Below are 57,671 nucleotides of genomic sequence, written 5' to 3'. Positions count from 1 at the left end.
TGGGACGACAAGGTCGCGGCCGACCGGTTCACCGGTAAGGGCGGCACGCTCGTGCGCGGCGAGGGCCGGATCACCGGTCCGGGCGAGGTCACCGTCGAGGGCCGGGTGTTCCGCGCCCGCAAGGGCATCGTCATCTCGAACGGCACCGCCCCCTCCGTACCGCCGATCGACGGCCTGCGCGACACGCCGTACTGGACGAACCGGGAGGCGATCGAGGCCACCGAGGTCCCCGAGTCGCTGATCGTGCTGGGCGGCGGGGCGATCGGCGCGGAGCTGGCCCAGGTGTTCGCCCGGTTCGGCAGCCGGGTCACGGTGGTCGAGGCCCTCCCCCGGCTGCTCGCCATGGAGGAGCCCGAGGCGGGCGACCTGCTGCGCGAGGTCTTCGAGGCCGAGGGCATCACCGTACGGACCGGCGCGAAGGTCGAACGGGTCCGCCACGACGCGGACGGGTTCGTCCTGAACGACGACCTGCGGGCCGAACGGCTGCTCGTCGCCACCGGCCGGCGCACCGACCTCAAGGCGCTGGGCGTCGCGGCGGTCGGCCTGGACGAGGACGCGCGGTTCGTGGACGTGGACGACCGGCTGCGCGCCGCCGACGGTGTGTGGGCGGTCGGCGACGTCACCGGGAAGGGCGCGTTCACGCACGTGTCGGTGTACCAGGCGCGGATCGTCCTGCGGGAGATCCTCGGCCAGGACGGGCCGCCCGCGGACTACCGGGCGCTGCCGCGCGTGACCTTCACCGACCCGGAGATCGGCGCGGTCGGGCTGACCGAGCAGCAGGCCCGGGACCAGGGGATGGACGCGCGCGTGTACCGGACGGACCTCGCGAAGTCCGCGCGCGGCTGGATCCACGGGGCGGAGGGCTTCCTGAAGCTGATCGAGCACGACGGCGTGCTGGTCGGCGCGACGTCGGCCGGGCCGGTCGGCGGCGAGGTCCTCGGCGCGCTGGCCGTCGCCGTCCACGGCGAGGTGCCGGTGGAGCGGCTCCGGCACATGATCTACGCGTACCCGACGTTCCACCGCGCCATCGAGGCCGCCCTCCTGGAGGACTGAACCGGGAACCCCGCGCGATGGGCGCGCGTCTGAACCGATCATGGTGGACGGCACGCCGGAGGGCGAGCAGGAGCTCATCAACGGGCGGTACCGCCTGATCGAGGTGATCGGTCGGGGCGGCATGGGCACGGTCTGGCGCGGTCACGACGCGATGCTCGACCGCGAGGTCGCCATCAAGCGGGTGCGCTTCTCGTCCGACCTCGACGAGGAGGAGCGGGCGGAGCTCGGCGACCTCGCCCTGCGGGAGGCGCGCGCGACGGCCCGGCTGAACCACCCCGGGATCGTCACGATCCACGACGTGATCGACGACGACGGCGCCCCGATCATCGTCATGGAGCTGCTGAAGGGCCGCCCGCTCGCCGAGATCCTCCGGACGGAGGTGCGCCTGCCGTACCGGCGGGTCGCCGAGATCGGCGCCGCCGTGCTGGACGCGCTGCGGGAGGCCCACGACGTCGGGATCGTGCACCGGGATCTCAAACCCGCCAACGTCCTGATCTCCGACCGGCGGATCGTGCTCACCGACTTCGGCGTGGCCCAGCGGGTCGGCGAACGCGCGGACGGCTTCGACGACGTCCTGGGGACCCCGGCGTTCATGGCGCCCGAGCAGGCGGAGAACGCCGCCGCCAGCCCCGCCGGCGACCTGTGGTCGCTCGGCGCCGTGCTGTTCAACGCGGTCGAGGGCCGGCCGCCGTTCCAGGGGCCGGACCACGCGACCGTCCTGCTGACGCTCCTCACCCAGGAGGCGCCGGCGCTGGTGAACGGCGGTCCACTGCGACCGCTGATCAAAGCACTCCTGACCAAGGACCCGGAACGCCGTCCGACGGCCGAGGAGGCCGCGGCGCGGCTGGACGCGATCCTGCGCCGGGACGACGGCGCGCAGCCGGCCCTCCCGAGCCCGGCGAGCCCACCGCCCGCCGGCAACGCCACGAACCCGGCCGCACCGCCGGACGCCGCCAAGGCCACGAACCCGGCCGCACCGCCGCGCTCCGGCACGAGGGCCACGAAGCCGGCCGCTTCCGCGCCTTCCTCGGCCGCTTCCGCGCCATCCTCGGCCGCTTCCGCGTCCTCCCCGGCCGCTCCCTCCGCGGCCGGGCCGGGCAGCGCGGCCACATCGGCCACCGGCACGTCGGGCGCTTCCTCGCGTCCCGGTTCCTCCGCCACCGGCTCACCCGCCGAGGCGCCCGGGACCGCCGCGCGGCCCCGGACCGTTCCGAGCAGCTCGAGCCCCGCACCCCGGGCCCATTCGGTGCCCACAGGTCACGCGCCGCTCACCCCGGCCCAGCGGGGGCGCCGCGCCCTGACCGCGCTCTTGCTCACCCTCCCTCCCCTGGGCGTGGTGTACTCCTGCATGGCCGAGCACTCGCCCACCCTGTCGAGCGGCATGGGCGCCAACCCGTCGTACTCGTCCGGCGCCGGAACCGGTCTCCCGGCGGGTCCCTCGAGCACCCCCGGCCACGCGGCGGCCTTCAAGGCCACGGCGTTCAGCCCGGACGGTGATCTGGTCGCGTTCGGTGATGACCACGGCGAGGTCCGGCTGTACGGGACGGCGTCGAAACGGTCACAGGGCTCCTTCGACGTCGATCCGGCCAGCGGGCTCCCCGTCGACGCCCTGGCCTTCAGCCCGGACGGCCGGAGTCTCGCGGTCGGGTCAGGAGGCGACGTGAAGATCTGGGACGTGAAAGGTCGCGAGCTACGCGGACTCGACGGCTTCAAGGGAGCGGACGACTTCTCAGAAGAGTTCGGTGTCGAGGCGATGGCGTTCAGCCCGGACGGCCGTACCCTCACCGCCGTCGGCGAGTCGGGGCTGGTGGGCGTCTGGACCCTGCGGACGCGCGAGTACGACGGGCAGCGGATGTCCTCGCGCGAGTCCAGTTGCAAGTCCGGGGCGTTGAGCGCGGACGCGACCGAGGCGGCGTGCATGACCCTGGACGGTGACATCACGGTCTGGGACGTCGAGAAGAAGCACGCGGTCGCCCAGTGGCCGGGGTACGGCCAGAACCTGGGCAAGGGTCTTGCCCTGAGCCCCGACGGAGCGACCATCGCCGTCGCGGAGGAGCCGAACTCAGGGCAGGCCGGCGTGCGGCTCTGGGACGTCCGCGACCCGGACAAGCGGACCGACCTGGCCGGCGTGATGACGTCGCCGGGGAACGCCCTCGTCTTCGGCGCGGACGGCAGGGCGCTGGCGTTCCCGGCCTACTCCGGGGCCGCCGACAGCAATGGCCAGATCGAGGTCTGGAAGGTCCCGCACGGCGGCAAGAAGGCCGCCTGGAACACGACGACGCCGGAGATCTGGGCGATGGCGGTCAGCCGGGACGGCCGCCTGGTCGCCACCGCCGATGTCGACGGCGCCGTCCTGTGGAACGCGCGCTCCGGCGAGAAAGCGGCGTCCTGGCACGCGTGACCTCTACGGGCTCCCTGCCCGTGACCTCGGGTCCTGGCGTCAGTCGGAGTGCCTGGCCGGGGTCCGCGCCGGGGCGCGCTCGCCGTCGCCGGTGACGGCCACGTGCTTCGCCCTCCCGTCGTCGGTACGGATCCAGGCGGTGTCCGGTGACGGGACCACGTTCACGAACGCGTGGTTCAGCTTGATCTTCAGCCGGGCCTTGGGGTGGAGGGCCATCTTGGGCAGCACGCCGTGCGCGTCGGGCCCCGCCCCCGGCAGCACCTTCGCGGGGGGCACCCGGCGGCCGAGGACCACCGCCGCGCCCTCCTCACTGACCGGGGCCTCGACCTCGATGTACGCGCCGTTCGGCAGCCGCTTGATGATGCCGGTCTCCACGCCGTGCTCGAGCATGTGCCGTTCACGATGTTGCAGGCCGAGGGCCATCCGCCGCGCGATGAGGAACCCGAGGATCGGCCCGACGATCACCGCGATCCGGAAGAACCACGTGGTCGTGAACAGCGGGATCTCGAAGGTCTTGGCGATGATGTCATTGCCGCCGGCCAGCCACAGCAGCCCATAGAAGATGACGCCCGCCATGCCGATGCCGGTACGGACGGGCACGTCGCGCGGCCGGTCGAGGAGATGGTGGATCTCGTAGTCGCCGGTGACCCAGCGTTCGAGGAAGGGGTACACCGCCAGTCCGGTGAACAGCACGCCCGGCACGACCAGCGCCGGGACGATGACGTTCATCGGAAGCGTGTGCCCCCACGCGTTGATCTCCCAGCCCGGCATGAGCCGAAGCGAGCCCTCCAGGAAGCCCATGTACCAGTCCGGCTGGGATCCCGCGCTGATGCTCGCCGGGTCGTATGGGCCGAACAGCCAGACCGGGTTGATCTGGAAGAACGTCGCGAGCAGCGCGATGAACCCGAAGACCCACAGGAAGAACGCCGTGGTCTTGGCGAAGAAGACCGGCCACATCGGCTTGCCGATGACGTTGCGGTTGGTGCGGCCCTTCCCGGGGAACTGCGTGTGCGTCTGCCGCCAGGTGAGGATCACCGCGTGCAGCGGGATCAGCGCCATGAGGATGCCCGGGATCAGCAGGACATGGATGGTGAACAGCCTCGGGATGATGACGGTTCCGGGGAACTCACCGCCGAACAGCCACATCGACAGGTACGACCCGACGAGCGGAATGCTCAGCAGCACGCCCTCGAGGATCCGGATGCCGGTGCCGGACAGCAGGTCGTCGGGCAGCGAGTAGCCGAACAGCCCGTTCAGGATGGCGAGCGTGAACAGCACCACGCCGATCAGCCAGTTGATCTCCCGCGGCTTGCGGAACGCTCCGGTGAAGAAGTTGCGCAGCATGTGGGCGACGATGGCCGCGAGGAACACGATCGTCGCCCAGTGGTGGATCTGCCGCATCAGCAGCCCGCCGCGGATGTCGAAGCTGATGTGGAGCGTGGACTCGTACGCCTCGCTCATCGTCAGGCCGCGCAGCGGCAGGTACCGGCCGTTGTAGACGACCTCGTGCATGCTCGGTTTGAAGAACAAGGTCAAAAAGATGCCGGTCGCGACGATGATGAAGAACGAGTACATCGCGACTTCGCCGAGCAGGAAGGTCCAGTGATCGGGAAAGACCTTCTTCAAGGCTTTCGAGAGGAAACGGGCGCCGCCGACGCGTTCATCGACCGCACGGCCCGTCTTGGACAGTGGTTTCGGCACAGTGGCCATCGCCGCACTCCGCTCTGGCGGCCCCCCGACCGCCTCGGCATTCGGTCTTCCACCACTTGTAGTACTCGATGGTTGGTAACGCAACGGAGTGGAGATGGCCACTTTTGGCACAATTAGTGCAAGTAGTCACTTCTGCCCGGTAACTTGCGATCTCAGCCGGTGGGCTGGGGGAGGTTCCGTGTGACGAACGAGGGGCGGCCGTGGGCGTACATTCCACCCGAACTCACCACCAAGGTGAGACCAGGGCTGGCCGACGAGATGATGGAGGAGATCCACCACCGGATCCCGGAGTACGCCCGCCGCTGGGATGACGCCTTCGCCGCGGTCATCCGCTCGGCCATCGACCGGGTGATCGACGAGGTTTTAAGGCGTGTCGCCGCGGCCGGGGACGGCGAGTCCCCCATCGCCTCGACCGCCGAGTCCTCCGCCGACCCCTCCGTCGAGCCCGTCGCCGACTTCTTCCGGGCGATCGGCCGGAGCGTGGCCCGCGAAGGGCGTGGACTCGACGGCCTGCACACGGCCATCCGCGTCGCCGGGCTGGCCGTGTGGCGCCGGATCTCGGCCGACGCCGAGCCGCTCCGGCTGTCCGCGCAGCTCCTGTGCGTCCTCGGCGAGACGGTCATGCTCATCCAGGACGAGGTCGCCGCCGCGGCCGCCGAGGGGTACGCCCAGGCCGAGGCCGCCGTGGCGGGCGAGCTGACCCGCCGCCGCAACCAGCTCGTCAACCTGCTCCTGGCCCGGCCCCCCGCCTCCCCCGAGGACATCGCCGAACTCGCCCGCGTCGCCCGGTGGCCGGTGCCGCGTACGGTCGCCGCCGTCGCCCTCTACGAACGCCGGCAGGGCGTCGGCCGGCCCGCCCTGCCGCCCGACATCCTCGCCGACCTCAGCCGCTCCAAGCCCTGCCTCATCGTGCCCGACCCGGACGGGCCGGGCCGGAACCGCCTGCTCGACGCCGCCCTCACCGACTGGGTCGCCGTCGTCGGTCCGACCGTGGGGCTGTCGGAGGTCTCCCGGTCGATGCGCTGGGCCCGTCAGGGCCTCGACCTCGTACGCCGTGGCCTCATCGCCGACGACAGCGTCGTACGGTGCGCCGAGCACATGTCCACGCTGATCCTCTTCCAGGACGAGGAACTCCTCGCCGCCCTGTCCACCCGGCAGCTCGCGCCACTGGCCCACCTGCGCCCCAGCCAGCAGGACCGGCTGGCCGAGACCCTGCTGGCGTGGCTGCAGGCGGGGCGCAACGCCAACGAGGTCGCCGTACGGCTGCACGTCCACCCCCAGACGGTGCGGTACCGGCTGCGCCAGCTCGACGACCTGTTCGGCGATCAGCTGCAGGACCCGGACCTGCGGTTCGAGCTGGAGATCGTGCTGCGCGCCCGCGCCCTGCTGTCCGAGGACGCCCGCGCGCGGGAGCCCGCCGAAGGGCAGGTGATCAGCCTCCGCCGCTGACCCCGTCACCGCTGGCGGGACAGCGTGCGGAACGCGAGGACGACGGAGAAGACGGCCAGCGGGATCTCCAGGAGCGCCGCCATCATCACCGCCGTCACCTGGTCCGCGCCCGGCGCGGCGGTGGACACGTCGAACCACGCGTCCGCGACCAGCAGCGTCGCGGTGACCATCGCGGTCAGGCACGCCCGCGCGTCGCGCCGGATGACCAGCACGCCCGTCGTGACGAACGCGAGCGCCTCCAGCGTGTCGAACCCGACCCAGGCGACCTGCCAGTGGGCGGCGGTCGCCGTCGCGGGCAGGCTGGTGGCCAGCACGAACAGCCAGGGCAGGAGCGCCAGGCCCGCGCCGATCAGCCCGAGGCCCAGCCGGACCGGCCACCGCGACCGGGCACGAGACGCGACGCCGGTGGCCGGCGTCCGGGGCGCGACGCGAGGGGCCGGCGTCCGGGGTGCGACGCGAGGGGCCGGCGTCCGGGGCGCGACAGGGGCCGGCGTCCGGGCGGTGGCGCGGCGGTCGGTGCGGGGCCGGGAGGGCGGGGCGGCGGTGATCAGCGACATGATCAAAATCATCGCGTCCGGCGAGGTCACCGTCAGTCACGCCGATATCCGACCTGGGGGTGGTACTGGTTTCACCTCCGAACGGGCGTCCGCTTCATGGCAGGGCGTCCACCACCCGGATTAGGGTCTTCTCATGACTCAAGCGGTTCCCCTGCGCCGCGCCTCCCCCCATTGGAGCGACTACCTTCCGTGGTCGCGCGGTGCGTGGCGGAACACGACGTTCGTCACGGCCGGCGTGCCCGCCCATCTCGTGGCGCTCTCGGTGTTCGCGCTGCCCTGGCTGGACGCGCCCGTCTCCGTGGGGGCGGTCCTGGTCGCGACCCTCGTCTCGCTCGCCCTGCCCCTCCTCCTGCTGCGGCCGTTGAACGCCGTGCAGCGGAGCCGGTTCTGGGGGCTGCTCGGCATCGACGTGCCCGCGCCGCCCCGCGGCCGCCGCGACCTCCGCGCCGTCCTCCGTTCCCCGACGACGTGGCGGGCGCTGATCTACCACGGGCTGGTCGGCCCGCTCCTGGCCGGCGGGGGGCTGCTGGTCGTCGCGATGTGGGCGACCGGCTTCGCGCTGGCGCTGCTGTACGCGTACGCGTGGGCGCTGCCGCCGCACAGCCCGCTCTCCCTCCCGGAGCACCAGAAGTTCATCAACGTCCTGACCGTGTGCGGCGTCCTGCTGCTGATCGTCACGCCCGCCGTCGCGGCGGTGGTGACGCGGCTGAACATCCGGGCCGCCCTGGCCCTGCTGGGACCGAGCCGTACCGAGGAGCTCGAACGCCGCGTCGAGGACCTCGCCGAGAAACGGGCCGGCGTCGTCGACGCCGCGGACGCCGAGCGCCGCCGCATCGAACGCGACCTGCACGACGGCGTGCAGCAGCGGCTCGTCTCGCTCGCGATGAACCTCGGCCTCGCACGGGAGACGCTCACAGACGTGCCGGAGGACGCCATGCGGGTGATCGTCGAAGCGCACGCCGAGGCCAAGGAGGCCCTGACCGACCTGCGGAACGTCGTCCGGGGCCTGCACCCGGCCGTCCTCGACGACCGGGGCCTGGACGCCGCGCTGTCGGGCATCGCCGCCCGCACGCCCCTGCCCGTCAAGCTCCGGGTCGACGTTCCCGCACGCCCCGCGCCGACCGTCGAGGCGGTCGCGTACTTCGTCGCCTCCGAGGCCCTCACCAACGTCACCAAGCATGCCCGCGCCTCGCAGGTGGAGATGGAACTGGTCCGCGTGGAGGACGTGCTGCGAATGACCATCACCGACGACGGCGTCGGGGGCGCCGAGCCCGCGCGCGGCACGGGCCTGACGGGCCTGCGGCAACGCGTCGCGTCGGTGGACGGTACGTTCCGGTTCACCAGTCCGGCCGGGGGGCCGACCGTCATCACCGTGGAGTTGCCGTGCGCGTTGTGATCGCCGAGGATTCCGTCCTGCTGCGAGCCGGGTTGATCAAGCTGCTCGAGACGTCGGGGTTCGAGGTCCTCGCCGCGGCCGACGACGCCGAGGGCCTGCTCGCCGCGGTCGAGGAGCACCGGCCCGACCTGGTGGTCGCGGATGTGCGGATGCCCCCTGGCTACTCCGACGAAGGGGTGCGGGCGGCGCTCGTCATCCGCCGCCAGTGGCCGGAGGTCGCCGTGCTGCTGCTGTCGCAGTACGTCGAGGAGCGGTACGCCGCCGACCTCCTCGCGACCAACACCAGCGGCATCGGCTACCTGCTGAAGGACCGGGTCGCCGACGTCTCGTCCTTCCTCGACGCGCTGCGCCGGGTCGCGTCCGGCGGCACCGCCCTCGACCCGGAGGTCGTCGCCCAGCTGCTCGTACGCCGGCAGAGCGACCCCCTCCAGGCCCTGACCCCGCGCGAACGGGACGTGCTCGCGCTCATGGCCGAGGGCCGCTCGAACAGCGGCATCGCGCAGGCCCTGGTGGTCAGCGAGAGCGCCGTCGCCAAGCACATCAACAACATCTTCGCCAAGCTCGGCCTGATCGACGGCGCGGCCGCGGATCACCGTCGCGTTCTCGCCGTCCTCCGCTTCCTGGAAGGAGGGTCGTGATCGAATCCCCCGATGTACCGCGGACCGGTCCCCGGGAGCCGGTGGCCGAGGCGCCCCCGCGGCGCCCGCGCCGCCGGGCGCTGTGGATCTTCGTGGCGGCCGTGACCGCGTTCGTCGTCATCGTGCCGAACGGCGTGCAGATCTGGGGCCGGTTGATCCGCCAGACGCAGCAGAGCCGCCTCATGGCCGACACCCATCGGATCACGGCGCTGGAAGTGGACATCGGCCCCGGCGACCTGTCCGTCACCGCCGGCGGCACCGGCGGGGTCACGGTGGACCAGACGCTGAAGTGGGCGACGCGCAAGCCGCACGTCCAGGCGACCTGGGAGGGCACCACGCTGCGGCTCAAGGGCGCGTGCGTGTCGTGGGGGCAGTTCTCCGGTCTCTCGTGCAGCGTCGGCCTGCAGATCCGCGTCCCGGCCGGCGTGGCGCTGCGCGCGACGTCCACCTCGGGCGCGGTCGCCGCCACGGGGCTCACCGGGCCCGTGCGGCTGTCGACCACCTCCGGCGTCGTCTCGATGCGGAACCTGACGGGGCCGGTCTGGGCGCGCGCCAGCTCCGGCGTCATCGAGGGGATCGGTCTGCGGTCCGGCCGGGTGGACGCCGCGTTGTCGTCCGGAGCCCTCGATCTGACCTTCGCGGCGGCGCCGCAGGAGGTCACGGCGCGGGCCAGGTCCGGCGCACTGTCCGTCTTCGTGCCGCCGGGACAGCGCTACCACGTGACCACGAAGTCGTCGTTCGGCGACCCGTCCATCGACCGCGGGCTGGCCGACGACACCGCGACGCGCCGCATCGACGCCCAGACCTCCTCCGGCTCGATAGAGATCAGGTACATCCGCCCCTGACCGATCGCACGGCGCCGCCCGCCCGCCCACCGTCGACCGGCGCCGGCCGCTCCCGGTCGACCGGCGCCGCCCGGGTCCGCTGATCGCGTCCGCCCGGCCGCCGCCTGGTGGCGACCTGGCGTCCTGATCCGGCACGGCCCCAGCCGACCGTCCCATCACCGGCCCACGCCACCAGACCCAGGCCGTACGAAAGGCTCGACGCCACCCGCGCTCGTCGTTCCTCGAGCCCTGCGCACGGCCCCGCCGATCAGCGACGCGTGCGCCTCCGGCGGGAAGTCGGCCGTCGACCTTCGCGCACTGCCGGGCGAGGCGCTCCGCGCCGAGCGTCCGGCACGGCCCCGGCCAACCGCCCCACCACCGGCCCGCACCGCCAGGCTAGGACTGCACGAAAGGCTCGGTGATCGCGAGGCCAAAGGACGCGAAAGCCCCCGAACCACCACCCGCGCTCGTCGTTCCCCGAGCCTTTCGTACGGCCCCGCCGATCAGCGCCGGGCGAGCCTGGCGAACACCGGCGACGGCGCGGGCAGCCGGCCGTCGACCACCACGCACTGCCGGGCGACGCGCTCCGCGGCGTCCGGCAGGAACGGCGACAGCTCCGCGCCGAGCGTCCGGCACGCGTCCAGCGACACCGCCAGGACCGCGTCGAGGCGGCGGCCGGCGTCGCGGTCACCGGCCCGTTCGGCGCGCGCGAGCTCCCACGGACGAACCTGGTTGACGAACCGGTTGGCCGCGTCGACGATCGCCCGCACGGCCTCCGTCGCCGCCCGGAAGTCGAACGCGCCGAGCGCGGCGTCGACCAGCGCGGGCGCCCGTTCGCACGCCACGACCACCTCGTCGCCCAAGCGGCCGTCAGAGCCGGGCAGCGCGGGCGGACGGCCGCCGGGGCCGGGCAGCGCGGACGGGCGGCCGTCGCGGTAGCGGTGGATCATCGAGATCACCCGGTTGACGAGGTTGCCGGCGCCGTTGGCGAGCTCGTCGTCGGCTCGCGCGATGAGCCGGTCGTGGGTGAAGTCCGCGTCACCGACCCGGGGCACCTCCCGTAGCAGCCACCAGCGGACCGCGTCGGTCCCGTACGCGTCGACCAGCGCCGTCGGGTCGACGGTGTTGCCGCCCGACTTGCTGATCTTGCGGCCGTCGGCGGTGAGGTAGCCGTGCACCAGGATCTCCGTCGGCAGCGGCAGGCCGGCCGACAGGAGCATGGCCGGCCAGTACACCGCGTGGAACCGGACCACGCCCTTGCCCACGAGGTGGACCCGGCGGTCGGCCGCCGACCACCAGCGCCGCAGGTCCGCGTCGTCGGTGCCGTATCCGAGCGCGGTCAGGTAGTTGCCGAGGGCGTCCCACCACACGTAGATGACCTGGCCGGGATCGCCCGGCACCGGAATGCCCCAGCCGCGGGCGCGGGCGACCGAACGCGAGACGGAGAAGTCCTCCAGCCCGCCCGCGATGAAGCTCAGCACCTCGTTGCGGCGTTCGGCCGGCTCGACGCGCAGGCGGCCGCTCTCGATGAGGTCGTGCAGCCGGTCGGCGTAGCGGGACAGCCGGAAGAACCAGTTCTCCTCGGCGACCCGCTGCGGCGTGGTGCCGTGCTCGGGACAGCGGCCGTCGTCGAGTTCGGCGGGAGCGTAGAACTGCTCGCAGCCGACGCAGTACAGGCCCTCGTAGTGCTTGCGGTACAGGTCGCCCGAGGCCTCGCAGGCCCGCCAGAACCGCTCGACTCCGGCGCGGTGCCGCGGGTCGCGACCGGTATGGATGACGTCGTCGACCGAGAGCGTCAGCGGCCGGTGCAGCGCCACGAACGCCGCCGCGTTCCGGTCGACGAACTCCTGGACCGGAACGCCGGCCCGCTCGGCGGCCTGCACGTTCTTCAGCGCGTTGTCATCGGTGCCGGCCTGCAGCCTGACGTGGTCACCGCGGCGGCGGTGATGTCGGGCCAGCACGTCGGCCTGCACCAGTTCCAGCGCGAACCCGACGTGCGGGCGGGCGTTGACGTAGGGAATGGTGGTGGTGATGTAGACGTGGTGTCGGGTCATCGGAACCTCCCGGAGAGCCGGGGCTCCGATGCGCGAACACGAATCGAGGCCCCGTGCCAGGGCCTCGGATTCGTACGTCCGTCAAGCGTCAGCGGCCCCGTGCGGGGCGCATCATCACCTGACCTACGGACGTGTTCATGCCTCCACCATACGGTCCGCGGCCCCGTACGGCACGGTGATTTCCACGGCTACCCCTTGTCGGTCTCGGTGGCCAGCAGGTCACGGACGGCGGCGTCGATGAAGGCGGCGTCGGCGGGGTTGGCGCCGCCGCCGGTCAGGTGGCCCCAGATCCCGGGGATCACCCGGACCCGGCCGCCGGGGATGTGCCGCGCGGCGCGGATCTCGTCCTCGGGCGGGAAGTACAGGTCCTTCTCCGCGGGGAGGGCGAGGGTCTCGGCCGTGATGGAGCCGAGCGCGCGCTCGAGGTCGCCGTCCATCCCGGGCGTCGCCGACACGTCGGCGTGCCGCCAGGTCCACAGCATCGCCAGCAGGTCATTGGCGTCCTGGTCGATGAAGTTGGCCTCCCAGAAGCCGGGCAGGAAGTCCTCCAGCGTCGTGAAGCCGAGCTGCCGGTAGGTCTCCTCCCAGTAGAAGGCCTGGGAGAACCCCCAGCCGGCGTAGACCCGGGAGAACGCCCTGATACCCGCGAGAGGCGGCGTCTCATAGCGCCCGTCGCGGTAGGCGGCGTCCAGGGTGAGGGTCGCCCGCAGGCTCTCGATGAACACCGCGTTGTGCGGCGAGGTCTTCGGCGCCCCGCAGAACGGCAGGGCGCGCGCGACCATCTCGGGATGGCTCACCGCCCACTGATAGGTCTGCAGGGCGCCCATCGAACATCCGAGGACGAGTGCGAGCCGTTCGATGCCGAGGTGCTCGGTCACCAGGACGTGCTGGGCCCGGACGTTGTCGCGGATGGTGACGTCGGGGAAGTCGGCGGCGGCGTGCGGCGGCGGGGTGTTGGAGGGGGACGAGGACACGCCGTTGCCGAACAGGTTCGGCACGATGACGAAGTACTTCCGCGGGTCCAGCGCCCGGTCCTCGCCGATCAGCCACTCGTTGGACCGGTGATCCCCGGCGAACCAGGTGGGGAACAGGACGGCGTTGGTCCGGTCGGCGTTCAGCCGACCGTACGTCTTGTAGGCGAGCCGGGCCGGCCGCAGGGTGTCCCCGTTCTCCAGCGCGAAGTCGGGAAGCTCCAGGATCTCGTGGTCAGTGGACAAGCGACTCTCCAATGAGGGGATCTTCGTGATCGGGTCGGGGAACGGCGCGGGCGGCGGTCTCGAAGAGCCGGTCCTCCTCGCCGATCCGGCAGATGAGCTGCAGCCCGGTGGGCAGGCCGTCGACCGTCCCGGCCGGGATGGTGAGCGCGGGCAGCCCGAGAACGTTCCAGGCGCTGGTCAGCGCGAGCAGAGCGTCCCGTACGCGCACCCGCCCGCCGTCCAGGTCGACCTCCCGCCGGTCGATGGGCGGCGCGGTGATCGGCACGGTCGGCAGCGCGAGGACGTCATGGTTCTCGAAGAGCGCGGCGACGGCGGCGGCGAGCCGCGGGCGTGCCCGCAGCCCCCGCACGTACCGCCAGGCGGGCACGGTGGCGGCCGTCCGGAGGCGTTCGAGGACCTCCGGGTCGAACAGGCCGGGCCGCTCGGCCAGGCGTTCGGCGTGGACGGCCGGCGCCTCGCCGCTCTGGATCGCGACGAACGCCTCATGGAGGTCCTCGGCGACCCGCTGCGGGAGGCGGAGCACGTCGAGCGGGCCCTCCAGCGCGGTACGCGCCGAGCGCAGGACGCGGGCGTCGGCGGGGAAGAGCGCGCGAGTGTCGAGCCAGCCGACTCGGGACGCGCCCTCCGCCGACGGTCCGCGGTCCGGGACGAGTGCGCCGTAGGCGATCCGGCAGTCGTCCGCGCTCGCGGCGAGCAGGCCGACGTGGTCCAGCGTCTCGGACAGGGGGAAGACGCCGTCGGTCGAGATCACGCCGTACGCGGGCTTGAATCCCGATACCCCGCACAGCGCCGCCGGGATGCGGACGGAACCGCCGGTGTCGGTGCCGATGGCGAGGGGGACCATGCCCGCCGCCACGGCCGCGGCGCTTCCGGCGCTGGAACCGCCGGACATCCGCGCGGGATCACGCGGGTTGCGGCAGGGGCCGGTCGCGGAGCGGTCGCCCGTCGGGCCGTAGGCGAACTCGTGGGTCGTCGTCTGACCGACCAGGATCGCGCCCGCCTCCTTCAGCCGCCGGACACAGCCGGCGTCGGTGGAGGACACGTGGTCGGCGAAGTGCCGGGAGCCCATGGTCACGGGCCGGTCCGCGACCATGATGACGTCCTTGACCGCCACCGGTATGCCGTGCAGGGGGCCCCGGTCGAGGCCGTCGGCGAGTTCGCGGTCCGCCTGCCGGGCAGCGGCCAGCGCCTGGTCGGCGGACACGGTCGTGAACGCGTTGACGAGGGGGTCGAGCCGGGCGACGGCGTCGAGCGAGTGGCGCGCGAGGTCGGTGGCCGTGATCCGGCGTCGCCGCAGGTCCGCGGCGAGGTCGCGGAGCGACCGGCCGGCGAAGTAGCCGCCGGTCGCGGCGCTCGTACGGGAGGAGGTCACGGTGTTTCCTTGGGAGTCGGCGGCCGCCGTCACACGTGCCGGAAGCCGGGAAGCAGGTCGAGCAGGGGGATGATCGTCGCCGTGCACAGCGCCATGACGGCGGTGTAGGCGACCATCGGCGGCAGGTGCGGCGGCAGCCGCCGGGCCAGCGTCGCCGCGAGCGGGGGTGCGATCATAGCGCCGAGCAGGGCACCGAAGATGATCGCCTGGAGCGTTCCACCGAAGGCCAGCACGGTGGCCGGGGCGACCGACACGACGGGGACGAAGGTCGGGTACCAGCCGTGGGCCGCATGGCGCCCGCGCCAGAACATCACGCCGCAGGCCGCCGTCAGGATCTGGGCGGCGAGCAGGTGCGGCAGCAGACCGCTGCCGTACGCGGGCGCGGCGGGGTTCAGGAGGAAGTGCAGCACGCAGCCCAGCAGCAGCGCGGCTCCGGCCCACTCATTGCCGTAGAACTGGGCCTCGGTGAGGTCCGCGAGGATCCGGCGCGGCACCCAGGACGGGGCGTGGCGGACCTGGGCCGGCGGCATCGGCTCGGTAGGGGTGAGGCTCGCCCGGAGGGGCGGCATCCATGGGAGCCGGGTGCAGATCGAGCAGGCGATGAGGCCGCCGAGGGACATGGCCAGCACGCTGCCCACCACCGGTGACAGGCCCAGCGGGACGCACACCTCGTTCACCGCCAGCACGGCGATGGGCGTGACGAGGGTGGCGCCCAGCGCCGCCCCGGTCACGGCGACGAGCCAGCCCTCGCCGTACAGGATCACCACCGCGGGCGGGACGGAGACGAACGGCGCGAACGTCGGCTGCCAGCCGCCCGGCCTCGACAGCGTCCACCCCCACAGCAGGTTGCTCGCCACCACTCCCAGGCCACCGCTCAGGGCGACCCACGGCCACATCCCCGTGCCGCACGCCTGCGTGAACCCCTGGTAGCGGGCTCCCCGCCGCCGGGCGGCGTGCGCGAACGCCGCACCGGCGATCATGAACAGGCCGCCGAGCGCGGACTTGGCCAGCGTCGCCTCGGTGGTGTCGCCGAGGATCCAGTACACGTACCAGGCCGGATGGGCGTAGCCGAGCCGCCAGGAGGTGTACCCGGGAACGACGGCGGGGAGCGCGGGCCGCAGGAGGGTCAGCGCCAGCGCCAGCGACGACGCCAGAGCGACGACCGTGATGGCGGTGGCCCAGAGCCTGAGTGCGTGCGCGCGTTCGGGGGCGCGGAGTGTCGTCGTGGTCATCGCGACCGGTCCTCAGCGCGGGGCCGCGGGGCTGCGGGTGTAGCCGAGCATCGGGTCGTACAGGTCGGTGCGCCGGTCGCGGATCAGGTCGTTCAACGGAGTCCAGATCGGGGCGCTGCGGGCGGAGACGACGTCGATGTCGGCCGTCAGGATGGTCTCCTCCTCGGCGCCCGCGACCCGGCCGATCGGCCAGCCGTTGGTCCCGGCGATGAGCGAACAGCCGAGGAAACGGGCGTCCCGGTCGGTCCCGACCCGGTTGGCGGCGGCGATGAACACGTTGTTGACGTGCGCGGCGGTCATGGTCAGGTACGAGGCCATGCACCTGCCGCTCTCGTCGAATATCGGCGGTGGCGTCCACACCCAGTTGTTGACGCTGCAGATGATGTCCGCGCCCTGCTGGGCCAGCAGCCGGGGCACCTCGGGGAACCAGATGTCCCAGCAGACCAGCAGGCCGATCCGCCCGATCCGCGTCTCGAACACCGGAAAGCCCAGGTCACCGGGGGTGAACCACAGCTTTTCCTCGTTCCACAGGTGGGCCTTGCGGTAGCGGCCCACATAGCCGTCCGGTCCGACGAGGACGGCCGTGTCGTACAGGCGCACGCCGTCGCGTTCGGCCAGGCCGCCGACCAGGTACACCCCACGCTGCCGGGCGAAGGACTCCCAGGCCCGGACCGTCTCCCCGTCCGGAACGCTCTCCGCGTGGTCGTACGCCTCGGCGCGGGTGCGGAAGCTGTAGCCCGTCGTCGCCAGCTCCGGCAGGACGATCAGGGTGGCGCCGTCGTCGGCGGCACGGGCCGCCAGGGCGAGCGCCCGTTCGGAGTTGGCGGCGCGGTTCTCCAGGCCGACCTGGGGGTCGAACTGGATCACGGCGACCCGCGCCGGGCTGACGGACGAGTCGGGCGCCGATGATCCGTGCGGAGGGGTGGTCGTCATCGCGGGGTCCTTTCCCGTTGCCCAAACGTTTGGGCCAAACGTTTGGGTTAGCATGAACTCCCATGCCGGAAGCCGTCAAGAGGCGAGCGGCGATCCGACTCGCCGATCGCCTCAGGAGGACCGGGCTGGCGACCATCCGGAGCGAGGCGGGTGGACGGCCACCCTGGACCGCGCGGGCGGGCGACCGCCCCGAGCGAGGCAGGCGGACGGCCACCCCGAGCAGCGCGGGCGGACGGCGGCAGCGGACGGTGCGGGCAGCCGGTGCGATGGTTGCCCCGCGACGCGGCCACCGGCATAAGGTGAGCCGGTGCCGAAGGAGGTGAGGGGTTCGTGGCGGACCCGAAGGCTCGCCCGGTGACTCTGCGGTCCATCGCCGATCAGCTCGGGCTGCACGTCTCCACCGTCTCCCGTGTGCTGAACGGGCCCGCCGAGGACGGTGTGCGCGCGGCCTCCGGCGACACCGCCGAGCGCATCCGCCGTCTGGCCGCCGAACTCGGCTATCAGCCCGACCCCCACGGCAGCGGTCTGCGCACCGGGCGCAGCAGGCTCATCGGGGTCTTGGTCCCCCGGCTGTCCGACCTCGTGCTCTCGACGATCTACGAGGGCATCGACGAGGCGGCCGGCGAACACGGGCTCACCACCATCGCCGCCAACACCCTCGATGACGACGAGACCCGGCGAACGCGAACGAAGATGCTGCTCGCCCGCCGCGTCGACGGCCTGATCTTCGGCGACGCCCGCCTCGACGACGCCTTCCTCGACCGGCTGGCCACGGACGGAGTGCGGTTCGTCCTGGTCAACCGCAGGGCGGGCGACCACCCGTCGGTGACGCCCGACGACCGGCTCGGCGGCCGGCTGGCCGCCGAACACCTCCTGAGCCTGGGCCACACCGACGTCGCCGTCATCGCGGGCTCGCCGTTCGCCAGCACCGGCGCCGACCGCACCGCCGGTTTCATCGACCACTACCGGGACCACGGCATCCGCGTCCCGGAGGCACGGGTGCTGTGCTCACCGTTCGACACCGCCGGCGGGCGAGCCGCCGCGGACGAGCTGCTCCGATCACCGGACCGGCCCACCGCGATCTTCGCCGTGAACGACTTCGCGGCGATCGGCGCCCTGGGCGCGGCCCGCGATCACGGCCTCCGGGTCGGTACGGACGTCGCGATCATGGGCTACAACGACACCCCGCTGGCCGCGGAACTCCCGATCCCGCTCACCAGCGTCGCCGTTCCGATGCACGAGATCGGCCGCCGCGCCCTCGAACTCCTGACCCGCCTGCTGGCGGGCGAGGACGTCGGTTCGGAGCGCCTCTCCCCGGTCTTGGCCCCCCGCGCCTCGACCGGCCCCGCCCGCGCATAGGGCCGCCGCATCCCCGCGCAAGGGCAGAAGCCTCCCGCCTGGGCGTCGGCTCTTGGAGGTTGCCTGACGGCGATATACCCGGATCGTTGCTCCCCGCAGTGCACGAAAAGCTCGGTGATGGCGCAGCCGTACCGGGCCGAAGTCGGCGAAATCGCCACGTCCTGTCCACGCTGGCCGAGAGTTTCGCGCAGCCCGCCATCGGGAGCATGCGCCGCCCTGCGATCCGGAGAACCTGGCGATCTGCGGGCTCGGCGCCCGGTGGCTGAGAGCCTGCGCGGGCAGGTCACGGCACCGGCTCTGCCCAGGCGCGGGTCAGTTGGCGACGCAGCAAGGGCAGCGGGCTGTCGGTGTCGCCGCGGAGCCGCTCATCAAGGCGAACCAGCGTCTCGCACCGGGCCAGGAACACTCCGCATGTCGCGGTCTCCCGGGCGTGACCTGCCTCGATCGCGATCCGGACCGCCGCCGGAGCGCCGACCGAGATCGCGAGGCCCGCGATGTCCTTCACCGGTTCGGCCAGTTCGGCGTCCGTCCAGTCGAGGACGCCGGCGAGGGTGCCGTCCGGGCGCACCACCAGGTGCTCGCCCTTGAGATCGGCGTGCACCAGCACCGGCTCCACGACGGGGATCGGCCTCGGCGACCGGAGCGGTGTCGCGGAGACCGTCTCGGTACCGGACAGACGGAGCCGGGCCGCTTCGGCGCGCGCCGTGAGTCGCTCCCAATCGATCGGTCCGCCCAGAGGCACGCCGATCGCTTCCACCCTGGTCGCCGGGATCGAGTACAGCCCACGCAGCAGCATGGCGAGTTGCGTCTCGCCGACCGACGAGAGGGTCCGCTCCTCACCGGATGCGCCGTGCAGCCGGGCGTCGACGGTGAAGCCGCAGCCGGGAGCCCACTCACCATGGCCGACCGAGTGCGGAACGGGAACGTCGGTGTACGGGCGGATCAGGTCACGCAGTGCCAGTTCACGTCGCTGGCGATGGCTCGCCGTCCGGTCCAAAGCGAATCGGGCCACGTAACGATCGGCGACCCACCACGACTTGTGCTCGCCGCCCTCGCCGATGGGACGCAGCGGCGGCGGATGGTCCAGCCCGAGGACGGCCTGGATCAGGGCGGCGGCTTCCCCGGCCGTCGGCTGCTCTGTGGTCATATCGGAGATTGTCCAGGCGCAACCCGGATGGCCGATAGGGCGCGGCGCACCGGTGCCGAGGATTCTCGTCATTGGAGCGACGGAAATCCTCGGCACAGACGCGCAGCTCCAGGACGGTACGAGAGGGTGCCCCGCCGGGGCGTCGGTTCTCGCGGGTGTGAGCGACGGAAGCTCGTCCCAGGCGGGGACCAGGTTGCGCACCAAGTAGAGCCTTCGGCGGCCGGGACGACCGTGCGGAAGCGTACGGAAGGCTCGGCGATGGCACCGCAATAGTGGGTCGAAGTCGGCGAATCGCCACCTGCGACCTGCGTTGACCGAGTGTTTCGCGCATCCCACCGGTCAGGAGCCGTGGGCCGCAGGTTCCGGTCCGCCGATGGGCGACCGCGATTCGCGAATCGTGGCCGCGTCGGGCCAGCTTCTGTAACATCGTCTGTTACAGGAGGTGGTCATGGCGGCGAACAGTCGGCTTACTATCGCCGTGCACGCTCTCGCCTGGCTGGCGCTGGCGCAGCGGCAGGGGCGGGATCAGCTCACGTCGGACCAGGTCGCCGCCAGTGTCAACACCAACCCGGTGATCATCCGCCGCAGCCTCGGCGACCTCCGCCGGGCGGGTCTCGTCAGCGTCCGTCACGGCCCGGGGGCCGGCTGGAGCCTCGCCCGGCCGGCCGAGGAGATCCTCCTCGTAGAGGTCTATGACGCGGTCGAGCGGGATCCGCTGTTCGGGATGCATCACACCGAGCCGAACCTCGAATGCCCGGTCGGCAAGGGCATTCGCCCGGCGCTCGGGTCGATCTACGACGGAGCCGAGCAGGCCCTGCGACGGGAGCTCGGCCGCACGTCGATCGCCGACGTGCTCCGGCAGACCCTGCGGGCGAGCTGAGTGACCATGCCCGCCGCGCCGCCGGGGCGAAAATGTAACAACGTTGATTACAGAAAGGACTGCCTGATGAGTGGAGCCCGGTCGCAGGTCTTTGAGCTGCGGCAGTACACGTTGTACAGGGGCACGCGCGACGTGCTGATCGATCTCTTCGAGCGGGAGTTCGTCGAGTCGCAGGAGGCGACCGGCATTGAAGTGATCGGCCAGTTCCGCGGCGTGGACGCCGCCGACCGGTTCGTCTGGCTGCGCGCCTTCCCGGACATGCGGAGCCGGGAGACCGCACTCCGTGCCTTCTACGGCGGTCCCGTCTGGGCGGCCCACCGGGACGCGGCGAGGGCCACGATGGTCGATACCGACGACGTGCTGCTGCTGCGGCCCGTGGATGAGGGCTCCGGCTTCCCGGTGCCGAGCGGACCGCGGCCCCCGGTAGGCCGGGCCGAGTCGCCGTCCTCGCTGGTCGTCGCGACGCTTTACCGCCGCGACCGGCCCTTCGACGAGGAGTTCGCCGAGCTCTTCCGCCGCCGGGTGCGGCCGGTGCTGGCCGAAGCGGGTGCCGCGCCGCTGGCGTACCTGCAGACCGAACACGCCGAGAACACCTACCCCGCTCTGCCCGTACGGACCGGCGAGAACTTCTTCGTGTGGTTCGCCCGGTTCACCGGCCATGCCGACGCCACCGCGCGCCTACGGCGGCTGGAGGATTCGCGCGCGTGGCGTGAGGACGTGGTCCCGCGACTGTCGGCGGTCCTCGCAGGCGCGCCCCAGCGGCTGATGCTGACCCCGACCGCACGGTCCCTCCTGTGCTGAGCCCCCGGGCGACCGGGGGCGTACCGCCTACCAGCGGTTCCAGTGCAGGACCTCGTCGCGTGGGATGCGGCGGGCGGGCTTGAAGTCGGTCCCGATGGTGTACGCCAGTGGGATGAACGCGGCGAGCATGACCTCGTCGTACGGGACGCCGAGCACCTTGGCGAGTTCGCGTTCGAGGGGGCCTTGGGCGGTGGTCCAGACGGTGCCGAGGCCGCGGGCGCGAGCGGCGAGCATGAAGCTCCACACCGCGGGCAGGATCGATCCCCAGGTCATGGACTGGTCGAGCACCGATGCCCGGTCGGTGCGTCCCTCCACGGCCGGGATGACGAACGCGGGCACGCGGTGGATGTTGTCGTACAGATGCCGGAGCCCGTCGTAGATGCGTTCCATGCTGCCGGGGTGGGCGTTCATGCGGCGCAGGTCGCGGTCGTTGACCGGTTGTCCGCCGCCGGTGGCCAGGGCGCGGCGGAAGATGTCGGCGACGATCTGTCGCTGGTCGCGGTCGGTGACGATGAGGAAGTGCCAGCGCTGGCGGTTGCGGCCGGTGGGCGCCTGGGTGGCCAGGTCCACGCATTCCTCGATCAGTTCGCGGGGGACGGGGCGGGACAGGTCGAGGCGCTTGCGCACCGCGCGGGTGGTGGACAACAGTTCGTCGGGGGTCAGCTTCAGGGTCATCGCTTGCTTCTCCTCGGTTGTCGCGACGGGGATCAGGAGTCGGCTGGCGCCGACACCGGCTCGGCGGTGGGCGCCGGGGCGCGCAGGCCGAGGGAGGTGATGAGGACGCCGCGCAGTGAGAAGGCTCCGGCGGTCAGGAACGCCAGCCGGTAGCCGGAGAGGGCGGAGTGGCCGAGCGGCATGACGGCCGCCACGACACCGACGCCGACTCCCGCGCCGACCTGCACGGATGAGGTGATCAGTTCGGAGGCCAGACCCTGCTGGTCGTCGGGCAGGCCGCCGACGGCGGCGATGTCGAGACTGGGGAAGGACAGTCCGTTGCCGATGCCGTGGATGAGCAGGGCGGGCAGCAGGACGGTGACGTAGTCGCCGGTGGCGCCGGCTCACAGGAACAGCAGGATGCCGGTGGCCTGAATCAGCATTCCGAGTGCGGCCACGCGTCCGAGGTCCCAGCGGTTGATCAGCTTGACCGTAGGCGACCGCGTACCCGGACATCAGCCACTGCAGGGTGCTCTCCGGCAGGGACAGGTCACGCCCGATCGAGGGCAGCGCGACGCCCATGAGAGACAGGTCCATCGAGTCCAGGAACACGGCTGCGCACAGCAGGACCAGGGCCGCCTGTCGCCGGCTGCCGGGAACGGTCACCACAACTCCATCTGATCGCCAACAATCTGTGGACAGATGATCCAGACCGTAGGGCGACAAATCATCTGCTGTCAAACAATTGGCGATCAGACGGTTGCTGTACGATCGATTTGATCGAACAGGTGAGAGGATCAGCGCCGACCATGACAGCGGATCGTTCGAGGCCGACCTACTTCCCGCGGTTGGCGGCGGAACGTCTGGACATCGCCTTGTGCCGGGCCTCGGCCGCGATCGCACGGGCGGCCGACGCGCATGCCGGCGAGCACGGCCTGGGGGTGGGCCAGCATCTGGTGCTGAAGATGCTCGAGGCCGTCGGCCCCTGCTCGCAGCAGACACTGAGCGAAGAGCTGCGCATCGACCGTACGGTCATGGTGAGCGTCTGCGACGACCTGGAGAAGGCGGGTCACGTGCGCCGGGAGCGCAACCCTCGGGACCGGCGCTCGTACGCCGTCACCATCACCGACGCGGGGCACCGGCGCCTCACCGAGGCCGAGGCGTCGATCCCGGGCTTCCTTGAGGACACCTTTCACGACCTGACCGCCGCGGAGCGAGACCAACTGCGCGTCCTCCTGGGAAAGCTCCTGCGCCTCCCGGACTGAGCCCGCCCGCACCGTGCCCCGGCCGGTGCCGGTCGATCCAGGTTGGATCAGGGTTGTCATTCAATTGATTGATTGAATATGTTCCGGCATGCCGACACGGAGGACGCCACAGTCCGGGGGTCGCGGCACGGCGGCATCGCAGACCCGGGAGCGGATTCTCGAGGCCGCCGTGGCCGAGTTCGGAGCCAAGGGGTACGCGGGCGCGCGCACCGCCGGGATCGCCGAGCGCGCGGGCGTGAACCAGCAACTGATCTCGTACTACTTCGGCGGCAAGCAGGGCCTGCTGGAGGAGTTGCGCCGACGCTGGCAGCGGACCGAGGCGTCGATCGCCGCTCAGGACGCGTCGTTCGACGAGTCGATCGCCGCCTATCTGAACGCGATGTTCGATCGGCCCGACTGGGCGCGACTGGTGATCTGGCAGGCACTGGGTGACTGCCCCTTCACCGACGCCGAGGAGGGCGAACGCCACCTGGAGGCCCAGCGGGCCCGACTGGCCGAGTCGGTGGCGAGGATTCGTGCACGTCAGCGGGCCGGCGAGGTCACCGACGCGGTCGAACCGGAGTTCGCGCTGCTCATCGCCTACGCGGTGGCCTTCGCTCCGATCGCGATGCCGCAGTTCGTACAAGAGCTGTTGGGCGATGATCCGCTGTCGCCGCTGGTCCGGGATCGGCTGCACGACCAATTGATCAAGCTTCTCGGCACAGCCGGCGATTAGGGAGTTCACGGAATGGTCGCGGTCGTCTTCGGAGCCCGGGGAAATGTGGGCCGGCATGTCGCCGCAGGTCTGCTCGCGGCGGGTGAGGAGGTCCGGGCGACGAGCCGGACCCCCGACGCGGCGGGCCTTTCGCCGCGGATGCGGGTCGTGGCGGCCGATCTCGAACGGGCCGAGACCCTGCCCGCCGCCCTGGACGGCGCCGAGCAGGTCTTCCTCTACGCCAAACCGGACGGCGTCCAGGGTTTCGTCGAGGCCGCCGAAGCCGCAGGCGTACGGCACGTGGTGCTGCTGTCATCGGCGTCGATCGTGGCCCCCGGCGCCGAGCAGAACCCCATCGCCCGCCAGCACCGGGCCGTCGAGCTCGCGATCGAGCGGTCCGGCATCGACTGGACGTTCATCCGCCCGGGGATGTTCGCCACCAACACGCTGTGGTGGTGGCAGCGGTCGATCCAGACCGAAGGAGTCGTCCGCAACCCGTATCCGGACGCGCAGACCGCGCCCGTGCACGAGAAGGACATGGCGGCGCCGGCGGTGACCGCGTTGACCGAGCCGGGACACCAGGGGCAGGCGTGCACCGTCTAAGGCGCGGAGTCGCTCACCCTTCGGCAGCAGGTCGAGCACATCGGTGGGCCGACGACTTCCGCTGACGCTTGTGCCGAGGATTTCCGTCGTTGGAGCGACGAAAATCCTCGGCACAGATGACAGCCGGTCAGCGGCGGTACAACGTGAGGTTCTCCTCGCCGATGCGGTCGCGCAGGGCCGGGTTGTCGATGCCGAGGCCCTCCTTCTCGGCGGCGACGAGGAGGCCGACCTTGCCGACGTGCTGGTTCGTCTGGACCGCGCGGGTCGCCTCGCCTGCCTCCTCCAGCGGATAGACCGTGGACAGCGTCGGGTGGATCATGCCCAGGCCGATCAGGCGGTTCGTCTCCACGGCCTCGAGGTAGTTGAAGCCGTGGCTGCCGACGATGCTCTTGATGTTCATCCACAGGAACCGGTTGTCGTACTCGTGCCGGTAGCCCGTCGACGAACCGCAGGTGACGATCTTGCCGCCGCGCCGGGCGACGTACACCGACGCGCCGAACGTCTCCGCGCCGAGGTACTCGAACACGATGTGCGGGTCCTCGCCGGTGAGGCTGCGGATCCGCTCGCCGAGCCGCCGCCACGCCTTCGGGTGGCGCAGGCCCTCGTCGCCGAGTTCCAGTTCGCTGCGGTTGATGACGTGCTCGCAGCCCTGCCGCCGGACGAGGTCGGCCTTCTCCTCGGAGCTGACGACCGCGACCGGAACGCCACCGCCGTTCTTGACGAGCTGCACGGCGTACGAGCCGAGGCCGCCCGTGCCGCCCCAGACGAGCACGACGTCGCCCTGCTTCATCCGGGCGCCGTGCGCGCCGACCAGCATCCGGTACGCCGTCCCGGCGCACAGCGTGTTGGCCGCCGCCTCCTCCCACGTCAGGTGCGCGGGCTTGCGGATCAGCTGGTTGGCCTTGACGACCGTGAACTCCCCGAACGCGCCGAAGTTGTTCTCGTACCCCCAGGCGAGGGCGTGGCTCGACACGCCGTCCTCCTGGCTCGCGGGCTCCTGGTCGTCGATCACACCGGCGTGAATGACGACCCGGTCGCCGACCGCGTAGTTGCGCACGCCGCTGCCGACGCGCACGACGACGCCTGCGGCGTCGGAGCCGAGGACGTGCCACGGCTGGTCGTGCCGGGCGCCCCACGGGCCGGTGCGGCCGAGCTTCTCCAGGAACGCGAACGTCGGGATCGGCTCGAAGATCGCCGACCAGATCGTGTTGAAGTTGATGGCCGCGGCCATCACCGCGACGACGGCCTCGTCCGGGGCCGGCTCCGGCATCTCGACCTCGCCGACGTGGATCGAGCGCCGGACGTCCTTGTCCGTCTCGCCGTCGAAGATGCCCACCTCGTCCTTGAGCGTGTGCGCGGCACGGAACCGCGTCGGCAGCTCGCAGGCGAGCAGGTCGGCGGGCCCGGCACCCGCGCGGACCGCTTCGAGCAGATCGGACATGGAACCTCCTACTAGGTGAGCAGTGCCCCCAGATGTCCGGCGAGGGCGTGCACGGCGGGCGGATCGAGCAGGTTCAGGTGGTGAGCGCCCCGGATCGGGACGACCTCCAGGCGCGGGCAGAGGTCGCCGAGACCGTTCGTCTCGTCGAGCTCGTAGCGGGCGTCCCGTACGGTCCAGGGCGTCGGCTCGGTCGCCCGGTACAGGACCACGCGCCCGTCGTACGGCTCGGGCCGGTACGCCTCCAGCGACCGCGTGTCCTCGTGCGACGTGAGCTGGTGCTGCAGGATCGCGGGCGGCAGCCGCTCCATGAGCGGCGCGGCGCGCTCCATCACGAGGGCGAGCTGCGCGTCCTCGTCGAGCGGTCGCAGTTCCTCGAGGTCGAGCACGACCCCGAGGTCGTAGGTCTGGTTGAGGTAGGCCGCGAAGTCGGCGTACCGGCGGGCCGCGGCCTCCGCCGGGTCGTCGGCGCGACGAGGGATCCCCGCGTCGAACAGCGCGAGCAGCTCGACGTCGCCGAGGAGCCGGGCCGTCTCGTACGCCACCACGCCGCCGAACGACCAGCCGCCCAGCCGGTACGGGCCCTCGGGCTGCGCCTCGCGGATCAGCTCGGCGTACCGCGCGGCGCGCTCCTCCACACTCGGCGCGTCCGCGAACCGCTCCAGCCCGAAGAACGGGCCGCCGACGAGCGTGGCGAGCTGCCGGTACACGCCCGTCGTCCCGCCGGCCGGGTGCGCGCAGAAGAACGGCCGTCCCCGGGTCGCCGGGCCGAGCGGCCGTACGATGCGCCGCGCGGCCTCCTCCTCGCCCGCGCGGATCACCGAGGCGAGGTGCTCGACCGTCGGGTGCGCGAACAGCTCGGCGTGGTCGATCGGGCGGCCCACCTCGAGCTCGAGGATCTCCAGGACCGTACGGGCCTGATCCTCGCGCCCGCCGAGGGCGAAGAAGTCGTCGGTCGCCGAGACGCGGTCGGCGCCGAGGACGCGCTCGAAGACGCGGACGACGAGGCGTTCGGCGGCGTCGCGGGCGTCGACGAACCCACGGCGCGGCTCCGCCGGGGCGGGCGACGACTCCGCGTCGGCCAGGCCCAGCTCGGTGAGCGCCCAGGTCGTCAGCACGTGGACGCTGCCGCCCTGCAGCAGGACGGTGGCGGGCACGGTCAGGCCGAGGTCGTGTTCGAGCGCGCTCTTGATGCGGACCGCCACGAGCGAGTCCAGCCCCAGGTCGGTCAGCGACTGCGCCGGGTCGGGGCTGAACCCCAGGACGGTGGCGACCCGGTCGGCGACCCGGTCCCGGACCAGCGCGCGGGCGGCGGACGGCTCGGCCGCGCGCAGCGCCTCCGCGCCCGGCCAGTCGTCCGCGGCCTGCGGGAGCGCCGCGACCAGCCCGGAGAAGTAGGGCATCCGGCCGAGCTCGGGGAACGTCGCGACCGCCTGCCGCGGGTCGAAGCGGAGCACGCCGGTGGCCGCCCGGCCGTGGGCGAGCAGCGCCTCGAACGCCTCCGCGCCCTCCTCGGGCGTGATCGGGTCGATGCCGCTCGCGGGGCCGCCGCTCAGGTTCGCCGCGCCGCCGACCCGCGACCAGGTGCCCCAGTTGATCGTGTAGGCGGGCACGCCCCGCTCCCGGAGCGACCCGGTGAAGGCGTCGACGGCGGCGTTCGCGGCGGCGTACGCGCCCTGGCCGGGCGAGCCGAGCAGCGCGGCGGCCGAGGAGTACACGACCCACCAGTCGAGCTCGCGCCCGCGCGTCGCCGCGTACAGCCGGTGCGCCCCGTCGACCTTCGGCGCCCAGACCCGCCGCAGGTCGGCCGGGTCGATGTCGGTGAAGATCCGGTCGGCCAGCCCGCCCGCCGCGTGCACGACGCCGCGCAGCCGGTCCCCGGCGGCGGCGACCATCCGTTCCGCGACGCCGGGCGCGGCCACGTCGCCGAGGACGACCTCGACCTCGACGCCGCTCTCGCGCAGCTCGCTGATGGCCTTCTCCGCGTCGGGCGGCGGGCCGCTCCGCCCGGACAGCACGATCCGGCCCGCGCCGCGCTCGGCCAGCAGGCGGGCGGTGACGAGCCCGAGGCCGCCGTACCCACCGCTGATCACGTACGCGCCCCCGCGCCGGACCACCGGCCGCGCCCGACCACCGCCGACCCGACCGTCGCCCCGGCAGGCGTCATCAACACGGCCGACGCCACGGTGAGGATCGTCGAGGCGGGCGGCGTTCAGCCGGGCGACGTAGCGGGCGCCGCCGCGTCGGGCGATCTCGGTGTCGGCGGGGCGGGCGCGCAGTTCGGCGGCGATCGCCTCGACGGCCGCGTCCGCCGGTCCGTTCGGGTCGAGGTCGAGATGGGTGGCGCGCAGGCCCGGCGTCTCGAACCCGAGCACCCGGACCATCGCGCCGGCGAACGCCTGCCCCGGGTCGCCCTTGCCGGTCCCGGTCGGGCGGAGCGCGCCCCGCGTGACCAGCCACAGCCGTGGCGGCACTGACCCGCTGGTCAGGCCGCGGACCAGGCCGGACACCGCGAGGACGAGGCGTTCGTCGGTCAGGTCGCCGGGTGTCACGGTGACGACGTGGGCGGGCACGACCGCCGCCGTCACCAGGTCGCGGGCCCACCGTTCGGCGGCGGCCCAGTCGTCGACCTCGCGGACGACGCCTTCGGGCAGCGCCCCGGTGATCGGGTCACCGGGTGCGGCCAGCACGACGGCGTCCGCGAACACGTCACCGTCGGCCCCGGAGCCCTCGGCCGACGACGCCGCGCCCCCAGGAGCCTCGATGGCGGCGGCCGGGGCGTCGGCCGGGGACGCCTCGGCCGGTTCCCAGACGATCTCGGCGAGCTTGGCGCTCAGTGGCACGGGCAGGTCCGTGCGCCCGTACGAGCGCATCCGGACGTCGGTGGCCTCGACCAGGATCCGTCCCGTCTCCCCTACCAGGCGGAGGCTGACCAGGTGGCCGTCGTCGGCGGGGGTGTGGCGGATCAGGCAGCGACCGCCGTGCCGCGTCGGCCCGTGCACCCGCAGGCCGCCGATCGACTCCGGCAGCCAGGCGCCTTCGCCGAGGAGGGCGGCGGCCGCGGCCAGGCAGCGGCCGAACACGTCCGGGTGCAGCCGGAAGTGCCGGTTGCCCTCCGCGGCCGGTCCGATCTCGACCTCGGCGGCCACGCCGGTGTCGTCGACCGGCGGGCCGTCCCCCACCGGAACGGTGACGGACGCACCGCTGTCGCCGACCGGGTGGGTGGGGGTCGGGGTGACGGTGGCGGAGGCGGTCGGGGTCCAGGTGCCGGCGGGGGTGCGGGTGTGGACCTCGACGGTCGCGCCGTCGTCTCCGAGGGTGACGGACGTGGTGGCGGTGGTGTGGTCCTCCAGGGGCACGGAGCGGTGCAGGTGCAGGCCGGAGACGGTGACGTCCGGGCCGAGCAGTTCCGTGCCCGCGGCCAGCGTGATCTCGGCGTACGCGGCGGCGGGGAGCAGGGGGTGGTCGAACGGGCGGTCCGCCCACGGCGCGGCCGCGGTGCCCACGTCGGCGCTCCAGACATGGCGGTCCTCGCCGGGCAGTTCGACGTGCGCGCCGAGCAGGGGATGCAGGCCGGCGGCGCCGCGCGGCGGCGCGTCGATCCAGTGGTGGCGGTGCTCCCAGGCCGGGACGGGGACGTCGACGACCCGGCCGTCCGGTGTCTGCGCGGGCAGGTGCCCATGGACGGTGAGGGTGGCCAGGGCCTCGTGGAAGGTCACGGTGTCGTCGGCCTCGGGCGGCCGCTCCCGCCCCCGCCGGGGCGGGCGGCGCAGCGTCGGGACGACGAGCGCGCCGTCGGCGGTCTCGGTGATCGCCTGGGCGAGCAGCGGGTGTGCGTTGACCTCGAGGAACGTTGTGAACCCGTCCTCGGCCGCAGCGGCGACCGCGTCGGCGAGGCGGACGGTGCGGCGGGTGTTGGCGGCCCAGTAGTCGCCGTCGAAGGCCGGGGGTTCGCGCGGGTCGTCCAGGACGGTGGAGTAGAACGGCACCTCGGCGAGGCGGCCGCGGACGCCGGCGAGCTGGACGCGCAGCGGGTCGAGGACGGGGTCGACGGCGGGCGAGTGGCCGGCGCCCTCGGCCTGGACGAGGCGGGCGAGCAGGCCGTCGTCGGTGGCCCGGGCAGCGGCCCGTTCCAGCTCCTCGGCGTCGCCGGTGAGGACGGTCTGCCGGGGCGAGGACCGGACCGCCACGTGCACGTCGGCACCGGTCCGTACGTATCCGAGAGCGTCGTCGGCGCCGCAGCCCATGACGAGCATCGCGCCGCCGCCCGTCTCGGCGACGCCGTCGAGCAGCCGCGCCCGGCAGGTCATGACCTTGAGGCCGTCCTCCGGGGACAGCGCGCCGGCGACGACGGCGGCGGCGATCTCGCCCATCGAGTGGCCGATCACCGCGCCGGGCTCGGCGCCGTATGACCGCAGCAGCGCGGCGAGGCCGAGCTGCAGGCCGAACAGCGTGGTCATCGTGCGGTACACGCCGGTGACCCGTTCGCCGCTCTCGAGGGTGTCCCAGAGCGAGAAGCCCGCCTGCGCGGCGAACGGCCCGTCGAGCGCGTCGACGGCGGCGGCGAACGCCGGTTCGTCGGCGAGGAGGCGGCGGCCCATGCCCGGCCGCTGCGCGCCGTACCCGGAGAAGACCCAGACCGGCGGGGCGTCGCGGGCGACGGTGACGCCGGTGACCCGCGGTTCGCGCAGGGCCGCGGCGAGCGCCGCGCGGTCGCGGCCGACCACGGCGGCGGCCGCGCGGCCACGGCCGAACCGGCGGCTCAGCGTGCGGGCGACGTCGGGCAGTGCCGCGTCCCCGGCCTCGAGCCAGTCGGCGAGGTCGGCGGCGTACGGGCCGATCCGGCCGGCCTCGACGTCGGAGAGCAGGAGGGTGTGCACGGCCGGCGCCCGGCGTCGCGGCCGTACGTCCTCGGCGGGGGCAGCCTCGAGGACGACGTGCGCGTTGGTGCCGCCGAACCCGAAGCCCGAGACCCCGGCCAGGGCGGGTCGGTGGTGGGTCTCGGGCCAGGGCGTCTCTTCGGCGGCGACGGCGAGGCCGAGCCCGCCGAAGTCGATGTGCGGGTTCGGCTCGCGGTAGTGCAGGCTCGGCGGGATCCGCCGGTGGGCGAGGGCGAGGACGACCTTGATCAGTCCGGCGACGCCGGCGGCCGCCTCCAGGTGCCCGAGGTTGGACTTGACCGAGCCGAGGAGGACGGGTCGGCCGTCGGCGTCCGGCCCGCCGAGCGCGGCGCCGAGGGCGCGGGCCTCGATGGGGTCGCCGAGGAGGGTTCCAGTGCCGTGCGCCTCGACGTAGTCGGGGCGGCCGAGACCGGCGTACGCGGCGCGGAGCACGGCGACCTGCGCCTCGGCGTTCGGCGCGACGAGGCCGGTGGAGCGGCCGTCGGAGTTGACCGCCGAGCCGCGGATCACCGCGAGCACGCGGTCGCCGTCGCGCCGGGCGTCGGAGAGCCGCTTGAGGACGACGGCGCCGCAGCCCTCGGCGCGGACCATGCCGTCCGCCGACGCGTCGAACGCCTTGCAGTGGCCGTCCGGGGCGGTCGCGCCGCCCAGGTCGAACGTCTTGGTGATCAACGGGGAGAGCAGCACGTTGACGCCGCCGGCGACGGCGAGGTCGCTCTCCCCGGAGTGCAGCGACCGTACGGCCAGGTGCGTCGCCACAAGGGACGACGAGCAGGCCGTGTCGACGATCATGGAGGGGCCGCGCAGGTCGAGGAGGTAGGACAGGCGGTTCGCGACGATGCTCAGCGCGGCGCCGGTGGCGGTGTGGGGCCGCAGCGGAGCGGTCCCGGTGACGTAGCCGTACTCGGGGGCGGAGACGCCGACGAACACGCCGGTGCGGCTGCCGCGCAGGCTCGGCGGCGCGATTCCCGCGTGCTGGAACGCCTCCCACGCGACCTCGAGCATGAGCCGCTGCTGCGGGTCCATGACGTCGGCCTCGTCGGGCGTGATGCCGAAGAACCGGGAGTCGAAGCCGGCGATGTCGTCGAGGAACCCGCCGAGACGGGTGACGTCCTCGAGCGTGCCGTCGTCGAAGGGGTCCCACCGGCCGTCGGGGACCTCGCGGACGCCGTCCCCGCGGTCGAGCAGAAAACGCCAGTAGGCGTCGGGGCCGGACACGCCGCCGGGGAAACGACAGCCGATTCCCACCACGGCGATCGGTTCGCCGTAATCAGCCGATGGTGGCGACGGGTCATTCGCCGAATCACCGTGCGGAGCGGAGAATTCACCCTGGGCGATGACCTCGGCGAGGCGGGTGATCGTCCGGTGTTCGTAAAGGAGGGTGGCGGGCAGCCGCGCGCCGACGAGCTTTTCCAGCTCGCCGGCGATGGCGACCGCGTCGCGCGAGGTCAGGCCCAGCTCGTCCAGCGGCCGGTCCGGGTCGACCTCGGCGGCGGGCACCTTGCACCGGCTCGCCACGGCGTCGACGAGAAAACGGCGGATCGCCGGTTTTCCCGGTCGGCGGGGGCCTGCTCCGCCCGGCTCGGTAGCCGCCATTTGTGCTACCCCCATTACCCACGGTCACTGATGAAACAACGCGGAAGAGTGAACACCGTGTCTTATCCGGCGTGACTCTCGATGCGCACGAAGCCCACTTTTCTCTCAGCTGCCTTATCACCGCGATGACAAGACTCGCCGTCGTGAATATGGCGTTATAGGTCGAATGACCCGCACGCGACATGGATGGACGCTCACTGTGATCGCGGTCGCCGGGTTCATGACCACGCTGGACAACACGGTCGTGAACGTCGCGCTGCCGTCGATCCAGCGTGACCTGCGCATCTCCCTGCCCACCCTGGAATGGGTCGCGACCTCGTACATCCTGATCTTCGCCGCCGTGATGCTCGCCGGCGGCCGCATGGCGGACGTGTACGGCCGCAAGCGGATCTTCCTGATCGGCCTGGCCGTCTTCACGGCGGCGTCCGGGCTCGCCGGGCTGGCGGGCAGCGCCGAGACGCTGATCGCCGCTCGCGTCGTGCAGGGCGCCGGCGGCGCGCTGGTCATCCCGGCGGGGCTGGCGCTCGTCACCGTCGGCCGTACCGAACGCGAGCAGGCGCGGGGCACCGTCGTCTGGGTCGGCTCGGCCGCGCTGGCGCTCGCCCTCGGCCCGGTGGCGGGTGGGTACATCGCGCAGCACTGGTCCTGGAACTGGATCTTCCTGATCAACCTCGCGCCCGGCCTCGCCGTCGTGCTGCTGGGCCTCGTCGTGATCCCCGAGTCGCGGGACACCACGGCGGACGGCGTCGACCTGCCCGGCATGCTCGCCTCCGGGACCCTGCTGTTCGCCGTCACGTACGCCCTGAACGAGGTCTCCGCGCACGCCTGGGGCAGCGGCGTGGTCCTCGGCTCGTTCGCGCTTGCGGCCCTGGCGCTCGTCGCGCTGATCGCGGTAGAGCGGTGGGCCGCGACGCCGATGATCGACCTCGTGTTCTTCCGCAGCCGGGCGTTCGCGGGCGGGGTCGCGGTGCAGATCCTGTGGGGCGTCGGCTTCAACGGCGTGCTGTTCTACGCCTCGCTGTTCCTGCAGCAGGTGCTGCGGTTCTCCCCGACGAAGACGGGTTCGGTCTTCGTGCCGCCGGCCGTGGTGATCGCCGCCCTGACGCCCGTGTCGTTCTGGGTGGGCCGGAGGATCGGCGCCCGCGCCACGATCGCCTGGGGCCTGTTCCTCATGGCCGCCGGGATGACGTTGTTCGCGCTGCTGCGGCCCGGCGACGGCTACGTCGACCTGCTGCCCGGCGTGGCGCTGATCGGCGTCGGCTCCGCGCTCAACATGCCCCTGACCAGCTACGTCCTGACGTCCATCCCCGAGGAGCGGTCCGGCGTCGCGGGTGGGATCCTCAGCGTCGGGCGGGAGGTCTCCGGGGCTTTCGGCATCGCCGTCATCGGCGTGATCATCTCCGCGCGGCAGCGGTCCGAGGTGGCGTCCGGCGTGGGGCACGCCGCCGCGTTCCAGCACGCCACCGCGATCGGGCTGCTGTGCGGCGCCGGCCTGGTCTGCCTCGGCGCGCTGATCGCCATGGTCACGCTGCCGCCCCGTCCGCGCCGCGCCCGGCACGCCCGCCCGTACGGCCCGGTTCGGGGTGCGACCGCCGGGACCGCCGGCCTCGCCGAGGCACTGGAGACCGTGCGAGGCGAGACCGCCGACGTCCCCGGAGCCCCGGAGCCGACGCCGCTGCGGGCCTGGTCGCCGTCTGCCGAGAGCGTCCGGTGACCGCGGTGCGGCGTGACATCGTCATCTTCGCGGCGGGCTCGCGGGGCGACGTTCAGCCCTGCGTCGCGCTCGGTCGCGGCCTGGCCGAACGCGGCCACGGCGTCCGGTTGATCGTCGCGGCCGGTCACGAGCCGCTCGCCGCCGGACTGGACACCTCCGTCCTGTCCGTCGACCCGGCCCGGCTCATGGAGACCGAAGAGGTCCGCGACTGGCTGCGGGGCGGCCGCAACCCGGTGCGCTTCGCCACGGGTTTCCGGTGCGTCATCCGGCCGATGGCGGAGATGCTGCTCGACGAGATCCTGTCCGGCTGCAAGGACGCCGACCTGCTGATCTTCCCGACGCTGGGCTTCGTCGGGCACCACCTCGCCGAGTACCTCGGCATCGACGACGCGCTGATCCACTTTCAGCCCAGCCAGCCGACGAACGCGTTCCCGCACCCGCTGGTGTCCCGGGCCGGCGGCGCGAACCGGCTGAGCTACCACCTGGTGGAGCAGCTCGCCTGGCAGTTGTCCCGGCCCATCCTCAACACCTGGCGCCGCGACACGCTCGCGCTGCCGAAACTCCCGCTGGGCGGCCCGATCCGCACCGTACGGGACGTCCCGGTGCTGGCCTGCTTCAGCGAGGCCGTCGTGCCCCGGCCGCCGGACTGGCCCCCGCACGTCCGCGTCACCGGCTACTGGTTCGTCGACGAGCCCTCCTGGACGCCGGACCCGCGGCTCGAGGACTTCCTCGCCGCGGGCCCGCCCCCGGTGTACGTCGGGTTCGGCAGCATGACGCCGCCCGACCCGGAGGCGATGTTCGAGACGGTACGGGGGGCGCTGCGCGCCGCCGGCGTGCGCGGGATCCTCGCGCTGGGGGAGGACGGGCCGGCCGACGACGACGTCCTGGTGGTGGGGGACGTGCCGCACTCCTGGCTGCTCCCCCGGGTGCGGGCGGCCGTGCACCACGGCGGCGCGGGCACCACCGCCGCCGCGCTGCGGGCCGGGATCCCGGCCGTGATCTGCCCTTTCTTCGGCGACCAGGCGTTCTGGGGCGGGCGGGTCGCGGCGCTCGGAGCCGGTCCGGCCCCGCTACCGATCAAGCGGCTGGCGCAGGAGCCGCTCACCGCGCGGATCGCCGCGGCCACCGGAGACGAGGCGATGCGGCGCCGGGCGGCGGAGCTCGGCCGGCGGATCGCGGCGGAGGACGGCGTCGGCCGCGCCTGCGCCGCGCTGGAGGACGCCTACGGGGTCGCGGAGACCCCGCGGGCCGGCAGCGGCCCGGGGCGGCCGCGGACCATGGAATGAGCGGGGACGGTCGATGACGAGCTTCGTACACCACTTGCGGGCCCGGGTCGCGCGCTTCGGCGACGACCGCTGGTACGCGCTGGTCGACGAGCACAGGGGTGAGCTCGTCGAGCTCGAACGGGCGACGTTCGCGGAGCTGGACGGCCGCGCGCGGTCGGCGGGCGCGTGGCTGGCCCGGGCCGGGCTGGGCGGCGAGGCCGCGCTGCTGCTCTATCCGGCGGGGCTGGAGTTCCTCCGCGTGTTCCTCGGCTGCCTGTACTCGCGGGTGATCGCCGTGCCGTCGCCGCTGCCGTCCACCGACCCGCGCGCCCTCGAACGCGCGGCGGGCATCATCAAGGACGCCGACATCCGGATCGTGCTCACCGACACCGCGAACGCGCCGCTGCTCACCTCCTGGCTGCGCGAGGCGGGCCTGGACGGCCGGGTGACGTGCGTGGCCACCGACGCCGCCGCCATGCCGGACCCCGGTGCCTGGGAGATGCCGGAGGACCTGGCACCGGAGACCCCGGCGTATCTGCAGTACACCTCCGGGTCCACGAGCGAGCCTCGCGGCGTGCTGCTGTCCCACGGCAATCTGCTGCACAACTCGGCGCAGATCTACTCGGTCATCGGCCGGCCCGAGGACGGGATCGGCGCGGGCTGGCTGCCGCACTACCACGACATGGGGCTCATCGGGCTGCTGCTCCAGCCGCTGTACGCGGGCGGCAGCCTGGTGTTCACCTCGCCCGTGTCCTTCGTGATGAAGCCGGTGCTGTGGCTGCGGATGATCAGCCGGTACCGCGCCCAGTACACCGTCGCGCCGAACTTCGCCTACGAGTGGCTGGTCCGCGGCGTCAGGGACGAGCAGCTCGCCGACCTGGACCTGTCCTCGCTCGCCTGGGCCCTCAACGGCGCCGAGCCCGTCCGGACCGCCACCCTCGACAAGGTCGTCCGGCGGTTCGGCGACCTGGGGTTCCGGGGCGAGGCCTGGGCGCCGGGCTACGGCATGGCCGAGGCGACGCTGCTCGTCACCGGCACCGGGCGCGGCCGGGGCCCGGTCGTCGGCCGGTTCGACCCGGCCGCGCTGGAACAGGACCGCGCCGAACCGGCCGCCGACGGCGTCGAACTGGTCGGGTGCGGCCGGCCGATCGACCTCACGGTGCGGATCGTCCACCCCGCGTCGGCCGAGCCGCTGCCCGACGGCCGGATCGGCGAGATCTGGGTCGCGGGCGGCAGCGTCGCGCTCGGGTACTGGCAGCGCGCCGAGGCCACCGAGGAGACCTTCCGGGCGCGCCTGTCCACCGGGGAGGGGCCGTTCCTGCGCACCGGGGACCTCGGCTTCCTGCACGACGGCGAGCTGTTCGTCACCGGCCGGCTGAAGGACCTGATCATCGTCAACGGCCGGAACATCTATCCACAGGATGTGGAGGAGGCGAGCCGCGACGTCCACCCCGCCGCGCGCGCCGCCGCCGCGTTCGGCGTGGAGGCCGGGCGCGAGCACGTCGTGCTCGTTCAGGAGGTACGCCCCAAGGACCTGGGCGACCTCACGTACGAGGGCCTCGCCAGACGGATCAAGGGGGAGCTGGGCCGGGCGTTCGGGCTGCCCTCGATGAACGTCGTCCTCGTCCCGCGCGGCGGTGTCGGCAAGACCACCAGCGGCAAGATCCAGCGGCGGCGCATGCGCGAGATGTTCCTGGCCGGCCGGATCGACCCCCTGCACGCCGAGCTCGAACCCGAGCTGCGCGCCCTCGTCGACCGGCCCGACGCCGATTGACCGGCCGCACTCCCCCGCCGCACGACCTTACGGAGGCCCCCATGCCCAGCGAAACGCTCATCCGCGACTGGCTCACCCAGCGCGTCGCCGAGTACCTCGAACGGTCCCCCGCGGACATCGATCCGTCCGCGATGCTCGCCGAGTACGGCATGGACTCGGTGTACGCGATCAGCCTGTGCGGCGACATCGAGGCGGAGTACGACCTCGACGTCGAACCGACGCTCGCCTGGACTTACCCCACCATCGACGCCATCGCCACCTACCTCGGCGAACGCGTCGGTGACCGCCCCGCACCCGATGCTGTTCGTCCCGACCAACCGACCCCGACCGACCTGCCTGTTTCTCCCGACCACCCGACCCCGACCGACCTCCCGGGTCTTCCCGGCCAACCGACCCCGACCGACCTGCCTGTTTCTCCCGACCACCCGACCCCGACCGGCCTCCCGGTCTGACCCTCCATGACGACACCCTGGCCGCTGTCGGCGGCACAGCGCGGCGTCTGGTACGCCCAGTTGCTGAACCCGGACGCTCCTGTCCAGGTCGCGCAGTACATCGAGATCGACGGGCCGGTCGACCCGGAGGTCTTCGCCGCCGCCGTACGGGCCTGCGCGCACGAGGTCGAGGCGGTGCACGTCCGTCTCGTCGAGACCGCCGGGGGCGGCCCGCCGGGACAGGTCCTCGACGTCGCCCCGGTCGAGGTGCCCGTCGTCGACCTGAGCGGCGAGGCCGACCCGATGGCGGCCGCGCGGGCGTGGATGCGCGCGGACGCGGCCACCCCGGTCGACCTCGCCGGCGGGCGGCTGTTCGCAAACGCGCTGCTGCGCCTCGGCGCCGGCCGTCACCTGTGGTACCTGCGCTGCCACCACCTCGCCGTCGACGGCTACAGCGGCCCGCTGATCACCCGGCGGCTCGCCGAGGTGTACACGGCGATGGTCGACGGCCGACCGCACGGCGCGGGGACGCTGGGCTCGCTGGAGATCCTGCTCACCGAGGATGAGGAGTACCGCGCCTCCGGCCGGTTCGCGCGCGACCGCGCGTACTGGCTGGAGCGCTGCGCCGACCTGCCCGACGCCCCGTCGCTCGCGGTCCGCCCCACGCACGGTGTGCGGCCGTCCGCGCGGTTCCACCGGGCGTCCGGCCGGCTCGGCCCGGACGAGGCGGACGCGCTGACGTCGGCCGCCCGGCTGCTCGGCACCACCCTCACCGGCCTGACGATCGCCGCCGCCGCGGCCTACACCGCGCGCCTGTGCGGCGTCTCCGACGTCGTGCTCGGCCTGGCCGTCACCGCGCGGACCACCCCGGCGGCGCGCCGCACGCCGGGGATGCTGTCGAACGTCCTGCCGCTCCGGCTCACCGTACGGCCCGCCGACTCCGTCCGCGCGCTGACCGCGCAGGTCACCGAGCAGGTCGGGCGACTGCTGCGGCACCAGCGGTACCGTCTGGAGGACCTGCGCCGCGACCTCGGCCTCCTCGACGGCCGGCCGCTGTACGGCCCGCTGATCAACATCATGGGGTTCGAGCAGGACCTGGACTTCGCCGGGCACCGCGGCGTCCCGCACGTGCTGACCACCGGCCCGGTCGAGGACCTCGCCGTCAACGTGTACGAGGGCGCGGCGGGCGAGGGCACGCGCGTCGACGTCGACGCCCACCCGGAGCGGTACACCGAGACGGAGGCCATCGCCCACCACGCGCGGCTCCTGAACTTCCTGCGCACGCTCGCGACCGCCGCCCCGGACCGGCCGATCGGCGTGCTCGACATCGCGCTCCCCGAGGAACGCGTCCCCGGCGGCCCGCAGACGATCCGGACGCGCCAGGCGACGATCTCGGAGGTGCCCGGGGCGGTCCCGGACCCGCTCGATGCGGTCCGGGCGACGTCTGAGGCGGCCCCGGAGACGCGCGCGGCGATTCCGGCGACGCTCGAAGCGGTCCCGGACCCGCTCGATGCGGTTCCGGCGACGTCTGAGGCGGCCCCGGAGACGCGCGGGACGGTCCCGGTGATGCGCCGGGCGACGATTCCCGGACTGTTCGCGGATCGCGTCGCGCGGCGGCCGGACGCCGTCGCGGTGACCCACGCCGGCACGTCGCTGACGTACGCCGAGCTGAACGCCCGCGCGAACCGGCTGGCCCACCGGCTCATCGCGCGCGGCGCCGGCCCGGAACGGCTCGTCGCCCTGGCCCTCCCCCGGTCCGCCGACCTCGTCGTCGCGGTCCTCGCCGTGCTGAAGTCCGGCGCCGCGTACGTCCCGATCGACCCGGACTATCCGGCCGGCCGGATCGCGGCCATGCTGGAGGACGCCGCGCCCGCCCTCCTCGTCACCGCCCCCGGTGTGCGGCCGCCCGCGGGCGTCGAGCGGATCGTGCTCGACGACGACCTGCTCGCCGGTTCCCCGGATCACGACCCCGTCGTGCCGCTGTGGCCCGAGCACCCCGCGTACGTCATCTACACCTCGGGGTCGACCGGGCGGCCGAAGGGCGTCGTCGTCCCGCATGCGAACGTCGTGCGGCTGCTCGACGCGACCGACCCCTGGTTCGGGTTCGGGCCGGAGGACGTGTGGACGCTGTTCCACTCCTACGCCTTCGACTTCTCGGTGTGGGAGCTGTGGGGCGCCCTGCTGTACGGCGGCCGTCTCGTCGTCGTCCCGTACGACGTCAGCCGCTCGCCGGACGACCTCCTCCGCCTGCTCGACGACGAGCGCGTCACCGTGCTCAACCAGACGCCGTCGGCGTTCGGCCAGCTCATGAGCGCCGATCGGGACAAGACCCGCGACCTGGCGCTGCGGTACGTGATCTTCGGCGGTGAGGCGCTCGACCCGTCCCGCCTCGCCGACTGGTACTCCCGGCACGCCGACGACACGCCCGTCCTCGTCAACATGTACGGCATCACCGAGACGACGGTGCACGTCACGTACGCGCCGCTGGACGCGGTCGGTGCCGCGGCCCGCTCCGGCAGCGTGATCGGCGGCGCCATCCCGGACCTGCGGGCGTACGTGCTGGACACGGCGCTGCGACCGGTGCCGCCCGGCGTGACCGGCGAGCTGTACGTCGCGGGGGCCGGGCTGGCGCGCGGGTACCTCGGCCGTCCGGACCTGACGGCCGAGCGGTTCGTCGCCGACCCGTACGGGCCCGGCCGCATGTATCGCAGCGGCGACCTGACCCGCCGGCACGCCGACGGCCGGCTGGAGTACGTCGGCCGCGCCGACCATCAGGTGCAGTTGCGCGGCTTCCGGATCGAGCTCGGCGAGATCGAGACCGTCCTCGCCGCCCACCCGGCCGTCGACGAGGTCGCGGCCGTCGTCCGCGAGGACGGGCCGGACGACGACCGGCACCGCCGCATCGTCGCGTACGTCACCGGCCGCGACGCGGACCCCGCCGCGCTGCGGGAGCGGGTGCGGGACGCCCTGCCCGCGCACATGGTCCCGTCGGCCGTCGTACGCCTGGACGCGCTGCCGCTGACGCCCAACGGCAAGCTCGACCGCCGTGCGCTGCCCGCGCCGGAGGCCGAAGCGTCATCGTCACGGGGACCCCGGACGCCGGTCGAGGAGGTCCTGTGCGGGGTCTACGCGCAGGTGCTGGGGACGCCGGTCGTCGGGGTCGACGACGGGTTCTTCGAGCTGGGCGGGGACTCGCTGCTGGCCACCCGCGTCGTCGCCCGCGTCCGCTCCGTCCTCGGCGTCGAGATCCCGGTCCGGGCGCTGTTCGAGACGCCCACCGTCGCCGGGCTCGCCGCCGCACTGGACGCGTCCGCGCCGGCCCGGCCCCCGCTGGTGCCCGCCGTCGACCGGCCGGACCGGGCGGCGCCGTCGTACGCGCAGCGGCGGCTGTGGTTCCTGAACCGCCTCGAAGGGGACGCGGCGACCTACACGATGCCGGTCGCGCTCCGCCTGACCGGCCGCCTGGACGCCGACGCGCTGCGGGCGGCCCTCGCCGACCTCGTCGCGCGGCACGAGGTGCTGCGGACCGTCTACCCGCAGGCCGACGGCGAGCCACGGCAGGTCGTCCTGGACGACGTGCGGCCCGAGCTGCCGGTGATCCGGCCCGCGGACCTGGAGGGCGCGCTCGCGCAGGACGCCCGGCGCGGGTTCGACCTGGCGACCGAGATCCCGATCCGCGCCCGCCTGTACGCGGCCGGGCCCGACGAGCACGTCCTGCTGGTCGTGCTCCATCACATCGCGACGGACGGCTGGTCGCTCGCGCCGCTGGCGCGGGACCTGGTCGCCGCCTACGCCGCCCGCGCCGAGGGCCGGCCGCCCTCCTGGGAACCGCTGCCGGTGCAGTACGCCGACTACGCCCTCTGGCAGCGGAACCTGCTCGGCGCGGAGGACGACGCCGGCAGCCTGATCTCCCGGCAGGTCGTCTACTGGCGGAAGACCCTCGACGGGCTGCCGGACCGGCTGGACCTGCCGGCCGACCGGCCCCGCCCCGCCGAGGCGTCCCACGCGGGCGGCCGGGTGCCGGTACGGCTGGACGCCGAGCGGCTGGCCGCGTTGGCGCGCGCCACCGGCGCGAGCGTGTTCATGGTGGTGCAGGCGGCCCTCGCCGCACTGCTCACCCGGCTCGGCGCCGGCACCGACGTCCCGATCGGCACACCGATCGCCGGACGCACCGACCAGGCCCTGGACGGTCTGGTGGGCATGTTCGTGAACACGCTCGTGCTGCGCACCGACACCGCCGGAAACCCGACGTTCCGGGAGCTCATCGGGCGGGTGCGTGACACCGACCTGGCCGCCTACCAACACCAGGACCTGCCCTTCGAACGCCTCGTGGAAATCCTCAACCCACCCCGCAGCCTGGCCCGCCACCCGCTCTTCCAGGTCATGCTCGCCTTCCAGAACACCGACCAGGTAGAGCTGGAGCTGCCGGGGCTGACCGCGCGGATCCGGCCCCTCGAGTCCGGGGCGGCCAAGTTCGACCTGCTGCTCGACCTGGACGCGAGCGGGGCGGGCGCGCTGGAGTACGCCACGGACCTGTTCGACGCGGCGACCGCCGAGACCATCGCCGCACGCCTGGACCGTCTCCTGACCGCCGTCGCCACCGACCCCGACGCCCGCATCGGCGCGATCGACCTGCTGGACGAGCCCGAACGCCACCGGATCCTGGACGAGTGGGGCGGCGCCGCCCGGCCGGTGCCGGACGCGACCCTGGCCGAGCTGTTCGGCGCGCAGGCCGCCCGGACCCCGGACGCCGTCGCGGTGCTCGACCCGGCGAACTCCGTCACCCTCACGTACGCGGAGCTGAACGCGCGGGCGGACCGGCTGGCGGGCGCGCTCGCCGCGCGCGGCGTCGGCCCGGAGGACTTCGTCGCCGTCGCGCTGCCGCGCTCGGCGGAGCTGATCGTCGCGCTGTGGGGCGTGCTCAAGGCGGGCGCGGCCTACGTGCCCATCGACCTCGGCCACCCGGCCGAGCGGATCGCGCTGCTGCTCGACGACGCCCGGCCCGCCTGCGTCATCGCCCACGAGGACACCGCGCTGCCCCAGGACCTGCCCCGCGTGCCGCCCGACCAACGCAGAGACGCGCCGAACGTACGGCGGGCGCGGCCCGGCAACGCCGCGCTGCGGGCGCGGCCCGGCAACGCCGCGTACCTGATCTACACCTCGGGCTCGACCGGGCGGCCCAAGGGCGTCGTCGTTCCGCAGCGAGGAGTCGTCGACCTGGTCGACTGGGCCGTCCGCGACTTCGGGCGGGACCGGCTGTCCCGCGTGCTGGCCGCCACGTCGCTCAACTTCGACGTCTCGGTCTTCGACACGCTCGTCCCGCTCCTGGCCGGCGGCTCCATCGAGATCGTCCCGGACCTGCTGACCCTGCTGGACCGGCCGGTCGACGTCGACCTGATCTGCGCGGTGCCGTCCGCGCTGGCCGCCGTCCTCGCGGAGGGGGCGCGGCCGAAGGCCGGCACGCTCGCGCTGGCCGGCGAGGCGCTGACGCCGACGCTGCTGCGCGAGGCGCGGGCCGCGCTGCCGGGCACCCGCATCGCCAACATCTACGGCCCCACCGAGGCCACCGTGTACGCGCTGGCCTGGGAGGACGACGGCGACCCCGATGGGGCCGTCCCGATCGGCCGGCCGCTGACCAACACCGGCGCGTACATCCTCGACGCCTGGCTGAACCCCGTACCGGCCGGCGTGCCCGGCGAGCTGTACCTGTCCGGCGGCGGCCTGGCGCGCGGGTACCACGACCGGCCGGACCTCACCGCCGAACGGTTCGTCGCGAACCCGTTCGGCCCCGGCCGCATGTACCGGACCGGCGACCTCGCCCGCTGGACCGCCGACGGTCAGGTCGAGTACCTGGGCCGCACCGACCACCAGCTCAAGATCCGCGGGTTCCGGGTCGAGCCCGGCGAGATCGAGGCCGTGCTGAGCGCGCACGAGGCGGTCGGCCGGGCCGTCGTCGTGCTGCGGGAGGACCGCCCCGGCGACCGGCGCCTCGTCGCGTACGTCACCGGGCACGGCGACCCGGTCGAGCTGCGGGAGTTCACCGCCGACCGGCTGCCCGGCCACATGGTGCCGTCGGCCGTGGTCGTCCTCGACGCGTTCCCGCTCACGCCGAGCGGGAAGCTCGACCGGGCGGCCCTGCCCGCGCCGGACACGTCCGCCGGGACGCCGTCCCGCGCGCCGCGCACCCCGGCCGAGGAGATCGTCTGCGGGATCTTCGCCGACGTGCTGGGCGTGGAGCGGGTCGACGTCCACGACGGCTTCTTCGACCTCGGCGGCAACTCGCTGCTCGCCACGCGGGTGATCAGCAGGATCCGGTCGGCGTTCGGCGTGGAGCCGGCGATCCGGGCGCTGTTCGAGGCGCCCACGCCCGCCGGTCTGCTGCGGACGCTCGACACGGCGGGCACGGCCCGGCCGCCGCTGCGGCCCATGGCCCACCCGCCGATCGTCCCGCTCTCGTACGCGCAGCAGCGGCAGTGGTTCCTCGACAGCCTGGAGGACGAGCCGTCGGGCACCTACAACCTCCCGATCGCGCTGCGGCTGACCGGCAAGCTCGACAAGGCGGCCCTGCGGATCGCGCTGTGCGACCTCGCCGAACGGCACGAGCCGCTGCGAACCGTCTTCCCGGTCTCCGGCGGCACGCCGTACCAGCTCGTCGTCGACGGCATGGCGCCCGAGCTGACGGTCGTCGACGTCGCCGAGACCCCGGAACTGTACGAGCGGGTGGCGGCGGACGCCGCGCGCGGCTTCGACCTCGCGGTCGAGCCGCCGCTGCGGGCGCACCTGTACGCGCTCGGCGCCGACGAGCACCTGCTGCTCATCGTCGTGCACCACATCGCCTGCGACGGCTGGTCGCTCGCCCCGCTGGCCCGCGACCTGATCGGCGCGTACGCCGCGCGGGTCCAGGGCGAGACGCCCTCGTGGAACCCGCTGCCCGTGCGGTACGCCGACTACGCGCTCTGGCAGCGCGCCCTGCTGGAGGACGACGGCCCCGCCGGGCTCATCGGGCGGCAGGTCGCGTACTGGCGCGAGGCGCTCGCCGGACTCCCCGACCGGCTGGCGCTGCCCACCGACCGGCCGCGGCCCGCGCGCGCGTCGTACCGCGGGGCGACCGTCGCCTTCGACGTGGACACCGCGCTGCACGCCCGCCTCGAGGCCCTGGCGCGCAAGCACGGCGCGACCGCGTTCATGGTCGCGCAGGCCGCCCTCGCCGCGCTGCTGACCCGGCTCGGCGCGGGCACCGACGTCCCGATCGGGTCGCCCATCGCCGGCCGCACCGACGAGGCGCTGGACGACCTCGTCGGCATGTTCGTCAACACGCTGGTCCTGCGGACCGACACGGGCGGCGACCCGTCGTTCGCCGAGCTGCTGACCCGTGTGCGCGAGACTGACCTGGCCGCCTACCAGCACCAGGACCTGCCCTTCGAGCGCCTCGTCGAGGTCGTCGCGCCGGAACGGTCGATGGCCCGGCACCCGCTGTTCCAGGTCATGCTCGCCTTCCAGAACAACGAGCGGGCCGTCGTCGACCTGCCCGACGTCCAGGTCGCCGTCGAACCCGTGCACGCCGGTGTCGCCAAGTTCGACCTGCACCTCATGCTCGAGGAACGCCGGGCGCCCGACGGCGGCCCGGCCGGACTCGACGGGACCCTCGAATACGCCCTCGACCTGTTCGACGCCGGAACCGCCGAGCGGATCGCGGCCCGCTTCGTCCGGCTTCTGGAGGCGGTCACCGCCGACCCGGACGTCCGGATCGGCGCCATCGACCTGCTCGACGACGCCGAGCGGCGGCGGGTCCTGGTGGAGTGGAACGACACGGCCCGCCCGGTGCCGGCGGTGACGCTGGCGGACCTGTTCGAGGCACAGGTGGCCCGGACTCCGAACGCGGTCGCGCTGGTGTTCGAGGGCGTCGAGCTGACCTACGCGGAGTTCGACGCGCGGGTGAACCGGCTCGCGCACTACCTCGTCGAGTGCGGCGTCGGGCCGGAGCGGCCGGTGGCGCTGGCGCTGCCGCGCTCGGTCGACCTGCTGGTCGCCATGTACGCCGTCGTCAAGGCCGGTGCGGCGTACGTGCCGGTCGACCTGGACCACCCCGCCGACCGCATCGCGTACGTGCTCACCGACACCCGGCCGGCCGTGGTCATCACCACGGCCGGGGTCGCGGGCCGGTTGCCGGGTGAGGTGCCGCTGCTGGTCCTCGACGACCCTGGCGTGCGGGACGAACTGGACGCGCTACCCGCCGCCGCACCGTCCCGGTCGGTCGCGCCGGGCGACGCCGCGTACGTCATCTACACGTCCGGGTCGACGGGCCGACCCAAGGGCGTCGTCATCCCGCATACCGGGATCGTCAACCGACTGCTGTGGATGCAAGATGAGTACGGGCTGGGCCCTGGTGATCGGGTGGTGCAGAAGACCCCGGCGACGTTCGACGTGTCGGTATGGGAGTTCTTCTGGCCCCTGCAGACCGGCGCCACGCTCGTCATCGCCCGGCCCGACGGGCATCGAGATCCGGCCTATCTCGCCGAGCTGATCCAACGGCAGGGCGTGACGACCGCGCACTTCGTGCCGTCGATGCTGGCCGCGTTCCTCACCGAACCGGACGCGGCGGGCTGCACGGGCCTGCGCCGGGTGCTGTGCAGCGGCGAAGCACTGCCCCCGGAACTGGCCGCGCGGTTCCACGAACTATTGCCGGGCGTGGAGTTGCACAACCTCTATGGGCCGACCGAGGCGTCCGTGGACGTCACTTCCTGGCGTTGTACGCCCGGTTCGCCGAAGATCCCAATCGGGCGGCCGGTCTGGAACACCCGCGCCTACATCCTGGACGCCGCCCTACGACCCGTCCCACCCGGCGTACCCGGAGAGCTGTACCTCGCCGGAGACCAACTCGCCCGCGGCTACCACGACCGCCCCGGCCTCACCGCCGAACGATTCATCGCCGACCCGAACGAAACCGGGCAGCGCATGTACCGCACCGGAGACCTCGCACGCTGGAACCACCACGGCAACCTCGAATACCTCGGACGCACCGACCACCAGGTCAAAATCCGCGGCGTCCGCATCGAACCCGGCGAAATCGAGAACATCCTCGCGAGGCAGGCCGGCGTGACCTCGGTCGTCGTGCTGGCGCGGGAGGACCGGCCGGGCGATCGGCGTCTCGTCGCCTACGTCACCGGTGACGCCGACCCGGCCGAGGTGAGGTCGGCGGCCACGCGGGTCCTGCCGGAGTCCATGGTCCCGGCGGCCGTCGTCGTGCTGGACGAGCTGCCGCTGACCTCCAGCGGGAAGGTCGACCGCGCGGCGCTGCCCGCTCCCGTGTTCGGCGCGTCGGCCGGGTCGCGGGCTCCGGGCACCGCGGCCGAACGGCTGCTCTGTGAGATCTTCGCCGAGGTGCTGGGCTCCGCGTCCGTGGGGGCGGACGACGGGTTCTTCGACCTCGGCGGGGACAGCATCCTGGCGATCCAGCTCGTCTCCCGGGGCCGGGCCGCCGGGCTGGTGATCAGCGCTCGGGACGTGTTCGAGCACCGGACACCGGCCGCCCTCGCGGCGGTCGCCCGGACGGCCGCCGACGTGACGACGCGAACCGAACCGCCGGGTGCGGGGATCGGACCGGTGCCGCGCACGCCGATCGTCGCGTGGCTGGCCGAACGCGGCGGGCCGTTCGGCGCGTTCAGCCAGGCGATGCTCCTCACCGTGCCGCCGCACCTGGGCGTGGACCGGCTGACCGCGGCGGTGCGGACGCTGCTGGACCACCATGACGCGCTGCGGACGCGGCTGCGCCGTACGGACGGCGACTCGTGGTGGCTGGAGACGACCCCGCCCGGAACCGTGGACGCGGCGATGTGCGTCGGCCGGGTGGAGGGGTACGACGGCGACGCGATCGCGGCGCGGGCCGAGGCCGCCCGCCGGAGCCTGGACCCGGAGGCCGGGGCGATGGTCCGGGTCGTCTGGTTCGACGCGGGCGACGCACCGGGCCGGTTGCTTCTGGTCCTGCACCACCTGGTCGTCGACGGGGTCTCCTGGCGGATCCTGCTGCCCGATCTGGTGCTGGCGCTGGAGGGCGTGGCGCTGGAGCCGGTGCCGACGTCGTACCGGAGGTGGGCGCAGCGGCTGGCGGCCGCCGCGAGTCGTCCACAGGTTGTGGACGAACTCCCCCGCTGGGTCGAGATCCTCGACGTCGATGATCCGCCGCTGGGCGGCGCCGGGTCGCCGGACGTCGCCGCGTACACGGGAGCGGACCTGCGGCGCTTCACCGTGACCCTGCCGCGCGAGCAGGCCGACCCGCTGCTGACCACGGTCCCCGCCGCGTTCCACTGCGGCGTGAACGACGTCCTGCTCACCGGGCTGGCCCGCGCCGTCACGGCCTGGCGACGCGACCGCGGGCAGGCGACCGGCGACGGCGTCCTGATCGACCTGGAAGGGCACGGGCGCGAGGATCCCGACGGCCTCGACGGCGAGACCGCCGAGGACCCGTACGGCGGTGCCGACCTCACCCGGACGGTCGGCTGGTTCACCACGCTCCACCCGGTGCGGCTGGACCCGGGCGGCGAAGACGCCGGGCAGGCGCTGAAACGGGTGAAGGAGCAACTGCGGGCCGTCCCCGCGGGCCTGACGTACGGGCTGCTGCGTCACCTGAACCCGCGGACCCGTGACCGGCTGGCCGCCCTGCCCACGCCGCAGATCGTCTTCAACTACCTCGGCCGGGTCGACACCGGGGACGGCGACTGGAGCCTGGCCCCGGAGTCCGACGTGCTCGGCCCCGGCCACGACCCGGACCTGCCGGTCTCCCACGGCCTGGAGATCGACGCCGTGACGCGGGACGGTGACCTGCGCGCGACCTGGGTCTGGCCCGGCGGATGGCTGCCCGAGGCCGCGGTACGCGACCTGGCCGACCGGTGGTTCGCGGCACTGCGGGAACTGGCCGACGCGGACGGCGGCGGGTACACGCCCTCGGACCTGACCCTCGTCGAGCTGGACCAGGACGAGATCGAAGCGCTCGAAGATCTTTGGGAGCAGGGTTGAACCGGTCACAGATCGAGGACGTCTGGCCGCTGTCCCCGCTACAGCACGGCCTGCTGTTCCACGCGCTCCTCGACGAACGGGACGTCTACGCGGCCCAAGTGGTCCTCGACGTCGAGGGCGTGGTCGACGCGGACGCGCTGCGAAGGGCCGGCCAGGACCTGCTGCACCGCCATCCCAACCTGCGCGCCGCGTTCCCGCACGACCGGCTGAAGAAGCCCGTGCAGGTCGTGCCGCGCTCGGTTGAGCTGCCGTTCCGGGAGGTCGCGGCGGCCGACGAGGCCGAGGCCGACCGGATCGCCGACGCGGACCGCGTCGCGCCCTTCGACCTGACCCGCCCGCCGCTGCTCCGCCTCACGCTCGTACGGATCGGGCCGGACCGTGCCCGGATCGTCATCACCAACCATCACATCCTGTTCGACGGCTGGTCGACGCCGATCCTGGTCGTCGAACTGCTGACCCGTTACGCCGGTGCGCAGGCGCCGGCGACCACTCCCTACAAGCAGTACCTCGCCTGGCTGAAACGGCAGGACCACGAGGCCGCGACCCGCGCCTGGACGGCCGCGCTCGACGGCGTCGCGGAGCCCACGCTCCTGCTGCCCGAGGCGGCAGGCCTGGCCCCCGTCCTGCCGTCGGCCGTGTCCGAGGAACTGCCGGAGGAGTCGGCCGCCCGACTTCGGCAGCGGGCCCGCGCGCAGGGCGTCACGCTGAACACGCTCGTACAGGCCGCCTGGGGACTGCTGCTGGCACGGCTCACCGGCCGGTCCGACGTGGTGTTCGGGCAGGTCGTCTCCGGACGTCCGCCGGAGCTCCCGGGCGTCGAGCGGATGGTCGGCCTGTTCGTGAACACGGTCCCGGTACGGCTCCGGGTCCGGGCCGACGAGACGCTCGCGGACTTGCTCACCCGCCTCCAGGCCGAACAGGCCGCGCTCCTCGGACACCAGCACCTCGGCCTCGCGGAGATCACCGGCCTGCTGGGCGGCGGCGCGGTGGCCGGATCCGCGCTGTTCGACACGCTCACCGTGTTCGAGAACTACCCGTTCGACCCGTCCGCGATGGGGGAACCGGTGGCGGGCCTCCGGCTGACCGGCGCGGCGCAGCGGGACGCCACCCACTACCCCCTGACCCTGTACGTCGTTCCCGGCGATCGGTTGACCCTCCGCCTCGACCACCGGCCGGACGTCGTCGATGAGGACGCCGCCGCGACGCTGCTCGCCCGGTTCTCGAAGCTGCTGCGCATCCTGACCGAAACGCCCGACGTGCCGGTCGGCGCGGTGGACCTCCTGCTGCCCGGCGAGCGGCGGCGGGTGCTGGAGGAGTGGAACGACACGGCCCGTCCGGTGCCGGCGGTGACGCTGGCGGACCTGTTCGAGGCACAGGTGGCCCGGACTCCGGACGCGGTCGCGCTGGTGTACGAGGGCGTCGAGCTGACCTACGCCGAGTTCGACGCACGGGCGAACCGGCTCGCGCACCACCTCATCGAGCGCGGCGTCGGCCCGGACACCCGCGTCGCCCTGGCCCTGCCCCGCTCCCTCGACCTGCTCATCGCCATGTACGCGGTCGTCAAGGCCGGTGCGGCGTACGTGCCGGTCGACCTGGACCACCCCGCCGACCGCATCGCGTACGTCCTCACCGACACCCGACCGACCGTGGTCATCACCACGACCGGCGTCACAGGCCGGCTGATGGGCGAGACACCGCTGCTGATCATCGACGATCCGGAGGTGGACGCGGAACTGGCCGGGTTCGCCGACACCGCCCCGGTCCGTACGACGACCCCGGACGACGCCGCGTACGTCATCTACACGTCCGGGTCGACGGGCCGGCCCAAGGGCGTCGTCATCCCGCACGCCGGGATCGTCAACCGGCTCCTGTGGGCGCAGAGCGAGTACGGGCTTGGGCCCGGTGATCGGGTGGTGCAGAAGACCCCGGCGACGTTCGACGTGTCGGTCTGGGAGTTCTTCTGGCCCCTGCAGACCGGGGCCACGCTCGTCATCGCCCGGCCCGACGGGCATCGCGACGCGCGCTACCTCGCCCGGCTGATCCGCGACGAGCAGGTCACGACGGCACACTTCGTGCCGTCGATGCTGGCCGCGTTCCTCACCGAACCGGACGCGGCGGGCTGCACGGGCCTGCGCCGGGTGCTGTGCAGCGGCGAAGCACTGCCCCCGGAACTGGCCGCGCGGTTCCACGAACTGCTCCCCGACGCGGAGCTGCACAACCTGTACGGGCCGACCGAGGCATCCGTCGACGTCACCTCCTGGCGCTACGAGCCGGGCTCCGTGACCGTGCCCATCGGGCGGCCGGTCTGGAACACCCGCGCCTACGTCCTCGACGCCGCCCTACGACCTGTCCCGCCCGGCGTACCCGGAGAGCTGTACCTCGCCGGAGACCAACTCGCCCGCGGCTACCACGACCGCCCCGGCCTCACCGCCGAACGATTCATCGCCGACCCCTACCGACCCGGACAGCGGATGTACCGCACCGGAGACCTCGCACTCTGGAACCACCACGGCCACCTCGAATACCTCGGACGCACCGACCACCAGGTCAAAATCCGCGGCGTCCGCATCGAACCCGGCGAAATCGAGAACATCCTCGCCGGCCATGAGGACGTCGCCCACTGCGCCGTCGCCGCCCGGCCGTACGGCACGGACGGGGTCCGGCTGGTCGGGTACGTCGTGGCGCGGGCGGCCGAGGCCGATCCCGCCCGGCTGAAAGCGGACCTGCGTGCGCATGCCGCTCGCAGCCTTCCCGAGGCCATGGTCCCGGCCGCGATCGTGATCCTCGACGAGCTGCCGCTGACCCCCAGCGGCAAGCTGGATCGCCGGGCCCTGCCCGAGCCCGAGTTCGCCGCCGCATCCTCGCGGGCGCCTCGGACGGCGACCGAGGAGATCCTGTGCGGGCTGTTCGCCGAACTGCTGACGGTGGACCGGGTCGGCCCGGAGGACGACTTCTTCGCCCTCGGCGGCGACTCGCTCCTGGCGATCCGCATGGTCAGCCGGATCCGCGCCGTGCTCGACGTCGAGGTCGGCGTGCGGACCCTCTTCGACGCCCCGACCGTCGCCGCGCTGGCCGAGCGGCTCGACGATGCCCGCCACGGTTCCCAGCCGAAGCTCGGGCCCGCGTCGCGACCGGATCGGGTTCCGCTGTCGTACGCCCAGCAGCGGCTGTGGTTCCTCGACCAACTGGAGGGCCGCAGCGCCACGTACGCGATGCCGCTGGCGCTCCGGCTGACCGGCGCGGTGGACGTCGACGCGCTGCGGTCGGCCCTGGCCGACGTGGTCGCCCGGCACGAGGTGTTGCGGACGGTCTATCCGCAGATCGACGGTGAACCCTGCCAGGTGATCCTTGATGACGTGCGGCCCGAGCTACGGGTCGCCGAGGTCGATGGCCTGTCGGCCGCGCCGGTCCGGGACGCGGCCGCAGGCTTCGATCTGTCGGCGGAGATTCCGATCCGCGCGCATCTGTACGTGACCGGGCCCGGCGAGCAGGTGCTGTTGCTGGTGCTGCACCACATCGCCGCCGACGGCTGGTCCTTCGCACCCCTGGCCCACGACCTGATCACCGCCTACGCCGCCCGCGCCGAGGACCGGCCGCCCACCTGGGAACCGCTGCCGGTGCAGTACGCCGACTACGCCCTCTGGCAGCGGAACCTCCTCGGCTCCGAAGACGACCCCGACAGCCTCATCTCCCGCCAGATCACCTACTGGCGCCACGCCCTCGCCGACCTCCCTGAGCAGCTCGACCTGCCCACCGACCGGCCCCGCCCCGCCCAAGCTTCCTACCAGGGCGGAAGGGTTCCGGTGGACATCGATCCGGAGCTCCGCGCCGGGATCGCCGCGTTGGCCCGGAGCGCGCACTGCAGCGTGTTCATGGTGGTGCAGGCCGCCCTCGCCGCACTGCTCACCCGGCTCGGCGCCGGCACCGACGTCCCGATCGGCACACCCATCGCCGGACGCACCGACCAGGCCCTCGACGACCTGGTCGGCATGTTCGTCAACACCCTCGTCCTACGCACCGACACCACCGGAAACCCGACCTTCCGCGAACTCATCGACCGCGTCCGCGACACCGACCTGGCCGCCTACCAACACCAGGACCTGCCCTTCGAACGCCTCGTGGAAATCCTCAACCCACCCCGCAGCCTGGCCCGCCACCCGCTCTTCCAGGTCATGCTCGCCTTCCAGAACAACCCGCGTGCGCGGCTCGACCTCCCCGGACTCACCGCCGAACCCCTGCACGCGGACACCGCGACGGCCAAGTTCGACCTGCACTTCGTGCTGGGGGACGGTGACGGGCTGAGCGGGGTGCTGGAGTACGCGACCGACCTGTTCGACGAGGCGACCGCCGAGACGATCGCCGCGCGGTTCGTCCGGCTGCTCCGCGCGGTCGTCGCGGATCCGGACGTCGCGCTGCGCGACCTGGACGTCCTCGACGAACGGGAACGGCATCGGGTCCTGGAGGAGTGGAACGCCACCGCCCGTCCGGTCCCCGGCGTCACGCCCGTCGACCTCTTCGAGGCGCAGGTGGCCCGGACGCCGGGCGCCCCGGCACTGGTCGCGGGCACGCTCGACGATCCGGCCGCCCCGGTGACGTTCATGTACGCGCGGCTGAACGAGGAGGCGGACCGGCTGGCCCGCCACCTGGTCGAGGAGCACGGCGCGGGTCCCGAACGGCTCGTCGCCCTGACCCTGCCGCGTACCGCCGAACTCGTCGTCGCGCTGCTCGCCGTGCACAAGACGGGCGCGGCCTACCTGCCGATCGACACGCGCTTCCCCGCCGACCGCATCGCGATGATGATCGAGGACGCCCGGCCGGTCGCGGCGGTGACCTGCGAGGCGACGGCGCACGTGCTCCCCGCCGGCCTGAGCGCGGTCCGGCTGCCGCTGCGCCCGGACGCGCCCGCCGGGCCCGTCCGCGCGCGGAGCTCGCGGCCGGAGCACCCGGCGTACGTGATCTACACGTCCGGGTCGACGGGGCGGCCGAAGGGCGTCGTCGTGCCGCACGGCACCGTCACGAACCTCCTGCTCTCGATGGCCGAGCAGGTTCCGCTTACGCCCGACGACACGCTCGTCGCGGTGACCACGGTCGGCTTCGACATCTCGGTGCCGGAGATCTACTCGCCGCTGCTGGCCGGGGCCCGGATCCGGCTCGCGCGCGAGGAGGAGGTCGCCGACCCCGCGCGGCTCGGCCGGCTCCTCGCGGACGCCACCGTCATGCAGGCCACGCCGACCCTCTGGCAGGAGCTCACCGAGCTTCCCGAGCCTCCCGACCTCGGCGGGCTCCGGGTGCTCGTGGGCGGAGAGGCGCTGCCCGCCGGGCTCGCCCGCGCCCTGCTCGAGCGCGGCTGCTCGGTCCGCAACCTGTACGGCCCGACCGAGACGACGATCTGGTCCACCGGCGTGGAGATCGACGAGGCTTCGGCGGCCCGGCCGCCGATCGGGCGTCCCCTCGCGAACACGCGGGTCTACATCCTCGACGCCGCGCTGCGGCCGGTGCCGCCGGGCGTCCCCGGCGAGCTGTACATCGCCGGGGCGGGGCTGGCGCGCGGGTACCTCGGCCGCCCGGACCTGACGGCCGAGCGGTTCACGGCCGACCCGTACGGGCCCGGCCGCATGTACCGCACCGGCGACCTGGCGCGGTATCGCGCCGACGGGCGGATCGAGTACCTCGGCCGGGTCGACCACCAGGTGAAGGTCCGGGGGTTCCGCATCGAGCCGGGTGAGATCGAAACCGTGCTGACCGCGCACCGGTCCGTCTCGCAGGCCGTCGCCGTCGTGCGGGAGGACCGGCCCGGCGACCGGCGCGTCACCGCGTACGTCGTCGGGGCGGTGGACCCGGCCGAGCTGCGGAAGTTCGCGGCGCAGAGTCTGCCGGACTACATGCTGCCGTCCTCGATCGTGGTCCTGGAGGCGCTGCCGCTGACGCCCAACGGCAAGCTCGACCGCCGGGCGCTGCCCGCGCCGGAGGCCGAAGCGTCGTCGTCACGGGGACCCCGGACGCCGGTCGAGGAGGTCCTGTGCGGGATCTTCGCGCAGGTGCTGGGGACGCCGGTCGTCGGGGTCGAAGACGGATTCTTCGAACTCGGCGGGGACTCGCTGCTGGCTACCCGCGTCGTCGCCCGCGTCCGCTCCGTCCTCGGCGTCGAGGTTCCGGTCCGGGCGCTGTTCGAGACGCCCACCGTCGCCGGCCTCGCCGAGGTCGCCGAAAGGGCGGGCACGGCCCGACCGCCGCTCACGCCATCTCCCCGTCCGGCGGCCGCTCCACCGCTGTCCTACGCGCAGCGACGCCTCTGGTACCTGGCCCGCCTCGAGGGCCGCAGCGCCACGTACGCGATGCCGCTGGCGCTCCGGCTGACCGGCGCGGTGGACGTCGACGCGCTGCGGTCGGCCCTGGCCGACGTGGTCGCCCGGCACGAGGCGCTACGAACGATCTTCCCGGAGTCGGACGGCGCCCCGTACCAGGTGATCCTGGAGGACGAGCGGCCCGAGCTCCGGGTCGAGGAGACCGACGATGTCGCGGCGGCCCTGGCCCGGGACGCGGCGTACGGCTTCGACCTCGCGGTGGAGATCCCCATCCGCGCCCGCCTGTACGTGACCGGACCCGGCGAGCAGGTGCTGTTGCTGGTGCTGCACCACATCGCCGCCGACGGCTGGTCCTTCGCACCCCTGGCCCACGACCTGATCACCGCCTACGCCGCCCGCGCCGAAGGGCGACCACCCGCCTGGGAACCGCTGCCCGTGCAGTACGCCGACTACGCGGCCTGGCAACGCGACCTCCTCGGCTCCGAAGACGACCCCGACAGCCTCATCTCCCGGCAGATCACCTACTGGCGCGACGCACTCGCCGACCTGCCCGATCAGCTCGACCTGCCCACCGACCGCCCCCGCCCCGCCCAGGCGTCCCACCAGGGCGGACAGGTGCCCGTACGGCTCGACGCCGAGCGGGTCAGGGCGCTGGCCCGGCGGACGAACGCCAGCGTGTTCATGGTGGTGCAGGCCGCCCTCGCCGCACTGCTCACCCGGCTCGGTTCCGGGACCGACGTCCCGATCGGCACACCCATCGCCGGACGCACCGACCAGGCCCTCGACGACCTGGTCGGCATGTTCGTCAACACCCTCGTCCTACGCACCGACACCACCGGAAACCCGACATTCCGCGAACTCATCGACCGCGTCCGCGACACCGACCTGGCCGCCTACCAACACCAGGACCTGCCCTTCGAACGCCTCGTGGAAATCCTCAACCCACCCCGCAGCCTGGCCCGCCACCCGCTCTTCCAGGTCATGCTCGCCTTCCAGAACAACCCCTCGGCCGAACTCCGGCTCTCCGGCGGCGGCACCGCCGAGCCGCTGCCGCTGCACGCGGGAGTCGCCAAGTTCGACCTGACGCTGAGCCTGGAGGACAGCCTCGAGGGGGTGCTGGAGTACGCGACGGACCTGTTCGACGCGGCGACCGCCGAGACCATCGCCGCACGCCTGAACCGTCTCCTGACCGCCGTCGCCGCCGACCCCGACGCCCGCATCGGCGCGATCGACCTGCTGGACGACGGCGAACGCCGCCGGATGCTGGCGGAGTGGGGCGACACCGCCCGGCCGGTGCCGGACGCGACGCTGGCCGAGCTGTTCCGGGCGCAGGCGGCCGCGACGCCGGACGCGACGGCGGTCGTCTTCGAGGACGAGGAGCTGACGTACGCCGAGCTGGCCGCGCGCGCGGCGGAGCTGGCGGACCGGCTCGCCGGGCTGGGCGCCGGGCCGGAGCGGATCGTGGCGATCGCCCTGCCCCGGTCCGTCGACCTCGTCGTGACGGAGCTGGCCGTCGCCATGACCGGCGCGGCGTACCTGCCGATCGACGTCACCTATCCGCCGGACCGCGTCGCGTACCTGCTGGCGGACGCCGCCCCGGTGTGCGTGGTCACCGAGGAGGGCGTCGAGACACCGGACGGCCCGCCGAACACCGCGCTCTCCCGGAGCGGTCGGGTCGACGGCGCGGCGTACGTGATCTACACGTCGGGGTCGACGGGACGGCCGAAGGGCGTCGTCGTCACCCACCGGGGGATCGCGAGCCTGGCGGCGACGCAGCGCGAACGTCTGGGGATCGGCCCGGGGAGCCGGGTGCTGCAGTTCGCGTCGCCGGGCTTCGACGCGGCGTTCTGGGAGCTCGTCGCGCTACTGTCCGGGGCGACTCTCGTGCTGGCGCCGGCCGACCGGCTCGTCCCCGGCGCGCCGCTGGCCGAGCTGGCCACCGAGCGGCGCGTCACGCATGCGACGCTGCCGCCGGCCGCGCTGCCCACCCTCGACGGGCTGCCGCCGGGACTGACGCTGGTCGTCGCCGGTGAGGCCTGCCCGCCCGAACTCGTGGAGCGCTGGTCGCGCGACCACCGCATGATCAACGCGTACGGGCCGACGGAGACGACGGTGGCCACCACCGTCAGCGCGCCGCTGTCCGGCCGGATCGTCCCGCCGATGGGCACCCCGGTGGCGAACACCCGCGTGTACGTGCTCGACGAGTACCTGCGGCCGGTCCCGCCCGGCGTGCCCGGCGAGCTGTACGCCGCCGGTCTCAGCCTGGCCCGCGGCTACCTCGGCCGGCCGGGCCGCACCGCGGAACGCTTCGTCGCCGACCCGTACGGCGCGCCGGGCGAGCGGATGTACCGCACCGGCGACCTCGTCCGGCACCGCGCCGACGGGCGGCTGGAGTACCTCGGCCGTACGGACCACCAGATCAAGATCCGCGGCTTCCGGGTGGAGCCGGGCGAGGTCGAGTCCGCGCTGACCGGGCACGAGGCCGTGTCCCAGGCCGCCGTGCTCGTCCGGGAGGACCCGCCCGGCGGGCGGCGTCTCGTCGCGTACGTCGCGGGTGACGCCGACCCGGCCGAGCTGCGGGCGTTCGTCCGCGACCGGCTGCCGGAGTACATGGTCCCGGCGGCCGTCGTCCCGCTGCCCGAACTGCCGCTCACCGCGAGCGGCAAGCTCGACCGCGCGGCGCTGCCCGCGCCCGAGTTCCGCGCGTCCGGCCGCGCGCCGCGCACGCCGCAGGAGGAGCTGCTCTGCCGGCTGTTCGCCGAGGTCCTCGGCCTGGACGGGCCGGTCGGCGCCGACGACGGCTTCTTCGATTTGGGCGGGGACAGCATCGTCGCGATCCAGCTCGTCGCGCGGGCCCGGCGCGAGGGCCTCGTCCTCACGGCGCGGGAGGTGTTCCGGCATCTCGGTCTCGTCATCGGGCCCGATCGTCACCACGCCGGCGCTGCAGACCTGATCGAGCCGCGTGCCGTGCAGGTCGCGTCCTTCCGCCACGGCG

30 protein-coding genes (1 of these 30 running past the window's edge) are annotated in these 57,671 nt (G+C 73.3%); 18 read left to right on the top strand and 12 right to left on the bottom strand.

From position 1 onward, the window contains the following. A protein-coding gene (locus tag AB0K82_RS26085) for an NAD(P)/FAD-dependent oxidoreductase (RefSeq protein ID WP_364401514.1) crosses the window boundary here: on the top strand, positions 1-1,053 show its 3' portion. Its footprint begins 270 nt before the window's first position; 1,053 of the gene's 1,323 nt are visible here — the last part of the coding sequence; its start codon lies off the left edge, out of view; it ends in the stop codon at positions 1,051-1,053. Between the two features lie 40 nt (positions 1,054-1,093). Beyond that, on the top strand, positions 1,094-3,454 hold the full coding sequence (locus tag AB0K82_RS26080; RefSeq protein WP_364401512.1) for a serine/threonine-protein kinase: 2,361 nt from the start codon (positions 1,094-1,096) through the stop codon (positions 3,452-3,454). A 39-nt stretch (positions 3,455-3,493) separates the two neighbouring features. Here the strand turns inward: AB0K82_RS26080 and AB0K82_RS26075 are convergent, their stop codons facing one another. Continuing rightward, complete coding sequence (locus tag AB0K82_RS26075; RefSeq protein ID WP_364401509.1) at positions 3,494-5,164, bottom strand: ubiquinol-cytochrome c reductase cytochrome b subunit; 1,671 nt, start codon at positions 5,162-5,164, stop codon at positions 3,494-3,496. A 180-nt stretch (positions 5,165-5,344) separates the two neighbouring features. Between AB0K82_RS26075 and AB0K82_RS26070 the strand changes: the two genes are divergently transcribed. Beyond that, entirely contained in the window at positions 5,345-6,613 is a 1,269-nt protein-coding gene (locus AB0K82_RS26070; RefSeq protein WP_364401506.1) for a helix-turn-helix domain-containing protein, read from the top strand. A 5-nt stretch (positions 6,614-6,618) separates the two neighbouring features. Here the strand turns inward: AB0K82_RS26070 and AB0K82_RS26065 are convergent, their stop codons facing one another. Beyond that, complete coding sequence (locus AB0K82_RS26065) at positions 6,619-7,170, bottom strand: hypothetical protein (protein WP_364401503.1); 552 nt, start codon at positions 7,168-7,170, stop codon at positions 6,619-6,621. A gap of 133 nt (positions 7,171-7,303) precedes the next feature. On the opposite strand from AB0K82_RS26065, the gene AB0K82_RS26060 reads away from it, so the two are divergent. The 3 genes from AB0K82_RS26060 to AB0K82_RS26050 are packed head-to-tail and all read left to right on the top strand — an operon-like array spanning position 7,304 to position 10,049. Further along, on the top strand, positions 7,304-8,566 hold the full coding sequence (locus AB0K82_RS26060) for a histidine kinase (RefSeq protein ID WP_364401500.1): 1,263 nt from the start codon (positions 7,304-7,306) through the stop codon (positions 8,564-8,566). Further along, complete coding sequence (locus AB0K82_RS26055) at positions 8,554-9,204, top strand: response regulator transcription factor (protein WP_364401498.1); 651 nt, start codon at positions 8,554-8,556, stop codon at positions 9,202-9,204. The genes AB0K82_RS26060 and AB0K82_RS26055 overlap by 13 nt, the downstream gene beginning before the upstream one ends. Further along, positions 9,201-10,049, top strand: a complete 849-nt coding sequence (locus AB0K82_RS26050) for a DUF4097 family beta strand repeat-containing protein (RefSeq protein ID WP_364401497.1) — start codon at positions 9,201-9,203, stop codon at positions 10,047-10,049. Before AB0K82_RS26055 ends, AB0K82_RS26050 begins: the two co-directional genes overlap by 4 nt. 482 nt (positions 10,050-10,531) lie before the next feature. Here the strand turns inward: AB0K82_RS26050 and AB0K82_RS26045 are convergent, their stop codons facing one another. The 5 genes from AB0K82_RS26045 to AB0K82_RS26025 form a co-directional block, all read right to left on the bottom strand. Continuing rightward, a complete protein-coding gene (locus tag AB0K82_RS26045) occupies positions 10,532-12,082 on the bottom strand; it encodes a methionine--tRNA ligase (protein ID WP_364401495.1) in 1,551 nt (516 codons plus the stop codon). 188 nt (positions 12,083-12,270) lie between these two features. Further along, entirely contained in the window at positions 12,271-13,299 is a 1,029-nt protein-coding gene (locus AB0K82_RS26040; RefSeq protein WP_364401493.1) for an alpha/beta fold hydrolase, read from the bottom strand. Continuing rightward, the gene (locus AB0K82_RS26035; protein ID WP_364401492.1) at positions 13,289-14,671 is read right to left on the bottom strand and encodes an amidase; all 1,383 of its coding nucleotides are present in this window, start codon (positions 14,669-14,671) and stop codon (positions 13,289-13,291) included. Before AB0K82_RS26035 ends, AB0K82_RS26040 begins: the two co-directional genes overlap by 11 nt. A 29-nt stretch (positions 14,672-14,700) precedes the next feature. After that, a complete protein-coding gene (locus AB0K82_RS26030) occupies positions 14,701-15,903 on the bottom strand; it encodes a hypothetical protein (protein ID WP_364401491.1) in 1,203 nt (400 codons plus the stop codon). Positions 15,904-15,915: 12 nt separating this feature from the next. Beyond that, positions 15,916-16,836 carry a nitrilase family protein gene (locus AB0K82_RS26025; RefSeq protein WP_364401488.1) on the bottom strand — a complete coding sequence of 307 codons (921 nt, stop codon included), beginning with the start codon at positions 16,834-16,836 and terminating at the stop codon, positions 15,916-15,918. Positions 16,837-17,166: 330 nt separating this feature from the next. Here AB0K82_RS26025 and AB0K82_RS26020 point away from each other — a divergent pair, with 330 nt between their 5' ends. Further along, complete coding sequence (locus tag AB0K82_RS26020) at positions 17,167-18,195, top strand: LacI family DNA-binding transcriptional regulator (protein WP_364401485.1); 1,029 nt, start codon at positions 17,167-17,169, stop codon at positions 18,193-18,195. Between the two features lie 283 nt (positions 18,196-18,478). Here AB0K82_RS26020 and AB0K82_RS26015 read toward each other — a convergent pair whose 3' ends face one another. Next, a complete protein-coding gene (locus AB0K82_RS26015) occupies positions 18,479-19,342 on the bottom strand; it encodes an aminoglycoside phosphotransferase family protein (protein WP_364401483.1) in 864 nt (287 codons plus the stop codon). A gap of 448 nt (positions 19,343-19,790) precedes the next feature. Here AB0K82_RS26015 and AB0K82_RS26010 point away from each other — a divergent pair, with 448 nt between their 5' ends. Then, complete coding sequence (locus tag AB0K82_RS26010; RefSeq protein WP_364401480.1) at positions 19,791-20,222, top strand: Rrf2 family transcriptional regulator; 432 nt, start codon at positions 19,791-19,793, stop codon at positions 20,220-20,222. Positions 20,223-20,288: 66 nt separating this feature from the next. After that, a complete protein-coding gene (locus AB0K82_RS26005; protein WP_364401477.1) occupies positions 20,289-21,023 on the top strand; it encodes an NIPSNAP family protein in 735 nt (244 codons plus the stop codon). Positions 21,024-21,050: 27 nt separating this feature from the next. Here AB0K82_RS26005 and AB0K82_RS26000 read toward each other — a convergent pair whose 3' ends face one another. Together AB0K82_RS26000 and AB0K82_RS25995 are read right to left on the bottom strand one after the other, a co-directional pair. Next, complete coding sequence (locus tag AB0K82_RS26000) at positions 21,051-21,698, bottom strand: nitroreductase family protein (protein ID WP_364401475.1); 648 nt, start codon at positions 21,696-21,698, stop codon at positions 21,051-21,053. Between the two features lie 32 nt (positions 21,699-21,730). Continuing rightward, positions 21,731-21,925 carry a hypothetical protein gene (locus tag AB0K82_RS25995; protein ID WP_364401472.1) on the bottom strand — a complete coding sequence of 65 codons (195 nt, stop codon included), beginning with the start codon at positions 21,923-21,925 and terminating at the stop codon, positions 21,731-21,733. Between the two features lie 561 nt (positions 21,926-22,486). On the opposite strand from AB0K82_RS25995, the gene AB0K82_RS25990 reads away from it, so the two are divergent. The 3 genes from AB0K82_RS25990 to AB0K82_RS25980 all read left to right on the top strand — a co-directional run bounded on the left by AB0K82_RS25990 (position 22,487) and on the right by AB0K82_RS25980 (position 24,239). After that, entirely contained in the window at positions 22,487-22,942 is a 456-nt protein-coding gene (locus AB0K82_RS25990; protein ID WP_364401470.1) for a MarR family winged helix-turn-helix transcriptional regulator, read from the top strand. 88 nt (positions 22,943-23,030) lie between these two features. Next, on the top strand, positions 23,031-23,657 hold the full coding sequence (locus tag AB0K82_RS25985; RefSeq protein WP_364401467.1) for a TetR family transcriptional regulator: 627 nt from the start codon (positions 23,031-23,033) through the stop codon (positions 23,655-23,657). Between the two features lie 12 nt (positions 23,658-23,669). Then, positions 23,670-24,239: an NAD(P)H-binding protein gene (locus AB0K82_RS25980; protein ID WP_364401465.1), complete on the top strand. Its 570-nt coding sequence runs from the start codon at positions 23,670-23,672 to the stop codon at positions 24,237-24,239. Between the two features lie 127 nt (positions 24,240-24,366). Here the strand turns inward: AB0K82_RS25980 and ccrA are convergent, their stop codons facing one another. Then, complete coding sequence (gene ccrA, locus AB0K82_RS25975; protein WP_364401462.1) at positions 24,367-25,680, bottom strand: crotonyl-CoA carboxylase/reductase; 1,314 nt, start codon at positions 25,678-25,680, stop codon at positions 24,367-24,369. Positions 25,681-25,691: 11 nt separating this feature from the next. Next, entirely contained in the window at positions 25,692-32,174 is a 6,483-nt protein-coding gene (locus AB0K82_RS25970; RefSeq protein WP_364401461.1) for an SDR family NAD(P)-dependent oxidoreductase, read from the bottom strand. Between the two features lie 166 nt (positions 32,175-32,340). On the opposite strand from AB0K82_RS25970, the gene AB0K82_RS25965 reads away from it, so the two are divergent. The 6 genes from AB0K82_RS25965 to AB0K82_RS25940 all read left to right on the top strand — a co-directional run. Continuing rightward, the gene (locus tag AB0K82_RS25965) at positions 32,341-33,888 is read left to right on the top strand and encodes an MFS transporter (RefSeq protein WP_364401459.1); all 1,548 of its coding nucleotides are present in this window, start codon (positions 32,341-32,343) and stop codon (positions 33,886-33,888) included. A gap of 5 nt (positions 33,889-33,893) precedes the next feature. Beyond that, positions 33,894-35,174, top strand: a complete 1,281-nt coding sequence (locus tag AB0K82_RS25960; RefSeq protein WP_364401456.1) for a glycosyltransferase — start codon at positions 33,894-33,896, stop codon at positions 35,172-35,174. A 13-nt stretch (positions 35,175-35,187) separates the two neighbouring features. After that, on the top strand, positions 35,188-36,927 hold the full coding sequence (locus AB0K82_RS25955) for a fatty acyl-AMP ligase (RefSeq protein ID WP_364401454.1): 1,740 nt from the start codon (positions 35,188-35,190) through the stop codon (positions 36,925-36,927). Between the two features lie 41 nt (positions 36,928-36,968). Next, entirely contained in the window at positions 36,969-37,379 is a 411-nt protein-coding gene (locus tag AB0K82_RS25950) for a phosphopantetheine-binding protein (protein ID WP_364401451.1), read from the top strand. Between the two features lie 6 nt (positions 37,380-37,385). Further along, positions 37,386-48,371: an amino acid adenylation domain-containing protein gene (locus AB0K82_RS25945; protein WP_364401448.1), complete on the top strand. Its 10,986-nt coding sequence runs from the start codon at positions 37,386-37,388 to the stop codon at positions 48,369-48,371. Further along, on the top strand, positions 48,368-57,671 hold a 9,304-nt coding region (locus tag AB0K82_RS25940; protein WP_364401445.1), incomplete at its 3' end, for an amino acid adenylation domain-containing protein. The genes AB0K82_RS25945 and AB0K82_RS25940, both read left to right, overlap by 4 nt.

Source organism: Actinoallomurus sp. NPDC052274 (assembly GCF_040679475.1).
In the GTDB taxonomy this organism is placed as follows: domain Bacteria; phylum Actinomycetota; class Actinomycetes; order Streptosporangiales; family Streptosporangiaceae; genus Actinoallomurus; species Actinoallomurus liliacearum.
The sequence above is the reverse complement of the archived record's forward strand: the minus strand, read 5'-3'. Positions and strand labels throughout refer to the sequence as shown.

Excerpts from the sequence above, each read along its gene's own strand:
- AB0K82_RS25970 (WP_364401461.1), bottom strand. The coding sequence starts at position 32,174 with ATGGCGGCTACCGAGCCGGGCGGAGCAGGCCCCCGCCGACCGGGAAAA.
- AB0K82_RS26030 (WP_364401491.1), bottom strand. The coding sequence starts at position 15,903 with ATGACCACGACGACACTCCGCGCCCCCGAACGCGCGCACGCACTCAGG.
- AB0K82_RS26010 (WP_364401480.1), top strand. The coding sequence starts at position 19,791 with ATGGCGGCGAACAGTCGGCTTACTATCGCCGTGCACGCTCTCGCCTGG.
- AB0K82_RS25950 (WP_364401451.1), top strand. The coding sequence starts at position 36,969 with ATGCCCAGCGAAACGCTCATCCGCGACTGGCTCACCCAGCGCGTCGCC.
- AB0K82_RS25945 (WP_364401448.1), top strand. The coding sequence starts at position 37,386 with ATGACGACACCCTGGCCGCTGTCGGCGGCACAGCGCGGCGTCTGGTAC.
- AB0K82_RS26000 (WP_364401475.1), bottom strand. The coding sequence starts at position 21,698 with ATGACCCTGAAGCTGACCCCCGACGAACTGTTGTCCACCACCCGCGCG.
- AB0K82_RS25990 (WP_364401470.1), top strand. The coding sequence starts at position 22,487 with ATGACAGCGGATCGTTCGAGGCCGACCTACTTCCCGCGGTTGGCGGCG.
- AB0K82_RS25965 (WP_364401459.1), top strand. The coding sequence starts at position 32,341 with ATGACCCGCACGCGACATGGATGGACGCTCACTGTGATCGCGGTCGCC.
- AB0K82_RS25955 (WP_364401454.1), top strand. The coding sequence starts at position 35,188 with ATGACGAGCTTCGTACACCACTTGCGGGCCCGGGTCGCGCGCTTCGGC.
- AB0K82_RS26025 (WP_364401488.1), bottom strand. The coding sequence starts at position 16,836 with ATGACGACCACCCCTCCGCACGGATCATCGGCGCCCGACTCGTCCGTC.
- AB0K82_RS25980 (WP_364401465.1), top strand. The coding sequence starts at position 23,670 with ATGGTCGCGGTCGTCTTCGGAGCCCGGGGAAATGTGGGCCGGCATGTC.
- AB0K82_RS26075 (WP_364401509.1), bottom strand. The coding sequence starts at position 5,164 with ATGGCCACTGTGCCGAAACCACTGTCCAAGACGGGCCGTGCGGTCGAT.
- AB0K82_RS26015 (WP_364401483.1), bottom strand. The coding sequence starts at position 19,342 with ATGACCACAGAGCAGCCGACGGCCGGGGAAGCCGCCGCCCTGATCCAG.
- AB0K82_RS26065 (WP_364401503.1), bottom strand. The coding sequence starts at position 7,170 with ATGTCGCTGATCACCGCCGCCCCGCCCTCCCGGCCCCGCACCGACCGC.
- AB0K82_RS26005 (WP_364401477.1), top strand. The coding sequence starts at position 20,289 with ATGAGTGGAGCCCGGTCGCAGGTCTTTGAGCTGCGGCAGTACACGTTG.
- AB0K82_RS26060 (WP_364401500.1), top strand. The coding sequence starts at position 7,304 with ATGACTCAAGCGGTTCCCCTGCGCCGCGCCTCCCCCCATTGGAGCGAC.
- ccrA (WP_364401462.1), bottom strand. The coding sequence starts at position 25,680 with ATGTCCGATCTGCTCGAAGCGGTCCGCGCGGGTGCCGGGCCCGCCGAC.
- AB0K82_RS26080 (WP_364401512.1), top strand. The coding sequence starts at position 1,094 with ATGGTGGACGGCACGCCGGAGGGCGAGCAGGAGCTCATCAACGGGCGG.
- AB0K82_RS26045 (WP_364401495.1), bottom strand. The coding sequence starts at position 12,082 with ATGACCCGACACCACGTCTACATCACCACCACCATTCCCTACGTCAAC.
- AB0K82_RS25985 (WP_364401467.1), top strand. The coding sequence starts at position 23,031 with ATGCCGACACGGAGGACGCCACAGTCCGGGGGTCGCGGCACGGCGGCA.